The organism is Pseudomonas sp. WSY_20, assembly GCF_043104335.1.
In the GTDB taxonomy this organism is placed as follows: Bacteria; Pseudomonadota; Gammaproteobacteria; order Pseudomonadales; family Pseudomonadaceae; genus Aquipseudomonas; species Aquipseudomonas parafulva_B.
In genome coordinates this window covers 1-57,671 of sequence record NZ_JBICKP010000008.1, presented here as the reverse complement: position 1 = coordinate 57,671, position 57,671 = coordinate 1, and the positions used below count along the sequence as shown (strand labels likewise).

Below are 57,671 nucleotides of genomic sequence, written 5' to 3'. Positions count from 1 at the left end.
CCGGTGGCGAAAAAGCACTGACCGCCTTGGCGTTGGTGTTTGCCATCTTCAAGTTGAACCCCGCACCGTTCTGCATGCTCGATGAAGTCGACGCACCGTTGGACGATGCCAACGTTGGGCGGTATGCCCGGCTGGTAAAGGAAATGAGTGAGAGCGTGCAGTTCATTTACATCACGCACAACAAGATCGCCATGGAAATGGCCGACCAGCTGATGGGGGTCACCATGCACGAGCCGGGCTGTTCGCGCCTGGTGGCCGTGGATGTGGAGGCGGCCATGGCGATGGTCGATGCGTGAAACCTGTGGTCGAACGGCACAATCTTCATTGAAATGCCCCTGTCATGTGAGACAGACGGTGTAAAGTTGTCTTTGGTCGTGCTAGCTTTATGTCACTCGTTTTCTGCGTGGGTAAAACGCCTGTCAGAACATAGGCTTGGCGCCACGTGTTAAAGGCCTTTGAAGCCTTTGTTTTCAGCATATTTATTAGAGGCACGGGATTACATGGAAATCGGTCTGCGCGAGTGGCTGATCCTTATCGGCATCATTGTCATTGCCGGCATTCTTTTCGATGGCTGGCGCCGTATGCGCGGCGGCAAGGGTAAGTTGAAATTCCGTCTGGACCGCAGTTATGCCAATGCGGCGGACGATGAAGGCGGTGGTGCCGAAGTGCTCGGCCCACCCCGCGTGCTCGACACCCACAGGGAGCCTGAGCTGGACGAAAGTGATCTTCCGTCGCTCAGTGCCTCGGACCGGGACCGTGAGCGCGAACCCAAACCTACCAAGGTCAGCAAGTGGCCAAAACGCCCGGCGGCTGCAGAAGCGCCGCGCGTTGACGCAGGCTTCAGCGCGCCCTCCCGTGAAGCGGATATTGTGATCGACGACGAGGACGACTTCGCGGCGGACAAAGGGCGTAGCCCATCCCCTGCAGCGGCCAACAACAGCGTCAAGGAGCTGCCGCCGGCCGAGGAAGTGCTGGTGATCAGCGTTATTTCCCGTGACGAGGGTGGGTTCAAGGGCCCGGCGTTGCTGCAGAACATTCTGGAAAGTGGCCTGCGGTTCGGCGAGATGGACATCTTCCACCGTCACGAGAGCATGGCCGGTCACGGCGAAGTGCTGTTCTCCATGGCCAATGCCGTCAAGCCTGGCATCTTCGACCTGGATGACATCGACCATTTCAGCACGCGTGCGGTGAGCTTCTTCCTCGGCCTGCCCGGCCCGCGCCATCCGAAGCAGGCCTTCGACGTCATGGTGGCGGCAGCGCGCAAGCTGGCCCATGAGCTCAACGGTGAACTCAAGGATGACCAGCGCAGCGTTTTAACGGCGCAGACCATCGAACACTACCGCCAGCGCATCGTGGAATTCGAGCGCCGTGCCCTGACCCAGAAGCGCTGATAAATCCAGACGAAGAGCAGCCTCGGGGCGTGCTGGTCGGTTCAGGCCTCTTGCTCATCGACTCGGCTTTCGGCAAGCGAGCCCGCTTCACGGTTTCACCGCAGCCTTTGAAGGCTGTGGCGAACCTGTGGAGCGGGCTCGCTGCCTAAGGCACAAGGCGATGACGAGACCTGGCTCTCCAGAGGCTGCCAGGCTGCTCTTTCGTTTTGCAAGAGAAGCTCAAAATGACCGCTGAAACCCGCATTCACGAACTGCGTGCCGAACTCGACCAGCACAACTACCGCTACTATGTGCTGGACGAACCCAGCGTGCCCGACGCCGAGTACGACCGGCTGTTCAACGAACTCAAGGCGCTGGAGGCCGAGCATCCCCACCTGGTCACGCCCGACTCGCCCACCCAGCGGGTAGGTGGGGCGGCCCTTGCCGCATTCAGCCAGGTTCGTCATGAGATTCCCATGCTCAGCCTGGGTAATGCCTTCGAAGAGGCTGACCTGCGTGAGTTCGGTCGCCGTGTGACGGAAGGGCTGGACCAGCCAGGCGCGGTGGATTTCAGCTGCGAGCCCAAGCTCGATGGCCTGGCGGTCAGCCTGCTCTACCGTGACGGTCACCTGGTGCAGGGTGCCACGCGAGGCGACGGCACCACGGGTGAAGACATCAGCGCCAACGTGCGTACCGTGCGCAACATTCCCTTGAAGCTGCACGGGCAAGGCTGGCCTGCGGTGCTGGAAGTGCGCGGCGAGGTGTTCATGAGCAAGGCCGGCTTCGACCGGCTCAATGCGTCCCAGGCCGACCTCGGCGGCAAGACCTTCGCCAACCCGCGCAATGCCGCGGCAGGCAGCCTGCGTCAGCTGGACTCCAAGATCACTGCCAGTCGCCCGCTGGAATTCTGCTGCTACGGTGTCGGCCAGGTGTCCGCACCTGTGGCCGACAGCCATATCGCCACGCTGGAGCAGCTCAAGACATGGGGGTTGCCGATCAGTCGCGAGCTCAAGCACGCGGCCGGCATCGAGCAATGTCTGGACTATTACCGCGACATCGGCGAGCGGCGTAACAGCCTGCCTTACGAGATCGATGGCGTGGTGTTCAAGGTCAACAGCCTGGCCGCACAGCGGGAGCTGGGTTTCCGTGCCCGGGAGCCGCGCTGGGCCATCGCCCATAAATTCCCGGCGATGGAGGAGCTCACCGAGGTGCTGGACGTGGAGTTCCAGGTGGGGCGTACGGGCGCGGTCACCCCAGTCGCCCGCCTGAAGCCGGTCAAGGTCGCCGGTGTGACGGTGTCCAATGCCACCTTGCACAACATGGACGAGATCGCCCGCCTGGGCTTGCGCATTGGCGATACGGTCATCATCCGCCGCGCAGGCGACGTGATCCCGCAGGTGATGCAGGTGGTGCTGGAGCGTCGGCCGGAAGGGGCGCGTGAAGTGCGGGTGCCCAGCCAGTGCCCGGTGTGCGGCTCGCATGTGGAGCGCACCCAGCTGGTCAAGCGCAGCAAGGGCAGGGAAGTGACCAGCGAGGGGGCCGTGTACCGCTGTGTCGGTCGCCTGGCCTGTGGGGCGCAGCTCAAGCAGGCGATCATCCACTACGTGTCGCGCCGGGCCATGGACATCGACGGGCTGGGTGAGAAAAGCGTGGAGCAGTTGGTGGACGAGGGCCTGATTGCCTCACCCGCCGACCTTTACACGCTCACGTTTGACCAAATCGTCGGCCTCGAAGGTTTTGCCGAAGTGTCCAGCCGCAAGCTGCTCGATGCCATCGCCGCCAGCAAGCAGCCGACCCTTGCCCGCTTCATCTATGCCCTGGGCATTCCCGATGTCGGTGAAGAAACCGCCAAGGTGCTGGCCCGCTCACTGGGCAGCCTGTCGCGCGTGCAACAGGCATTGCCGCAGGTGCTCACTTATCTGCCGGACATTGGCCTGGAAGTGGCCCATGAGATCCACAACTTCTTTGAAGACGAACACAACCAGAAGGTCATCCGCCAGCTGCTGGACAGCGGCATGCAGTTGCAGGACGAAGGCGAACTGGCCGCGGAGTTCGCCGCCAGTACCACCCTGGCTGACATGCTCGCCAAGCTCGACATCCCCTCGGTAGGGCCTACCGGCGCGCAAAAGCTGGTGGCGCGCCTGGACGGCCTGGACAAGATCATCGCCGCCGACGGCATTGACCTGCGCCAGGCGCTCAATACGCGCCAGGCAGAGGCTGTACGCGCGTTCTTCAGGGATGAAGCCAACCAGCGTCTTGCCCATGCCATCGAGGCGCAGCTGCTGGCCTTCGGCATGCACTGGCGCAGCGAGAAGAAGGTGGCCGAGGGGCTGCCTCTGGCGGGCCAAACATGGGTGCTGACCGGCTCCCTGGAACGCATGAGCCGCGACATCGCCAAGGAAAAGCTCGAAGGCCTGGGGGCGAAAGTGGCGGGGTCCGTTTCTGGCAAGACCCACTGCGTGGTGGCAGGGCCGGGTGCCGGGTCGAAGCTGGCCAAGGCCAGCGAGCTGGGCGTGAAGGTGCTCGATGAAGAGGCGTTCGTGGCGTTTCTTGCCCAGCAGGGCATCGAGGTCTGATAACCCTGGAGCCGTGTTGGCCCGGTGCGTGATTGTCGGCACTTGGCCATCTTGGCGTGCGGGGGTGGCTGGCGAGGTGTTTGACCGCGTGGCGCGCGCTAGCCAGACAAGTCATTGAGAAATGATGACTTTTTCTGCTGCAGAGGTTGTATCTGGGCTCAGGACCGGTACAATGGCGCCACTCGCTGTTCAGCGAGACATGTAGTGGTGGCCCTGTCGGTCCTCCCGCATTGATTACCCGTTAACCTGGTCAGGCCCGGAAGGGAGCAGCCATAGCGGGAACATCGAGTGCCGGGGTGTGGCTGGCGGGGCCGCCTCCATTTCAGGCCTTGAATTCTAAAAGGCCAAGCGCTTGGTCACTCAGACTGCACACGAAAATCTGTCGGCCTTTGCCACAATGCGCCAAGGCGTTTCGGTTTTTGTTGTAAGCGCAGCCCGGTCACGCCCCTGAGGCAATTGGCTATGGCGCTGCGCACACTACCGCGTTTCTACCCGGCCTTCACAGAGCGGCTCGATACTTTCATGCGTGCTGACCTCGCTGAGGCCACTGCCATCAACCGACGAAATCTCGGGCAAGCCAGATGATCGTCGGCAGGGCACTCAGCCGCGTGGCGCAAGCCTTTGCTCATGGCCTGCAACGTCTTGATCCGGCTGTCGAGCTCATCGGCCTTCGCCAGCAGCTGCGCCCGGTCGACCTTCATGTCCACCAGCAGGGTGCTGATTTCGTCCAGCGAAAAACCGGCGGACTGGCCCAGCGCTATCAATGCGAGCCTTTGCGCCACGTCAGCCGAAAACTGCCGGCGTTGGCCGGGCTCGCCACGCGCCGTGAGCAGTCCCTTCTTCTGGTAATAACGCAGCGTCGAAGACGGCACGCCCGTGCGTCTCGCCACATCTGCAATGTCCATGTACAAGCCCTTGACTTGAAGTTGACTTCAACTTGCATGCTGACCGGCGTATCCGACAACGTCAAATCAGAGGGAGCGTCATGGTCATCAGCGAACAGTGGATTGCAGCAATAGGCATCGGCGTCGGGGCCACACTGGTCATGGACGGCTGGTCGGCGGTCTCCCGGCGCCTGGGCGTTAGCACGCTCGATTACGCCTTGGTGGGTCGCTGGGCGGGGCATGCACTGCGAGGGCGCTGGCGCCACCAGGCAATCCGTCAGGCCCCGCCCATCAAGCATGAGCGGATCTTGGGCTGGACGCTGCACTACGTCATTGGCGTGGCGTTCGCGATGCTGCTGGTCATCACGGCGGGCACTCCCTGGCTGAGCGCCCCGACCCTGTGGCCGGCATTGGCTGTGGGCGCAGGTACGGTACTGGCGCCGCTGTGCCTGATGCAGCCTGCCATGGGCATGGGTTTTTTTGCTTCACGCACGCCCAGCCCCTGGCGCGCGCGGTTCAAGAGCCTGGTGAACCACCTGGTATTCGGTATCGGGATGTACGTGACGGCCTTGGCGCTGTAGGTGTCAGGTGCCCGTCCCGGCGGGTTGGGGCTCTTCGGTGCTGCCGTAGCGTTGCAGCAAGCGCTCCATCTCCCCGCTCTGCTTGAGGTGCACCAATGCGCGCAGAAGCGCTTGGGCGGGGATGTCAGGGTCGTTGCGTACCAGGCAGCCCAGGTCCTGTTCGTCCAGCACCGCCAGTGGCTGCAGTTGCGCATGGCGCTGGTGATTGAACCACCGCAGTGACAGTTGGTTGCTGACGGCATACCGATACCGTCCCGCTTGCAGCTTCTGCAGGGCCAACTCCTGGCTGCGGCTATCCTCCCGGTAAAGGCGGTGTGCCGCCAGCAGGGGTTCAAGCGTGGTGTAGGTGTAGCCCAGGACGGTGCCGATGGGCTGGGGTGACAACCGTTGCGGCGAAATCGGGCCGCCTTCGCCTATGCGGCCTACCAGCACATCGCGCTGGTGAATCAGCGGCACGCTCCAGATGAAGTCCTTCGGCCGCGCCATCAGCCACTGATCGCTGACATAGCAACGTACATCGATATCACCCTGGTTCATCGCCTCCTCGAGGCGCATTCGAGCCATTACATGATATTCGGCGCGTACACCGGCTTGCTCGGCGGCCGCCTGCATCACATCGAACAACAGGCCCTCGACCGGCTGGCCGTTCTCGATGCGAATCAGCGGCATGCTCCAGCTCTCGGCCACCGAAAAACGCAGTACCGGCTGTTCAGCCAGGCTGTGAGCCGACCAGAAAAGAAGCAAAGTCAGCAGGGTCCGCACCGCAGGTCCTCCATGATCCGCTGTCCATCGTCGCGCCCGGCCAGTCAGGCAGTGCAATTTTGCCCCCGCTCCGCTAGCATTAGCGCTCTTCCGCTCGATCAGGCTACGATGGTTTTTCGATGAGTTATCAGGTTCTTGCACGTAAATGGCGTCCGCGCTCGTTTCGCGAAATGGTCGGCCAGGCCCATGTGCTCAAGGCCTTGATCAACGCGCTGGACAACCAGCGCCTGCACCATGCCTACCTGTTCACCGGCACGCGCGGCGTAGGCAAGACTACCATCGCGCGCATCATCGCCAAATGCCTGAACTGCGAAACCGGTATCACCTCCACGCCCTGCGGTACCTGCTCGGTCTGCCGGGAAATCGATGAAGGGCGTTTCGTCGACCTGATCGAGATCGACGCCGCCAGCCGTACCAAGGTCGAGGATACCCGCGAGCTGCTGGACAATGTCCAGTACGCGCCGAGCCGTGGTCGCTTCAAGGTCTACCTGATCGACGAAGTGCACATGCTCTCGACCCATTCGTTCAACGCGTTGCTCAAGACGCTGGAAGAACCACCGCCCTACGTCAAGTTCATCCTCGCCACCACCGACCCGCAGAAACTGCCGGCTACCATTCTTTCGCGCTGCCTTCAGTTCTCCTTGAAGAACATGAGCCCGGAGCGTGTGGTCGAGCACCTGAGCCACGTGCTCGAGGCCGAGAACGTGCCGTTCGAAGCCGATGCGCTGTGGTTGCTCGGCCGTGCGGCCGACGGCTCGATGCGCGATGCCATGAGCCTGACCGACCAGGCCATTGCCTTCGGTGAAGGCAAGGTGCTGGCTGCCGATGTGCGCGCCATGCTCGGCAGCCTGGACCACGGCCAGGTGTACGGGGTGCTGCAGGCATTGCTCGAAGGGGATGCACGCGCACTGCTCGAAGCCGTGCGCAACCTGGCCGAGCAGGGCCCGGACTGGGCCGGGGTGCTGGCCGAAATGCTCAACGTGCTGCACCGCGTGGCCATCGCCCAGGCCTTGCCCGAGGCGGTGGACAACGGCCAGGGTGACCGGGAGCGCGTGCTGGCCCTGGCTGCTGCCTTGCCGGCCGAAGACGTACAGTTCTATTACCAGATGGGCCTGATAGGGCGGCGTGACCTGCCCTTGGCGCCCGACCCGCGTGGTGGCTTCGAAATGGTACTGCTGCGCATGCTGGCGTTCCGCCCGGCCGATGCGGACGGGGCCCCGAGGCCGGTGCTAAAGCCAGTGGGGATCAGCCAGGCCACAGCTGATTCCGTCGAGCCGGTGGCGCCCCCGGCAGCGGTTGCCCAACCGGTAAGCGAACCGGTTGCGTCGGCGCCGTCAGCGCCCGTGATCGAGGTGCCTGCACCAGCAACGGCCGACCATGAACCCGAAGCTGAGCGTGACCGCGAACTCGAGGCGGAAATCTCCGCCATCTCGGTGCCTGAGCCCATTGCGCCGGTTGTCGATCTGCCATGGGAAGAGCCTACCGCACCGGCCGTGCCGGAGCCCCAGCCGGCCCCAGCACCCGTTGCTGCAAAACCTGCGCCTGCCCAACAGGCGCCAGCCCACGATGACGTACCCCCGTTCGATCCAGGTGCGTACGCGTCGGTGGGCATGGACCGCGACGATGAGCCGCCGCTCGACGAAGACTACTATGCTGGCGAAAGCGATCCGGTGGGCTTCAGCTACCTCGATGAGCTGGCCGAGCACGTCCAGGAACAACCCCAGGCCGCCGCCGAGCCGCTGCCCGCTGCCAAGCCGGCGACCGGGCTAGCCTTGCAGTGGCTGGAATTGTTCCCGCAGTTGCCTGTCTCTGGTATGACAGGCAACATCGCGGCCAACTGCACGTTGATCGCCGCCGACGGTGATGACTGGCTCCTGCACCTGGACCCGGGGCAAGGCGCGTTGTTCAACGCCACCCAGCAAAGGCGCCTGAACGAGGCGCTCAACCAGCACCTGGGGCGTACGTTGAACCTGCGCATCGAGCTGATTCGGCCCGAACAGGAAACGCCAGCCCAGGCCGCGGCCCGCAAGCGCCTTGAACGCCAGCATGAAGCCGAGGCGTCAATCGAGCACGACCCGCTGATCCAGCAGATGATCAAGCTGTTTGGCGCCAAGGTGCGGCACGATACTATTGAGCCTGTAGAGGCCCTGGCCAGTCAGGGCCAGTAACGGATAACCATGCGGCCAGCCTAGTGCCAGGCCGCATCACATGACCCAATCGAGGTATTCCCCATGATGAAAGGTGGCATGGCCGGCCTGATGAAGCAGGCCCAGCAGATGCAGGAAAAGATGCAGAAAATGCAGGAAGAGCTGGCCAACGCAGAAGTCACCGGCCAGTCCGGCGGTGGTCTGGTCAGCGTGGTGATGACCGGCCGCCACGACGTCAAGCGCGTGAGCATCGACCAGAGCCTGATGTCGACCGAAGAAGACGACAAGGAAGTGCTTGAAGACCTGATCGCTGCAGCCCTGAACGATGCCGTGCGCAAGATCGAACAGAGCAGCCAGGAAAAGATGGGCGGCATGACCGCTGGCATGCAACTGCCGCCAGGCTTCAAGATGCCGTTCTGAGCATTTGCGTGCCGACGAACCGTCGCTGGTAACAGCGGCGGTTTTTTTATGGCCGCCGTGCCGATTTGACGCCACTCCCCATGGTGGGTATAAACCGCCTCTTAATGACTTGTCAGGCGTTTCCCATGAGCTTCAGTCCTCTCATCCGCCAGCTGATCGACGGCTTGCGCATTCTGCCCGGCGTTGGCCAGAAAACGGCACAGCGCATGGCCCTGCAATTGCTGGAGCGTGACCGCAGCGGGGGGCTGCGGCTCGCCCAGGCGCTGACCCAGGCCATGGAAGGGGTAGGACATTGCCGTCAATGCCGCACCCTGACCGAACAGGACCTCTGCCCCCAGTGTGCCGACCCACGGCGTGACGACACGCAACTGTGCGTGGTCGAAGGCCCGACGGATGTCTATGCCGTCGAGCAGGCTGGCTATCGCGGGCGTTATTTCGTGCTCAAGGGGCATCTGTCGCCGCTCGACGGACTGGGCCCGGAGGCGATCGGCATTCCCCAGTTGATGGCGCGCATCCAGGAGCAGGGCACCTTCACCGAAGTCATTCTTGCCACCAACCCCACGGTGGAAGGTGAAGCCACGGCGCACTACATTGCCCAGTTGCTGGCTGAAAAGGGTCTGGTCGCCTCGCGTATCGCCCATGGCGTGCCCTTGGGCGGCGAGCTGGAGCTGGTGGACGGCGGCACGCTGGCCCATGCCTTTGCAGGGCGTCGTCCTATTTCGCTCTGAGGCAGCGATCGGGTTCGACTGGCAGTGCCGTGACATAGGGGTTCCAGCGGCGAAGTTGATCCTGAACCCCATCGCCGCCCATCCGTCCCCCCTCAGCGCTCGCTGAGGGAAAACTCGGTCAGGCAGAAGGTCGGTACGCCCGCCGCCTGCAAGCGGCGCGAGCCGTCCAGTTCGGGGAGGTCGATGATGGCTGCCGCCTCGAACACCTGCGCACCCGTACGGCGCACCAGGTTGGCGGCGGCCAGGAGCGTACCGCCGGTGGCGATCAGGTCGTCGAAGATCAGTACCGAGTCGCCCTCGCACAGGCTGTCGGCGTGCACTTCCAGGAAGGCTTCGCCGTACTCGGTCTGGTACCCCTCGCTGAGCACGTCAGCGGGCAACTTGCCTTGCTTGCGGAACAGGATCAGGGGTTTGTTCAGCTGGTGGGCGATGATCGAACCGATCAGAAAACCACGCGCGTCCATGGCGCCGATGTGGCTGAACTCGGCCTCGACATAGCGCTCGATGAACTGATCGGCTACATAGCGCAGCCCGCGCGGCGACTGGAACAGTGGGGTGATGTCGCGGAAGATCACGCCCGGCTTGGGGAAGTCCACTACCGGACGGATCAGGGCTTTGAGGTCGAAGGCGTCGCTGTGCATTGTTGCAGGTATCCTGGGAAAACGAATGGCCCAGTATACCTGCTAATGCAGCCCTCAGGCCTCCATTGCCCCACCGGCCAGCGCGCAAAGCTGGATCGGGTCGAGGATATGCACTTCCTTGCCTTCGGCGCGCAGCAGGCCATTGTGCTGGAAGCGGGTGAACACGCGCGACACGGTTTCCACCGCCAGACCCAGGTAGTTGCCCATCTCGTTGCGCGACATGCTCAGGCGGAACTGGTTGGCCGAATAACCACGGGCGCGAAAGCGCGCCGACAGGTTGACCAGGAACGTCGCGATGCGCTCATCGGCGGTCTTCTTCGACAGCAGCAGCATCATCTGCTGATCGTCGCGAATTTCGCGGCTCATAACGCGCATCAGCTGGCGACGCAGCTGCGGCAACTGCACCGACAGCTCATCCAGGCGCTCGAACGGAATCTCGCAAACGGATGTGGTTTCCTGGGCCTGGGCCGACACCGGGTACGCCTCGGTGTCCATGCCGGACAGGCCCACCAGCTCGCTGGGCAGGTGGAAACCGGTGATCTGCTCTTCACCGCTGTCGCTCAGGCTGAACGTTTTCAGGGCGCCGGAGCGTACGGCATAGACCGAGCCAAAATTATCCCCCTGGCGGAACAGGAACTCGCCTTTCTTGAGAGGGCGACCTCGCTTGACGATTTCGTCCAGTGCGTCCATGTCTTCCAGGTTGAGTGAAAGGGGCAGGCACAGGGGGGCCAGGCTGCAATCCTTGCAATGGGCCTGGCTGTGTGGGCGCAGTTTGACTGGCTCGGACATTTGACTCGATCCTTGTGGGAAAGCACACATAAGTCGTAAGGGTAACCCACGACATAGGGTGTAGGCCAGTGGCCGCGACCAGCAGGATGACCTGTCAGACCCGCCAGCGCATTGCCCGATCGCCTGTGTGCCAAGAGCCACATGGCCGGAGCGTGGTGAGTGCGGCCAAATGTCTCGCTCAGATCACACGGGAGAACCGTTGGCGATTGTGCATGGCCAGGTAGGCATCGAAGACCATGCACACCGCGCGGGCCAGCAGTCGCCCAGCCGGCAGGATCCGAATGCCCTTGTCGTCCAGGCGAATCAGGCCGTCGCGCTGCAAGGTCAGAAGCTCCGGCCACAGGTCGTTGAAATAGCCACGAAAATCGACGGCGAATGCTTGTTCGATCGGCTCGAAGTCCAGCTCGAAGTGGCAGATCAGCTGCTGGATGACCGCCCGGCGCAGGCGGTCGTCGGGGGTGCACAGCAGGCCACGCTGGGTGGCGAGCTGGGCGTTGGACAGGCTGTCCTGGTAGGTGGCCAGGTCGCTGCTGTTCTGGCAGTACAAATCGCCGATCTGGCTGATCGCCGACACGCCCAGGCCGATCAGGTCGCAGTGCCCATGGGTGGTGTAGCCCTGGAAGTTACGCTGGAGCGTGCCTTCCTCCTGGGCGACGGCCAGTTCGTCATCGGGCAGGGCGAAGTGGTCCATGCCGATGTAGCGGTAGCCGGCAGCGGTCAGTTGCTCGATGGTGGCGTGCAGCATGTCCAGCTTGGCCGCTGCACTGGGCAGCTCCCCGGCTTCGATGCGCCGTTGCGGCATGAACCGTTCAGGCAGGTGGGCGTAGTTGAAGACCGACAGGCGATCGGGCTGCAGGCGGATCACTTCCTCAACGGTGCGGGCGAACCCTTCGGGCGTCTGGCGCGGCAGTCCGTAGATCAGGTCCAGGTTCACCGAGCGGAACTGCAGGGTGCGAGCCGCCTCGATCAAGGTCCGCGTCTGCTCCAGGCTCTGCAGGCGGTTGACGGCGCGTTGCACGGCCGGGTCCAGGTCCTGCACGCCGAGGCTGACGCGATTGAAGCCCAGCTCACGCAGCAGGCCCATGGTCGACCAGTCCGCCTCGCGCGGGTCGATTTCGATGCCATAGTCGCCGGAATCGTCATCGAGCAGGCTGAAGTGCTGGCGCAGCGTGGCCATCAGTTGACGCAGCTCTACGTGGCTCAGGAAGGTTGGGGTGCCGCCGCCAAAGTGCAGCTGCTCCACACGTTGCCTGCTGTCCATGTGGCAAGCCACCAGCTGGATTTCCTGTTCCAGGCGTTGCAGGTAGGGGGCAGCGCGTGCCCGGTCCTTGGTGATGACCTTGTTGCATGCGCAGTAGTAGCAGATGTTGGCGCAGAACGGCACATGCACGTACAGCGACAACGGGCGCACGGCCCGCCGGCTTTCGCGCAGGGCGTGCAGCAGGTCGAACGAGCCCACTTCGCTGTGCAGTTGCACGGCGGTTGGGTAGGAGGTGTAGCGTGGGCCGGCCAGATCGTAGCGGCGGATCAGGTCGGTGTCCCAACGTAGGTCGTCGAGCATGAGGGCGGTCCCCGGAAAGAGCAGCAATGTTCCGGAGTCTAGGGATGTCTGTAGGAATCTGTGTTGATTTGTATCAAGCGCTAAACGGCCTGAGGGCGCTGCGTCTAGCTCAGGCGATGCGCGGTCGTCACGGCTGGTTAGTGGCCATAAGCCATGTGCTGCGCCACCTGGCGCTTCAGTGGCCCATCAGCCAGTATTGATGAGGCCCGGGCAGTGTCCACAGGCCGAATAGCACCACGAGCATGCCACCGGCCACCCGCACGCTGCGTCGTCTCAACACCCTGTTTACCCGCCCGGCCGCCAACCCTGTGACCAGCAGCACGGGCCAGGTCCCCAGCCCGAATGCCGCCATCAGGGCTGCGCTGTGCAAGGCGTTCCCCTGGCTCGCAGCCCACAACAAGGTGCTGTACACCAACCCGCACGGCAGCCACCCCCAAAAGGCACCCAGCAGCAATGCACGAGGCAGGCTAGAAACCGGAAGCAGGCGCGACGCCACCGGCTGGATGTGCCGCCACAGCCCGCGACCCATGGCCTCGATGCGGGTCAGTCCGCTCCACCAACCGGCCAGGTACAGGCCCATGGCGATCAGCAGCAAGGCGGCCATGGTGCGCAAAACCAGCACTGCAGGGCTGTTGGCCACCGCCCAGCCCGCCACACCGAGCATCAGGCCCGCGACGGTATAGCTGAGCACACGCCCGACGTTGTAAGCCACCAGCAGCCGCAGGCGACGGCCGCGCTGGGCTGGGGGAATGGCCAGGGTCAGGGCGCCCATCAGGCCGCCGCACATGCCCAGGCAGTGACCCCCTCCGAGCAGGCCGAGAACCAGCGCCGAGCCCAGCAAGGGCAGCAGGTCAGCCACGCGTCGGGGGCTCGGGATGGGAATCAGGCGTTTGGTCGGGCGTGACGGCGGCCTGGTGACGGGGATCCTGATCGTCGAAGAGGATGCTGTGAGCGGGGCTTTCGAGGTCGTCGTACTGACCGCTGTCCACCGCCCAGAAGAAGATGTAGACGGCCACGCCGACCAGCAGCAGCGCTGCGGGGATCATCACATAGAGGGCGGGCATGGCAGGTTCCTCGCAGGGGTAGGTGCTGACGCGGCCAGGGCAGGCGCAGCAGCAGGCATACGGGTCAGGCGTAGGGCATTGAGCACCACCACCAGTGAACTGACCGACATGCCGACCGCTGCCCACACCGGGGTGATCCAGCCAAGGGCCGCGAACGGCAGCATGAGGCCATTGTACAGGCTGGCCCACAGCAGGTTCTCGATGATGATGCGCCGAGTGCGCCGCGCCAGCGAGACCGTCTGCACCAGCGCCTGGAGCCGGTTGGAAAGCAGCACCGCGTCGGCGCAGGTCTTGGCCAGGTCAGTGGCACTGCCCATGGCGATGCTGATGTCTGCCGCTGCCAGCACCGGCACGTCATTGACCCCGTCCCCCAGCATCAGCACCTTGTGCCCGGCCTGTTGCAGGGCCTTGAGCCGCGCCAGTTTGTCATCGGGCCTGAGGCCGCCAGCGGCCTCGTCGATGCCCAGTTGCGCGGCCACCTCGCCGACCATCGGCGAGCTGTCTCCGGACAACAGCACCGTACGCCAGCCAAAGGCCTTGCAGGCGGCGAGCAGGGCAGGGGCGTCTTCGCGCAGGCGATCGTCCAGCCCGAACCAGGCCAGCGGGCCGCGGCGGTCGCCCAGCAGCAGCCACTGCCCCCGTGGCTCGGGTATCGCCGGCGGCGGTGTGCCGCTCAAAGCGCAGACGAAGCTCGCCTGGCCTATGCGCAGGCGTTGGCCTTCAACCTCGCCCTCAAGGCCCAGACCGGGCACGGCCAGCACAGCATCGGCCGGCGTGGCCACTTGGCCGAAGGCCCGTGCGATGGGATGCTCGGAGCGGTGTTCCAGGGCTGCGGCCCAGGCCAGGCAGGTGTCGGCCGTCGCACGGCCCAGCGGCCTGATGCTGCGCAAGGTCAGGCGCCCCTCGGTCAACGTGCCAGTCTTGTCGAAAATCACCGTGTCGATCTGGTTCAGGCCCTCCAGCACATGACCGCGTGTGACCAGCAGGCCCAGCTTGTGCAACGTGCCTGTCGCCGCCGTCAGCGCGGTCGGGGTGGCCAGCGACAGCGCGCAGGGGCAGGTCGCGACCAGCATGGCCAGCACGATCCAGAACGCCCGCTGCGGCTCCACTTGCCACCACCACACGCCAATCGCGACGGCCGCCAGCAGTGAACACAACAGGAACACCTGGGAGGCGCGGTCGGCGATCTGGGCCAGGCGCGGCTTTTCGGTCTGGGCGCGTTCCAGCAAGCGCACGATGGCGGACAACCGCGAATCCTGGCCCAGGGCTTGCACCTGCACATGCAGGGCACTTTCCACGTTCAGCGTGCCACCTGTGACCTGATCACCCACCTGGCGAGGTTGAGGCAGGTATTCGCCGGTCAGCAGCGATTCATCGACACTCGAGCGCCCTTGCACGATGCGCCCGTCAGCCGGGATCACCGACCCTGGCAACACCTGCACGCTGTCCCCGCAGCGCAGTTCACTGAGCAGGATGCGCTCGCTGCGGCCCTGGGCGTCGACACGCAGGCAGGATGCCGGCAACAGGTTGACCAGCTGCGCCGTCGCGGCGGCCGTGCGTTCGCGGGCGCGCCGTTCCAGGTAGCGTCCGGTCAGGAGAAACAGGGCGAACATGCCGACCGTGTCGAAATACAGCTCGCCGCTGCCGGTCACCGCTGTCCAGATCCCGGCACCGAACGCCAGGGCAATGGCCAGCGAGACGGACAGGTCCATGGTCAGGTGGCGGGTGCGCAGATCACGCGCCGCGCCCTTGAAAAAGGGCGCGCAGCTGTAGAAAACGATGGGAATGGTGAGGAACAAGGCCACCCAGCGCAGGATGGTGTGCAGCTCGGCGGACAGGTCCATGTTGAATTCCGGCCACGTGGCCATGGTTGCCATCATCGCCTGGAACCACAGCAACCCGGCCACCCCCAGCCTGCGCAACGCGCTGCGGTTTTCCCGGCTCAATTGCTCGGCCGCCTGGTCCGGCTGATAGGGGTGGGCGGCGTAGCCAATCCGGCGCAGCGCCGCCAGCACCTGCGACAGCGGCAATTGCCGATCGTCCCAGCTCAGCAGCAGCCGATGATTGGACAGGTTCAGGCGCGCTTCGGCCACCCCCGGCAGGTTGCGCAGGTGCTTGTCGATCAGCCAGCCGCAGGCCGCGCAACTGACGCCTTCGACCAACAGCGTGGCTTCGGCCAGCTCGCCCTCGTGCCGTACGAATCGCTGCTGCACATCGCTGCGGTCGTATAGCGCCAACTCGTCTTGCAACTGCCGAGGCAGGGCTTGCGGGTTGGCGCTGTTGTCGCTGCGGTGCTGGTAGTAGTGCTCAAGGCCCCCCGCCACGATCGACTCGGCCACCGCCTGGCAGCCGGGGCAGCAGAAGGCCCGGGGCTGCCCGAGAACCACGGCGGTGAACGCGCGACCGGCGGGGACGGGCAGAGCGCAGTGGTAGCAGGGGCTGGGTTGGGTCATCGCATCATTGCCTTGCACAGGTCGACCGCGAGCACGATCACAGGTGTTGAGCGCCTTGCAGCGCCTCGTCACCCAGCTCTAGGGTCACGCCATGCTCAACCTTCTCTTCTTCGAACAGGCGCCACACCTGATCGCCTTCGCTGCCCAGCAGCTCGACGAAGCGGCGGCCATCGACCTTGTCTTCCAGCTGGCCGACATAGCGCCCCTGTTCGACACGGCTGAGCAGCACCCGGCGGTCCATGGCCGGTTGGGTGGGGGAGATGAGGTTCAGCTCAAGCTTCTGCGGGTCGCTGCTGCCGGTCAGGCGCACGTCTACTTCACCGGTCAGGTCGTCCAGGTGAACGCTGGCCTTGAGCGCCAGTTGCTGGGCCAGCAGCTCCCTGTCCAGGGAGCGGTTGATGCCCTTGCCGGCCTCGTAGTAGTTGTCGTTCACCAGGTTGTCCGGGTTGCGCACGGCGATGCTGACCATGGTCAGGCTCAGGCACACCGAGGTGGTCAGGATGCCGATGATGATCCAGGGCCAGAGGTGCTTGTACCAGGGGCTGGCGGCGGTGGCAGGCATGGTGTTCATCCTTCTTAGCGAATCTGCGGGCCGATGAAACGGCTCTTGGCTTCAACCTGGGCGTCGCTGTCATCGGCGCTCTTGAGGATGAAGGTGATTTCGTTGGTGGTCGAGGGCAGTTTTTCCGGGGCCACCGACAGTTGCACGGGCAGGCTGACGATGTCGCCAGCGGCCACGCGGATTTCCCGTAAGCCATCAAGCATCAAGTCGGGCAGGCCGGTGGCATCGAGCACGTAGACGTGGTCGCGCTGGTCCTTGTTCATGACCTTGAGGCTATACACGTTTTCGATGCGCCCCTGCGCATTCTCCCGGTACAGGACGCGGTCCTTGCTCACGTCCAGGCCTACCAGCGAACGGGTGGCAAAGGCGCTGGCCAGGGCGATGATCATGACCAGCAGCACCACGGCATAGCCGATCAGGCGAGGGCGCAGCAGGTGGGTCTTCTGTCCGGACAGGTTGTGCTCGGTGGTATAGCTGATCAGCCCTTTGGGGTAGTGCATCTTGTCCATGATGCTGTCGCAGGCGTCGATGCACGCGGCGCAGCCGATGCACTCGATCTGCAGGCCATCGCGGATGTCGATGCCCGTGGGGCATACCTGCACGCACAGGGTGCAGTCGACGCAATCGCCCAGGCCCTTAGCCTTGTAGTCCACGTCTTTTTTGCGCGGCCCGCGGGTCTCGCCACGGCGCGGGTCGTAGGACACGATCAGCGTGTCCTTGTCGAACATCACGCTCTGGAAGCGCGCGTAGGGGCACATGTACACGCACACCTGCTCACGCAGCCAGCCGGCGTTGCCATAGGTGGCCAGGGTGAAGAAACCGACCCAGAAGTAAGCCCAGCCGTCTGCCTGGCCCGTGAAGAACTCGACCACCAGTTCGCGGATGGGGGCGAAATAGCCGACGAAGGTCATGCCGGTGACGAAGCCGATCAGCAGCCACAGGCTGTGCTTGGCGAACTTGCGGGCGAACTTGTTGGCGCTCATGGGCGCTTTGTCCAGCTTCATTCGCTGGTTGCGATCACCTTCGGTGACCTTCTCGCACCACATGTAGATCCACGTCCACACGCTCTGCGGGCAGGTATAGCCGCACCAGACCCGGCCTGCGAACACGGTGATGAAGAACAGGCCGAAGGCCGCCACGATCAGAATGCCCGACAGCAGGATGAAGTCCTGGGGCCAGATGGTTGCGCCGAAAATGTAGAATTTGCGTTCCGGCAGGTTCCACCACACCGCCTGATGCCCGCCCCAGTTCAGCCAGACGGTACCGAAGTACAGCAAGAACAAGACCGCACCACCCACCATGCGCAGGCGTCTGAACAGGCCGGTGAAGGCACGGGTGTAGATTTTTTCGCGCGAGGCGTAGAGGTCAACGGAATCCTTTCCTGTGCTGGCAGGCGGGGTTACATCATGTACCGGAATATGCTTGCTCATCATCATGTCCCACGGCAGTGGAGAAATGCCGCGGCCAGTGCATGCCGGCCGCAGTCTCGCGCAATCTGCTAGGCCCTGTGTGAAAAGCCTTGATACTCGGTGATGCTGCGTTGAAAACAGCCTCGGAATGCTCATTTACAACCCGTAAACTCCGCTTCCTCGGCTGTTTTCGCCTTGCCTGACCTTCGTCTCAAGACTCTTCACACAGAGCCTAGCGCTGCGCGGCCATGATACGCCCCTGGCAGACGTTCAGACCGAGGTGCGACCTTTGGCCGCATTGGGTTGATCTTGTGAAACGTGATATGGGAAGTGTCAATTGATCCAGGTCAGGCGGTGACGCATTTGTTGCCCACCTGTTGAACAATCCGGTTGCGCAGAGGGTCAGCGCAACCGGGTCACGAACCCGGTTGCTGAGTTCACGCCTCGCCTGGCTGCCAGCTGCCCATCCAAAATCCCCTCACTCGCTTTTATCGCCTGCCTCTGGCGTGTGCGACAGGCTGTACACGTAAGCGGCCAGCAGATGCACCCGGTCGTTGCCCTGCAACTGCGCCTGCGCCGGCATCTGCCCCTGGCGGCCGTAGCGGATGGTCTGCTGCAACTGGGCAAAGCTCGACCCGTAGATGAACGCCTGCGGGTGCGTCAGGTTCGGTGCGCCCATGGCTGGGGTGCCCTTGCCTTCCGGCCCGTGGCAGGCCACGCAGCTGCTGGCGAAGATCGCCTTGCCCTTGGCTGGGTCGGCATTGATGCCCTCCGGCAGGCGGCGACCGTCCATGTTGGTGAGCACGAAGGCGGCCACATCGGCCACGCCCTGTTCGCCCAGCACCTCGGCCCACGCCGGCATGACCCCGTGGCGCCCGTTCATGATCGAGGCCTTGATGGTTTCCGGCTCGCCGCCCCAGCGCCAGTCATTGTCGGTCAGATTGGGAAAACCATAGGCACCCTTGGCATCGGAGCCGTGGCAGACCGAGCAGTTGGAGGCGAACAGGCGACCGCCCATCTTCAGGGCCTGCGGGTCCTTGGCCACCTCTTCGATGGGCATGGCTGCGAACTTGGCGAAGATCGGCCCGAACCGGGCGTCGGCCTTGGCCATTTCCTTCTCCCATTCGTGCACACCGCTCCAGCCGGCCTGACCGTCCGAGAACTCGGCCTGCTTGTCGTTATCCAGGTACGCATAGCCGGGCAGGATGCCTTTCCAGTTGCCCAGGCCCGGGTACAAGGCCAGGTAGCCCAGGGCGAAGAAGAGAGTGCCGACGAACAGCCAGAACCACCACTTGGGCAGCGGGTTGTCGTACTCCTCGATGCCGTCGAACGCATGGCCTACGGTCTCGCTGGTGGTTTCCTCGCGCTGGCCCTTGCGGGTGGACAGCAGCAGCCAGGTCAGGGCGAAGATGGTGCCCAGGGTCAGAACGGTGACGTACACACTCCAGAACGTTGTCATGGTTTCTTGCTCCTGGATGCCTTTTCTTGTGCGTGCTCGACGTGTTGGCGGGCCTGGGGGTCATCGGCAAAGGGGAGTTGGGTCGCTTCGTCGAAATCTTTCTTGCGTCTCGGGCTGAACACCCACAGGGCCAGGCCGATGAAGGCCACCAGCACTACCACGGTGCCCAGGCCGCGAATCATTCCAATATCCATCGCCGTCACCGTTTGCTCTTGATGAGGGTGCCAAGGCCTTGCAGGTACGCCACCAGGGCGTCCATTTCGGTCTTGCCCTTGACCGCATCCCGGGCGCCGGCGATGTCGGCATCGGTGTAGGGCACCCCGAGCGTGCGCAGCACCTGGAGCTTGCGCGCCGTGTCCTTGCCATCGAGGGTGTTTTCCACCAGCCACGGGTAGGCCGGCATCTTCGACTCCGGCACCACGTTGCGCGGGTTGTACAGGTGGGCGCGGTGCCAGTCATCGGAGTAGCGCCCACCGACCCGGGCCAAGTCCGGGCCGGTGCGCTTCGAGCCCCACAGGAACGGGTGGTCCCAGACGCTTTCGCCGGCGACCGAGTAATGGCCGTAGCGCTCGGTTTCTGCCCGGAACGGGCGGATCATCTGTGAATGACAACCCACGCACCCTTCGCGGATGTAGATGTCCCGGCCTTCGAGCTCCAGTGCGGTGCGCGGCTTCATGCCTTCGACCGGCTGGTTGGTCACGTCCTGGAAGAACAAGGGGACGATCTGGGTGAGCCCGCCAATGCTGACGGCGATCACCATGAAGAAGGCCAGCAGGCCGATGTTCTTCTCTACGGCTTCGTGCTTCATCAGTGCGCTCCCACGACAGCGATCTTGGCGGCTTCTTCAGCCTGAATCGGGTTGGCCGCGCGCACGGTGCGCCACACGTTGTAGGCCATCAGCAGCATGCCGCTGGCGAAGAACGCGCCGCCCAGCGCGCGAACGATGTAGCCCGGATGGCTGGCCTGCAGGGCTTCGACGAACGAGTAGGTGAGGGTGCCGTCGTCGTTGATGGCGCGCCACATCAGCCCCTGGGTAATGCCATTGACCCACATCGAGGCGATGTACAACACGGTGCCGATGGTCGCCAGCCAGAAGTGAGCATTGATCAGGCCGATGCTGTGCATCTGCTCACGCCCGTACAGGCGCGGGATCATGTGGTACACGGCGCCGATGGAGATCATCGCGACCCAGCCCAAGGCCCCGGCATGCACATGGCCGATGGTCCAGTCGGTGTAGTGCGACAGCGAGTTCACGGTCTTGATGGCCATCATCGGGCCTTCGAAGGTGGACATGCCGTAGAAGGCCAGTGACACCACCAGAAAGCGCAGGATCGGGTCGGTGCGCAGTTTGTGCCAGGCTCCGGAGAGGGTCATCATGCCGTTGATCATGCCGCCCCAGCTTGGGGCCAGCAGGATGATCGACATCACCATGCCCAGCGACTGCGCCCAGTCCGGCAGGGCGGTGTAGTGCAAGTGGTGCGGGCCTGCCCAGATGTACAGGGTGATCAGCGCCCAGAAATGCACGATGGACAGGCGGTACGAATAGATCGGCCGCTCGGCCTGCTTGGGTACGAAGTAGTACATCATGCCCAGAAAGCCCGTGGTCAGGAAGAAGCCGACGGCATTGTGGCCGTACCACCACTGGATCATGGCATCGGTCGCGCCCGAATAGGCCGAATACGACTTGAACAGGCTGACCGGCAACGAGATGTGGTTGACGATGTGCAGCATCGCGGTGACCACGATGAACGCCCCATAGAACCAGTTGCCGACATAGATGTGCTTGGTCTTGCGCTTGACGATGGTGCCGAAGAACACCGCGCCGTAGGCCACCCAGACAACGGTCAGCAGGATCGCCAGCGGCCATTCCAGTTCGGCGTATTCCTTGGTGGTGGTGTAGCCCATGGGCAGCGTGACCAAGGCCCCGGCGATCACGGCCTGCCAACCCCAGAAGGTGAAGGCCGCCAGGCGATCGGAGATCAGCCTGGCCTGGCAGGTGCGCTGCACCACGTAGTAGCTGGTGCCGAACAATGCACAACCGCCGAAGGCGAAGATCACCAGGTTGGTGTGCAGCGGGCGCAGGCGGCCGAAGCTGGTCCAGGGCAAGTCCAGGTTGAGCTGCGGCCACACGAGCTGCGAGGCGATGAAGACGCCCAGGCCCATGCCGATGATCCCCCACACCACCGTCATGATGGCGAACTGGCGGACGACCTTGTAGTTATAAGCAGTCGAACTGATTGCAGTGCTCATTCTAAGGTTCCACGGTTTTATGTTCTTGTTGGTCGAAATCGGCATCAGTATCGGAAACCCCCTGGGTTACCGCAACGCAACTTTGGTACGCCGACCCGTGTCCAGCCCTGTTCGACAATGGCACGCAGTGAACGGGGGATGCCATGGATTGTACACAAATAAATATTTGTAATGTGTACCGTTTCTCGGTTTTTTCTGATCGAACGGTCAGGCTTTTTTGGGCGCCCCCAAAGTTGGCGACAGGGCACCGGGAGGGCGTGTCTTGAGTGAAGTGGGGTGTCGCAAACCGGCTGAGGTGCTAGAGGCGCACAAATGAAAAGCGCCGCTAAAGCGGCGCTGTAGGGCGGGGCTGGAAGACGAAGAGCGCGTTACTTGACCGTTACGCCTTGGGCTGCATCGCCCTGCGAGAGGCTGTAGACGTAGGCCGCCAGCAGGTGCACCTTGTCATTGCCCTGGATCTCGGCTTGCGCAGGCATCTGGCCCTGGCGACCATAACGAATGGTCTGTTGCAGCTGGGCGAAGCTCGATCCATAGATGAAGGCCTGCGGGTGGGTCAGGTCCGGCGCACCCATGGCAGGGGTGCCCTTGCCCTCAGGTCCGTGGCAGGCCACGCAGTTGCTCGCGAACAGCTCCTTGCCCTTGACCGGGTCGGCCTTGACGCCTTCGGGAAGCTTGCGCCCATCGAGGTTGGTCAGCACGAACGCTGCCACATCCGATACGCCCTGTTCACCGATCACCTCGGCCCAGGCCGGCATCACGCCGTGACGGCCGTTCATGATCGACGCCTTGATCGTTTCAGGCTCACCGCCCCAGCGCCAGTCGTTGTCGGTCAGGTTGGGAAAGCCATAGGCGCCCTTGGCATCGGACCCGTGGCAAACCGAGCAGTTGGAGGCGAACAGGCGGCTGCCCATCTTCAATGCCTGCGGATCCTTGGCCACTTCTTCCACGGGCATGGCGGCGTACTTGGCGAAGATCGGGCCGAATTTGGCGTCAGCCTTGTCCATCTCCTTCTGCCATTCGTTGACACCGGTCCAGCCATCCTCGTAGCCCGGCAGGATGCCTTTCCAGTTGCCAAGGCCCGGATACAGCACAAGGTAGCCTGCGCTGAAGACCAGGGTGCCGACGAACAACCAGAACCACCACTTGGGCAGCGGATTGTCGTATTCCTCGATGCCATCGAAGCTGTGCCCCATGGTCTGGTCGGTCGTGCTGTTGCTCTGGCCCTTGCGGGTGCCGAGCAACAGCCAGGTCAGGCCGATCAGGCTGCCGATGGTCAGTACGCTGATGTAGGTACTCCAGAAGGCGGTCATTGTGCTTTGCTCCTCGCAGCTGCTCGGGTTTCAGGTGCCTGCTCGACAGAAGGCAGGCGGTCGTCGACGAAGGGCAGCAGGCGCGCTTCGGCGAAGTCCAGGTCGCGGCGCCGGTTGAATACCCACAGGCTCAAGCCGATGAAGGCGATCAACACCACCAGGGTGCCCAGGCCGCGGATCATGCCGATGTCCATTTCCATCGCATTCACCTCTTGTTCTTGATCGAGGTGCCCAGCACCTGCAGGTAGGCAACCAGAGCATCCATCTCGGTCTTGTTCTTGACCGCCTCGCGCGCGCCGGCAATGTCTTCGTCGGTGTAGGGCACGCCCAGGGTGCGCAGCACGCGCATCTTGGTGTCGGTGTGGCTGTTGTCGACCTGGTCGGCCACCAGCCACGGATACGATGGCATCTTCGACTCCGGTACCACGTTGCGCGGGTTGTACAGGTGCGCCCGGTGCCAGTCGTCCGAGTAGCGCCCGCCGACCCGCGCCAGGTCTGGCCCGGTGCGCTTGGAGCCCCACAGGAACGGGTGGTCCCACACGCTTTCACCGGCAACCGAATAATGACCGTAGCGCTCGGTCTCGGCGCGGAACGGGCGGATCATCTGCGAGTGGCAGCCCACGCAGCCTTCGCGAATGTAGATGTCACGGCCTTCGAGTTGCAGCGCGGTGTAGGGCTTCATGCCCTCGACCGGCGTATTGGCTACGTCCTGGAAGAACAATGGGACGATCTGGGTAAGGCCGCCGATGCTGACGGCGAAGACCATCAGCAAGGCCAGCAGGCCGACGTTTTTCTCGATGACTTCATGTTTCATCAGGCAGGTCTCCTCAAGCCAGCTGGGCGTTCGCAGGGACGGTATCCAGCGCTGGCGAACGCACCGTGCGCCAGGTGTTCCAGGCCATCAGGAACATGCCGCTGAGGAAGATCGCGCCACCGACGAAGCGCACGACGAAGCCTGGATGGCTGGCCACCAGGGTTTCGACGAACGAGTAGGTGAGCGTGCCGTCGCTGTTGACAGCGCGCCACATCAGGCCCTGGGCGATGCCGTTGACCCACATCGAAGCGATGTAGAGCACGGTGCCGATGGTGGCCAGCCAGAAGTGCGCGTTGATCAGCCCGATGCTGTACATGCGTTCTTTGCCGAAGACCTTGGGGATGGTGTGGTACAGGGCGCCGATGGAAATCATCGCTACCCAGCCCAGGGCGCCGGCATGCACGTGGCCGATGGTCCAGTCGGTATAGTGGGACAAGGCGTTGACAGTCTTGATGGCCATCATCGGGCCTTCGAAGGTGGACATGCCGTAGAAGGCCAGGGAGACCACCAGGAAGCGCAGAATGGGGTCGCTGCGCAGTTTGTGCCAGGCGCCGGACAGGGTCATCATGCCGTTGATCATGCCGCCCCAGCTTGGGGCCAGCAGCACCAGCGACATCACCATGCCCAGCGATTGAGCCCAATCAGGCAGGGCGGTGTAGTGCAGGTGGTGAGGGCCTGCCCAGATGTACAGGGTGATCAGCGCCCAGAAGTGCACGATCGACAGGCGATAGGAGTACACCGGGCGTTCGGCTTGTTTGGGCACGTAGTAGTACATCATGCCCAGGAAGCCTGCAGTCAGGAAGAAGCCCACGGCGTTGTGGCCGTACCACCACTGCACCATGGCATCGGTGGCCCCGGCGTAGACCGAGTAGGACTTGGTCAGGCTGACAGGCAGCTCCAGGTTGTTGACGATGTGCAGCATCGCCACGGTCAGGATGAAACCGCCGAAGAACCAGTTGCCCACATAGATGTGCTTGGTGTTGCGTTTCATCAGGGTGCCGAAGAACACCACGGCATACGCCACCCACACGATGGTGATCAGGATATCGATCGGCCATTCCAGTTCGGCGTATTCCTTGGAGCTGGTGTAACCCAGCGGCAGGCTGATGGCAGCCAGCAGAATCACCAGTTGCCAGCCCCAGAAGGTGAACGCGGCCAGGCGTGGCGCGAACAGGGTGGTCTGGCAGGTGCGTTGCACCGAATAATAGGAGGTGGCGAACAGCGCACAGCCGCCAAACGCGAAAATCACCGCATTGGTATGCAGTGGGCGCAGGCGGCCGAAGCTGGTCCAGGGGAGATCGAGGTTCAGGAAAGGCCAGGCAAGCTGGGCGGCGATGAAGACGCCGAGCCCCATCCCGACGATTCCCCACACCACCGTCATGATGGCGAATTGGCGGACCACCTTGTAGTTATAGGCGGTACTGCTGGTTGTGTTCATGTATGGGTTCCCATCCACGGTTATTGGCAGGCTATAGAGCGAGGCAAGCATGAGTAATGGGCAAAATGCCTGCATTGACGGGGATCAATGGGCCAAGGTCGGAAATGTCCCAGGCTTGCGCTGCACACCTGAACACGGGGTGTACGGTGAGCCGTATCGGACCTGCCTGATCCTGGCCCATGGCGCCGGAGCGCCGATGGACAGCGGGTTCATGGAGCAAATGGCGCAAAGGCTTGCAGCCCGTGGCGTAGCCGTGGTGCGCTTCGAGTTCCCGTACATGGCCCAGCGTCGGCAAGGCGGCAGTAAAAGACCACCCAATCCGCAGCCTGCCTTGCTGCAGTGCTGGCGTGAGGTGTATCAACAGGTGCGACCCTTGGTCGCGGGCAAGTTGGCGATCGGTGGCAAGTCGATGGGCGGGCGCATGGCCAGCCTGGTGGCCGACGAGCTGGGAGCCGATGCACTGGTGTGCTTGGGCTATCCGTTCTATGCAGCAGGCAAGCCGGAAAAGCCACGGGTCGAACACCTGGCAGGGTTGCAGACCCCGACCTTGGTCGTACAGGGTGAGCGTGATGCCTTGGGCAATCGGGAGGCGGTCGAGCGGTACACCTTGTCACCTGCGATCGAGGTGCAGTGGCTGGCGACGGGCGATCATGACCTAAAGCCCCTGAAGGCTTCCGGGTTCAGTCATGAACAGCACCTGCAGGCAGCGGCCGACAAGGTGGCGCGCTTTCTGAATGGGCAATGACGATGCGCGGTGAGCGGGCCCGCGTTCATCAAGGGTGGCGGCCGAGTAAAGGTACTCGGCCTGCGGCAGGCTTAGTCGCGGTACTCGCAGAGGTAGGCCGTTTCGACCTTGACTTGCAGCTGGAACTTACTGTCGGCCGGCACGTTGAACTGGGTACCAGCAGCGAAGGTTTCCCAGGCGTCGCTGCCTGGCAGCTTCACGATCAGCGCGCCCGAGACCACGTGCATGATTTCACGCTTGGCCGTGCCGAACTCGTATTCACCAGGGGCCATCACACCGACGGTGGCCGGGCCTTCTTCGCCAGTGAAAGCGATCGACTTGACGGTGCCGTTGAAGTACTCGTTGACCTTGAACATGGGCGACTCCAGTAACAGAAGAGGGCAAAAAGGCTGGCCAGTATGCCCAAGGCCACTGGCGCCGTCATCCGCTTTGAAAGGCGCCGCCCGTCAACCGTTAGGCAGGCTCAACGGCAGCAGGCGCGCAGTGTTGCGCGCGTCTTCCAAGGCCCGGTGCTGCTGGCCGCAAAAGTGCATGCCGGCCATGTGCAGGGCACTGTTGAGCCCGGTGGGACGCTGCAGGTGACGGGCCTTGGCAAAACGCTGCTTGAGGTTGATGTGCGGCAGAGCCCGCAGCGCGCTGTCCAGGCCATGTTGCCGCCATTCCTGGAGCAATTGCACACGGTCGTAGTCGCCCCAGCTCACCCAGGCCTGCAACTGCGCATGATGGTGCGCCAGCCACCGTTCGAAACTGGGCCACACCTCGGTAAAAGGGGCGGCCGAGTCCACGTTCGCCTGGCTGATGTGGGTCAGCTCGCGGCAGAACGGCGTCAGCTGAGGCCGCCTGCGTGGCCGCACGAAACGCTGAAAATGGTCGACCTCGCGGCCTTCGCCAGTCACCAGGCTCGCGCCGATTTCAATCACTTCCATGTCTGCGACCGGCCATCCGCCGTCGTCTGTCGTCGCTTCCAGGTCGATCACCAACCAATGGCCCATGTCAGGCTCCCTTCCAAATCTTGCTTGAGCGTAGCCAAAGTCCTGCCACTCGACACCCCTGGCATTTTGCCGCCTGCTTTGGCATAAAGAGCGCGGCCCGGCGGTTGTGCCGGGTCCGGAAAGCGCCTAGCGTAAGCGGATTCCGTTCTTGCATGTGATGAGTGTTCGTTTTGACCCTAGCGCCCGGCCTCAAGGTCCTGTCCGCACTGTTTATTTCTGCCGCCTGCTGGCTGGCGCCGTCGGCACGGGCCGTGGAGCGGGTGGAGGTCAGGGTTGGGGCTGCTCATTTTCCGCCGTACACCGTGCGTCCCGAGCAAGGTGCGGGCACTGGCCTGCTGGCGCAGTTGATCGACGCGCTGAACCTGTCGCAACCCCGTTATCGCTTTGTGCTGGTGCCCACCTCGGTGCAACGACGCTTTGGCGACCTGCTGCAAGGCCGCACCGACATGGCGGTGTTCGAGAACCCGCAATGGGGTTGGGCGCAGGTGCCGCACGAGGCGGTGGACATGGGCCTTGAAGATGCCGAAGTGTTCGTGGGGCGTACCAGCAGCCTGGCCGACCCGCACTATGTGGATGACCTGCAGGGCAAGCGCCTGGCCATGTTCAACGGCTACCACTATGCCTTTGCAGGGTTCAATCCCGACCCCAGCTACCTGCGCAAAGCCTTCAACGCTACCTTGACCTACTCCCACGACAGCAACCTGCTGATGGTGCAGGCCGGTCGCGCCGACATCGCGCTGGTGACGCGCTCGTACCTCACCGACTTTCTGGCCCGTAACCCCTCCAGTCAGGGCCGGCTGGCGGCATCGGGGCGTATCGATCAGGTCTACCACCACTATGCCGTGCTGCGTGCAGGTGGGCCGTTGTCAGCCACTGCTTTCACCGGGTTGCTGCAGGCGCTGCGCGAGAAGGGCGAGCTGGCGCGCATTTTCGAACCCTATGGCATCACGGTCACTGCCGGGCGCCCGTAGCCCCGTCAACGGCAGCGGCTAAATCCGGGGGAGCTGGCATCGTCTTGCAGAGTGAGCCTTCCTTTCACGTCACCGAGTATCGCCCATGCCCTCAGATGCCGCCTTGCAGACAACCCACACGCCACGCTGGCGCAGCCTGAGCGCCGAGCAGCGCGACGGTTTGCTGTGCCTGTCGCTCGAAGCTCGACCCTTGATCACCTTGCGTGTGCACACCCACGGCACTCCAGTGGTGCAGGTGGAATACGTCTGCTCGCAGCGGCCCTACCAGGCGCTGTGGGCGGCGTGCTACTGGCTGTTGTCCCAGGACGCCACCTGCCAGACGTTGACCTGGCAGCTGCATGAAGTGCCCGCCCAGGCGTTGGCTTCTGGCTTGTTGGTGAGCAGCGAGCAACCGGGGCAGTACTTGTGCGAGCGGGCTTTATTCTGGCAGTTGCCTCAGCCGTGGCTGGGTGATGTGCAGGCCGCGGTGTACCCGCAACAGATGCGCATCACCGCTGGTAAACGACACCCGCTGCGAGCACCCAAGCCACGAGGCGAAGTGTACCGGCGCTTCGATACGCGGCTGGGCAGCTGGGTATCGCTGCGCACCCTGGACATCGAGCACGACCTTGAGCGCTTCAACCGCTGGCAGAACGAGCCGCGGGTAGAGGCGTTCTGGCAGGAAGGGGGTAGCCTGGCGCAGCACCGCGAGTACCTGGCCAAGCTCGAAGCGGACCCCCATACCCTCACGCTGATCGGCTGCTTCGATGATCAGCCGTTTGCCTACTTCGAGGCCTATTGGGCCAAGGAAGACCGCATCGCCCCGTTCTACCAGGCCGACGATTATGACCGTGGCATCCACATGCTGGTGGGCGAACAGCAGCACCGCGGCCCGCATAAGGTCGCCAGTTGGCTCTGCGCGCTGGTGCACTACCTGTTCCTGGACGACCCGCGCACCCAGCGCGTTGTCGCCGAGCCGCGTGCCGACAATGCGCGGATGATCGGCTACATGCAGGACCAGTGCTTTCACTGTGACAAGGAATTCGACTTCCCGCACAAGCGGGCTGCGCTGATGATTCTGGGGCGGGAGCGGTTTTTTGATCGTTGTGCTTTGATTTGAGTATGGTACTGAAGGCGGTCAAACGACTACCTGGTCTCGCACTTGAAACCAGTGATTTTGCGGATGCGCCCCGGCAAGGCCGCTCCCTGGCATTTAGCTATAATGCTCACATCTCTGGGGCTGCTGCGCAGCCCATCGCGGCACTAGGCCGCTCCTGTGATCGTGGTATGGCCGAAGTAGCGCGATTGCGGGAGCAACTGCCTTTGACCGCATCTGAGGGGCGCAGCTCACCCCCGTGTGGGAGCGGCCTAGCCGGAGCGAGTCATCCAATCACCTTCCCGCCGTTCCTACCGCGTCATCTTCCTGCAATGCACCATCGCATCGCGAATCATGAAGTTGACCAGGGTAGGGGAGACGCCCAGCTCCTTGGCGATGTCTTTCTGCGGTACCCCATGTAGGCGGTACATTTCGAACGCATAACGCGTGCGTGGCGGCAGCTCGTTCAGCGCGCGGGCGATGTCGTCCAGGGCCGCAAGGTTGATGTGGGTGGCTTCGGGCGAGGCGTTCTGCAGGACGACGTTCAGCCCTTCTTCCTCGCTGCCGGCGTATTTCAACTCCATCGCCTGCTTGCGGTAATGGTCGATGGCCAGATTGCGCACGATCTGGAACAGATAGCTCAGCTGCGCCTTGAACGAAGAGGTGATCTGCGGAGCGCTGCCGAGCCTGAAGAAGGCATCCTGCACCACATCTTCGGCCCGCGAGCGGCAGCCGGTGATGCGAGCGGCAATCTTGAGCAAGATGCTGCGGTTTTCTACGAAAGCTTGGAGCAGTGGTGAATCGCACTTACTTGTGGACAGTTGTTCCGCCATGGAAATCACCTGGATGCAAAGGGTAAAGAGCGCGTTGGGGTGTAGGACGCGTCCTAGGACGAGCGACAAGCTATTCAGAATGATAATGATTGTCAAATACGAAACTAAATTAGTATCTGTATCTTTCAGTTCTAAGTCTCGCCTCGACCCGCTTGCGTACCCGCAGGATGGCGCCACGGCTGTAGGTGCGCCTGGCTAACTCGCCATGGCCGGCTTTTTCCACCTGACCCGCGCTTCGTTAATTTCTGCTCCCCGCCATCCGTTCCCCTCTGTACATCCCCGGCCGCTGATGCTGTCCGCCCCTGCAGGTGGCCACACCGGCCCGCCCAACCCGACACCGGCAGGAACACCCATGACGCATGCCTTCGAACTCCCGACTTCGCTGGTCCAGGCCCTGATGCAACGCGCCGTACAGAGCCCGGACAAGATCGCCTTGCGCTTTCTGGCCGATGCGCCCGGCGAACAGGCCGTGCTCACCTACCAGGCGCTTGACCAGCGCGCCCGCGCCATCGCCGCCGCGCTGCAGGCGCGGGCTACATTCGGGGACCGTGCCGTGCTGTTGTTTCCCAGCGGCCCGGACTACGTGGCGGCGTTCTTCGGCTGCCTGTATGCCGGCGTCATCGCGGTGCCGGCCTACCCTCCGGAGTCCGCGCGTCAGCACCATCAGGAGCGCCTGCTTTCGATCATCGACGACGCCGAGCCGCGCCTGCTGCTGACCATCGCGCGATTGCAAGAAAGCCTTCAGGGCCTGGAGGCGCTGCAAGCCGCGCAGGCCCCGGAGCTGCTGGCCGTTGACCGGCTCGATCCCGCACGGGCGGCGGATTGGCGCGAGCCTGCATTGCAACCCCATGACATCGCGTTCCTGCAGTACACGTCCGGCTCCACGGCCCTGCCAAAAGGAGTGCAGGTCAGCCACGGCAACCTGGTGGCGAACGAACAGCTGATCCGCCACGGCTTCGGTATCGACCTGAACCCTGACGACGTGATCGTCAGCTGGCTCCCGCTCTACCACGACATGGGCCTGATCGGCGGCCTGCTGCAGCCGATCTTCAGCGGCGTGCCCTGCGTGCTGATGTCGCCGGGTTATTTCCTGGCGCGGCCGCTGCGTTGGTTGCAGGCCATCAGTGAGTACGGCGGCACCATCAGCGGCGGCCCTGACTTTGCGTACCGCCTGTGCAGCGAGCGGATCAGCAAGGCTTCACTGGCCGGGCTCGACCTGAGCCGCTGGCGGGTGGCGTACTCGGGCTCCGAGCCGATTCGCCAGGACAGCCTGGCCACTTTCGCCGACACCTTCCAGGCCTGCGGCTTCAAGCCACACAGCTTCTTCGCCAGCTACGGGCTGGCTGAGGCGACGCTGTTCGTCAGCGGCAGCCGCCGCGGTGAGGGCATCGGCGCCTTGGCGCTCGATGCCCAGGCTTTTGCCGAAAACCGCGCCGAGCCGGGCGAGGGCAGCGTGGTGATGAGCTGCGGCTGGCTACAGCCAGGCCATGCGGTACGCATCGTCGAACCCGGGCAGTGCCAGGTGCTGGCGGACAACCAGGTGGGGGAAATCTGGGCCGCCGGGCCAAGCATCGCCCACGGGTACTGGCGCAACGCCCAGGCCAGCGCCCAGACGTTCGTCGAGGCGGATGGCCAGCGCTGGCTGCGCACAGGCGACCTGGGTTTCATGCGCGGCGGCGAGGTGTTCGTCACCGGTCGCCTGAAAGACATGCTCATCGTGCGCGGGCAGAACCTCTACCCGCAGGACCTGGAAAAGACCCTTGAGCGTGAGGTGCCTGCGCTGCGCAAGGGCAGGGTGGCCGTATTCGCCGTCGAGCACGAGGGTGAGCAAGCCATTGGCGTGGCGGTGGAGATCAGCCGCAACGTGCAGAAGACGACAGCCCCCGAGGCTCTGATCAAAACGCTTCGTCACGTCGTCGCCGATGCCTGCCGCCAGGCCCCGGCCGTGGTCCTGTTGCTCAACCCGGGTGCCTTGCCCAAGACCTCCAGCGGCAAACTCCAGCGCTCGGCCTGCCGCCTGCGCATGGACGATGGCACCCTCGATTGCTACGCGCGCTTTCCCCAACCCGCTTTGCCGGCCACCCAGGCCGTGACCGGCGACGGGTTGCAGGCGCAAATCGCCCGTCTTTGGTGCGACATTCTCAAGGTCGAGGCGGTGGCGGCGGACGACCATTTCATGCTGTTGGGCGGCAACTCCATTGCTGCCACCCAGGTCACGGCAGCGCTGGCCGACGCCTTGGGCATCGAGCTGAGCCTGCGCACCCTTTTCGAGGCCCCGGTGCTGGCCGACTATACCCAGGCGGTTGTCACAAGCCTTGCCCAAGGCAAGCAAACAGAGGCCATCGCGCTGTTGTCCCGCGACAGGCCACTGCCCCAGTCGCTGGCGCAGAACCGCCTGTGGCTGCTCTGGCAGCTGCAGCCGCAGTCGGCTGCCTACAACATCCCTGCTGGCCTGCAACTGCGCGGGGCCCTGGATGAACCTGCTCTGGAAGCCGCCCTGCAGGCGCTGGTGGCCCGCCACGAAGCCTTGCGCACGGTGTTCAGCGAAGTCGACGGCCAGGCAGTGCAACGCATCCTGGCTCACCTGCCGGTGAACCTTCAGCGGCTCGACCTGCAGGGGCAAGCGCCTGAGCAGGTCGACAGCCAGCGAGAGGCCGAGGCGTGCCTGCCATTCGATCTGCAGGAGGGTCCGCTGCTGCGCCTGACGCTGGTCCATCTGGACGAGGAGCATCACCAGCTTTGGGTCACCCTGCACCACATTGCCGCCGACGGCTGGTCGCTCACCCTGCTCATGGACGAGCTGGCGCGCCTCTATGCGGCGTATTGCCAGGGTCTTGAACCCAAGCTGGCTCCGCTCGGGCTGGGTTACGCCGACTACGGCAACTGGCAGCGCACGTGGTTGGCAGAGGGTGCAGCCCAGCGTCAGCTTGCCTACTGGCGCGATCAGCTGGGCGATGCAGCGCCGGTCCTGGACCTGTGCACCGACCATCCCCGCGCCAGCGACCGTGGCAACCACGCCGCACGCCTGAACGTGAAGGTGCCCGCGCACCTGTCCCAGGCCCTCAAGGCCCTGGCACATCAACACCACTGCAGCCTGTTCATGGTGCTGCTGGCGGGCTGGCAGGCGCTGCTGCACCGCTATACCGGCCAGGCCGACATCCGCGTCGGTGTGCCCAATGCCAACCGCTCGCGTCTGCAAAGCCAAGGGCTGGTCGGTTTCTTCATCAATACCCAGGTGCTGCGCGCTCAGGTCCATGGCCGGCTGCCGTTCGCCGAATTGCTCGGCCAGGTGCGCCAAGCCACCCTGGAGGCACAGGCCAACCAGGACCTGCCGTTCGAGCAGTTGGTCGAGGCGTTGCCCCAGGCCCGGGAGCAAGGCCTGTTCCAGGTCATGTTCAACCACCAGCAGCGCGACCTGTCGGCGTTGCGGCGCCTGCCAGGCCTGCTGGCCGAAGAACTGCCCTGGCACAGCCGGGAAGCCAAATTCGACCTGCAACTGCACAGCGAAGAAGACCATCAGGGCCGTGTGCGCCTGGCATTCGACTACGCCAGCGCGCTGTTCGAGCAGGACACGGTGGCGCGGCTTGCCCAGCAGCTGTTGAGCCTGTTCGAGCACGTCTGCGAAACGCCGCAACTGCCCATCGGCGAGGTACCTTTGCTGGATGAGGCGAGCCGTGCACGGTTGCTGGGCTGGGGGCAAGCGCCGGCTGCACAGCCGCCACAGCTGCTGGTCGAACAGCTCAACGAGCAGGCTCGCCTGCACCCGCAGCGCACCGCACTGGTGTGGGAGGGCGGCAGCCTCGGCTACGCCGAACTGCATCAGCAGGCCAATCGCCTGGCCCATTACCTGCGCGACAAGGGCATTGGCCCCGATACCTGCGTGGCCATCGCCATCGAGCGCTCGCCCCAGCTGCTGGTAGGCCTGCTGGCCATCCTCAAGGCCGGCGGCGCCTATGTGCCCCTGGACGTGGAGTACCCGGCCGAGCGTCTGGCCTACATGCTGGCCGACTGCGACGCCGGCCTGCTGCTCACCCACAGCAGCCAATTGGCTACTTTGCCGCACGTGCAGGGTGTTGGCGTGATCGCGCTGGACCAACTGCACCTGGACAACTGGCCGAGCCAACCGCCCCGGCTGCACCTGGACGCCGACAACCTGGCCTACGTGATCTATACCTCTGGCTCTACCGGCCAGCCCAAGGGCGTGGGCAACACCCATGGGGCGCTCGCCGAGCGGCTGCAGTGGATGCAGGCGACCTACGCACTGGGCGCGGACGACGTGCTGATGCAGAAGGCACCGATCAGTTTCGATGTTTCGGTGTGGGAATGTTTCTGGCCGCTGATCATCGGCTGCAAGCTGCTGCTTGCCGGTGCCGGTGAGCACCGCGACCCGCAGCGCATCGCAGCGCTGGTGCAGGCCCATGGCGTGACGACCCTGCATTTCGTGCCGCCTTTGTTGCAGGTGTTCGTGCAGGAGCCCCTGGCCGCAGGCTGCAGCAGCCTGCGCCGCCTGTTCTCTGGCGGCGAGGCGTTGCCGGCCGCCCTGCGGGATCGGGTGTTGCAGGTGCTGCCACAGGTGCAGCTGCACAACCGTTACGGCCCGACCGAAACCGCCATCAACGTCACCCACTGGCATTGCACCGCCAGCGACGGTGGGCATTCGCCCATGGGGCGCCCCCTGAGCAATGTGCTGTGCCAGGTGCTGGACGATGAGCTGCACTTGAGCGTACCTGGCGTACCCGGCGAGCTGTACTTGGGTGGCACGGGCCTGGCCCGTGGCTACCTGGGCCGCCCTGGCCTGACGGCCGAGCGCTTCGTGCCCCAGCCCGACGGCAACGGCCAGCGCCTGTACCGAAGCGGCGACCGAGTGCGCTGGTTGGTGCAGTACCCGGCGCTCGAGTACCTGGGGCGCCTGGACCACCAGGTGAAAGTCCGCGGCTTCCGTGTGGAGCCCGAAGAAGTGCAGGCCTGCCTGCTGGCCCAGGCCGGCGTCGAGCAGGCGGTGGTGCAGGTTCGCCAGGACACCGTAGGTGCACAACTGGTGGGTTACTACAGTGGCACCGCCGAATCGAGCGCCCTGCTCGCGGCACTCGCCGGGCAGCTTCCGGCCTACATGGTGCCGGCACAGCTCATGTGGCTGGCGCAGATGCCGCTCGGCCCGAATGGCAAGGTCGATCGCAAGGCATTACCGGCGCCTGTGTGGCAGCAACGTGAACACATCGAGCCGCACAGCCCCTTGCAACGACAGGTCGCGGCCATCTGGTGCGAAGTGCTGGGCCTGCCCCAGGTCGGCTTGCAGGACGATTTCTTCGCCTTGGGCGGGCACTCCTTGTTGGCGACGCAAATCGTCTCGCGCACGCGCCAGGCCTGCGACGTCGAACTACCGTTGAAGGCCTTGTTCGACGCCAGCGAGCTGGGCGCTTTCTGTACCGAAGTTGCGCGCATCCAGGCAAGCGGTGAACGCAATGCGCAAGGTGACATCCCGCGCGTGGATCGCCGTCAGGCGGTGCCGCTTTCCTATTCGCAACAGCGCATGTGGTTCCTCTGGCAAATGGAGCCCAACAGCCCGGCCTACAACGTCGGTGGCATGGCGCGCCTGCGAGGCACCTTGCATGTGGATGCCTTCGAGCGGGCGTTGCACGCGCTAATCGTGCGTCACGAAACCCTGCGCACCACCTTCCCCAGCATCGAGGGCGTGCCTTACCAGTGCGTGACCGACGACAGCAACCTGCAGCTGGCTTGGCACGATTTCAGCGCACTGCCCGACGCTGCTCGCCAGCACAGCCTGCAACAGTTGGCCGACCAGCAGGCACACCAAGCCTTCGACCTGGAAAGTGGCCCCCTGCTGCGTGCCTGCCTGGCCAAGCTGCAAGAGCGCGAACACGTCTTCGTGCTCACCTTGCATCACATCGTCACCGAAGGCTGGGCCATGGACATTTTTGCCCGCGAACTGAGCGAGCTGTACGAAGCCTTCGTCGACGACCGTGAGTCGCCGCTGGCACCTTTGCCCGTCCAGTACCTGGACTACAGCGTATGGCAACGGCAATGGCTGGACAGCGGTGAGGGCGCTCGCCAGCTGGCCTACTGGAAACAGCGCCTCGGCCAGGAGCACCCGGTACTGGCGCTGCCCACCGACCGTCCTCGGCCTGCCGTGCAAAGCCATAAGGGCGAGCTCTACAGGTTCGAGCTTGACCCTGCGCTGGTTCAGCGCGTGCACGCCTTCAACAGCCAGCGTGGCCTGACCTTGTTCATGACCATGACCGCTACCCTGGCCGTGCTGCTGCATCGCTACAGCGGCCAGCGCGACCTGCGCATCGGCGCCCCGGTGGCCAACCGCATCCGCCCCGAGAGCGAAGGGCTGATCGGTGCTTTCCTCAATACCCAGGTGCTGCGCTGCGAGCTGGACGGCCAGATGACCGGTGCCCAGGTGCTCGAGCAGGTGCGCCAGGCAGCCATCGAGGGGCAGTCCCACCAAGACCTGCCGTTCGAACAACTGGTCGAAGCCTTGCACCCACCGCGCAGCAGCGCCTACAACCCGCTGTTCCAGGTGATGTGCAACGTGCAGCGCTGGGCCTTCCAGCAAAGCCGTACGCTGGCCGGCATGCAGGTGGACTACCTGGTCAACGACGCAGCCGCCACCAAGTTCGACCTCTACCTGGAGGTCACGGACCTCGATGGCCGCCTGGGCTGCTGCCTGACCTACAGCCAGGACCTGTTCGACGCACCACGCATCGCGCGCATGGCCGCGCACTGGCAGCAGTTACTGGTCGGTCTGCTGGATCAGCCCCAGCAACGCCTGTGCGAGCTGCCGATGCTCAGCAGTGCCGAACAGCAGGGGCTGGTTGCGCAGCTGCGTGGTGAGCCGAGCAGTGCGGCGCGGCATACGCTGCATGGGCTGTTCGCGGCCCAGGCGACCCAAGACCCACACGCACGGGCCCTGACGTTCGCCGGCCAGCACCTGAGCTACGCCGAGCTCGATCAGCAGGCCAACCGCCTGGCCCGTGCCTTGCGCGAGCGCGGTGTCGGCCCGCAGGTGCGGGTGGGCGTGGCGCTCGAACGTTCGCTGGACATGGTCGTCGGCCTGCTGGCTGTACTCAAGGCCGGCGGCGCCTACGTGCCGCTCGACCCGGAGTACCCGCTGGACCGCTTGCGCTACATGATCGAGGACAGCCAGGTCGGCGTGCTACTCAGTCAACGCCGCTTGCTGCAGGACCTCGGGCCGCTGCCGGAGCACCTGGCCTGCTGGAGCCTTGAAGACGATCAGCCGACGCTGGGTGCCTACAGCAAGGCGCCGCTGGACAATGTGAGCCTGGCGCAGCACCCGGCTTATCTGATCTACACCTCCGGCTCCACCGGCAAACCCAAGGGTGTGGTGGTCAGCCATGGCGAGTTCGCCATGCACTGCCAGGCGGTGATCGAGGCGTTCGGCATGCGCAGCGACGATTGCGAGCTGCATTTCTATTCCATCAATTTCGACGCGGCCAGCGAACGGCTATGGGTGCCGCTGCTGTGTGGCGCACGCGTGGTCATCCGTGCCCAAGGGCAATGGGGCGCCGACGAGATCTGCCAGCTGGTGCGAGAGCAGCACGTCAGCGTGCTGGGCTTCACGCCCAGCTACGGCAGTCAGTTGGCCCAGCATCTGGCCCTACAGGGCGAGTGCCTGCCGGTGCGCCTGGTGATCACCGGGGGCGAGGCATTGACCGGCGAGCACCTGCAGCGTATCCGCCAGGCTTTCATCCCTGATCAGCTGTTCAACGCCTATGGCCCCACCGAAACCGTGGTCATGCCGCTGGCCGCCCTGGCCCCGCAAACGCTGGCGGCCGACCTGGGCAGCGTGCCCATCGGGCGGGTGATCGGTCAACGCACGGCCTACATCCTCGATGACGACCTGGCCCTGTTGCCCCAGGGTGGCATCGGTGAGCTGTATGTGGGCGGCGCTGGCCTGGCCCAGGGCTACCACGACCGCCCCGGCCTCACCGCCGAACGCTTCGTCGCCGACCCCTTCAGCCACACAGGCGGGCGCCTGTACCGCACAGGCGACCTGGTGCGCCTGGGCCAGGATGGCCTGGTGGAGTACATCGGGCGCGCCGACCAGCAGGTGAAGATCCGCGGCTTCCGTATCGAGCTGGGTGAGATAGAGAGCCGTTTGCAGGCCCATGCCGATGTGGATGAAGCGGTGGTCATCGCCGTGGACATGCAGGGCGTACGGCAACTGGTCGGCTACCTTGTAAGCCCGTACGCAGCTGCCGACACCCATGCCCAGCAACAGCTGCGCGAGGCCGTCAAGGCCCATGCCCATCAGCATCTGCCGGACTACATGGTGCCGGCGCACCTGGTGCTGCTCGAGTCTCTGCCACTGATGGGCAACGGTAAGCTGGACCGCCGCGCTTTGCCGCTGCCCGACCTCGACCAGGCTCGCCAGCAGTACCAGGCGCCGGCCAATGAGGTGCAAGCGCAATTGGCGCAGGTCTGGGGCGAGGTGCTCAACGTCGATCAGGTCGGCGTTCAGGACAATTTCTTCGAGCTGGGCGGTGACTCGATCCTGTCGATCCAGGTGGTCAGCCGCGCGCGCCAGGCCGGCCTGCAATTTACCCCGCGCGACCTGTTCCAGCACCAGACCATCCAGGCCCTGGCGGCCATCGTGCAGCCGGTGCAGGCCACCGACAGCATCGAGCAAGGCCTGCGCCAAGGCATCGCCCAGCTGACCCCGATCCAGCACTGGTTCTTCGACAGCGCCTTGGCGCAGCCGCAGCACTGGAACCAGGCCGTGCTGTTGCAATGCCGCACGCCGCTGGACGAGACCCGGCTGCAAACCGCGCTGGCCGCCCTGGTCGAGCACCACGACAGCTTGCGCCTGCGTTTCAGCGATGCGGCTGGCCGTTGGCAGGGCGAGTACGCCCAGCCTGATGATCAACAGCTGCTGTGGTCGGCCACGGTCGCCGACCTGGACGATTGCCAGGCGCTGTACACCGACCTGCAACGCAGCCTCGACCTGCAGCGCGGTCCTTTGCTCCGTGGCTTGCTGGTGAGGGACGGGGAGGGTGAGCAACGCCTGGCATTGGCCATCCATCACCTGGCGGTCGACGGCGTTTCCTGGCGCATCCTGCTCGAAGACCTGCAGGCGCTGTACCGAGGCCAGGCCCTGCCGGCCAAGACCCATGCCCCAGGTGATTGGGCGGCGCGGCTGGCCGCCTATGCCAGCAGCGATTCGCTGCGTGATGAGCTGGGCAGGTGGCAGGCGCAAGTGGGCGAGGTACGCCATGAGCTGCCCTGCGATCATCCACAAGGCGGCAACTTGCAGCGTCATGCCCGTACCGTGACCATCAGCCTGGATGCGCAGCAGACCCGCCAGTTGCTGCAGCAGGCGCCTGCGGCCTACCACACCCAGGTCAATGACCTGCTACTGACGGCACTTGCCCGCACCCTGTGCCAGTGGACGGGTCAGCCACAGGCGCTGGTGCAGTTGGAAGGCCATGGCCGCGACGGGTTGTTCGAGGACATGGACCTGACCCGCAGCGTCGGCTGGTTCACCAATGCCTACCCGTTGAGCCTGTCGCCCCTGGCAGGGGATGATGACCAAGCTCTGGCGGCGTCCATCAAGCACATCAAGGAGCAGTTGCGCCAAGTGCCGCATAAGGGCCTTGGTTACGGTGTGCTGCGCTACCTGGCGGACCCGGCAACGCGCGAGCACATGGCGGCCCTGGCGCAAGCGCGCATCACCTTCAACTACCTTGGGCAGTTCGACCAGCAGTTCGACGACGGCGCGCTGTTCACGCCGGTGGACGCGCCGGTGGGCCTGGCCCATGACCCGGATGCGCCGCTGCCCAACTGGCTGAGTGTCGATGGCCAGGTCTACGGCGGTGCGTTGCAACTGCGCTGGACATTCAGCAGTGAACGCTATGAACCGCACACCATCGCCACACTGGCAAACGCCTATCGCCAAGAACTGATAACGCTGATCGACCATTGCCTGGCAGACGGGCAGGGCAGCTACACCCCCTCGGACTTCCCCCTGGCGCACCTTACCCAGGCGCAGATCGACGCGCTGCCCGTGCCAGCCAACCTGATCGAGGACGTCTACCCGCTGACCCCCATGCAGGAAGGCATGCTGCTGCACACCCTGCTCGAACCCGGCACCGGCCTGTACTACATGCAGGATCGCTACCGCATCAACAGCGCACTCGACCCCCAGCGCTTCGCCCAGGCCTGGCAACAGGTGGTGGCGCGGCACGAAGCCTTGCGCGCCTCGTTCAGCTGGAACAGCGGCGAGGCCATGCTGCAGATCATCCACAAGCCTGGGCAACTGGCCATGGATTACCAGGACTGGCGCGATCTGGACGCCGCCGACCAGGAGGCTCGCTTGCAAGCCCTGCACAAGCAGGAGCGCGAAGCCGGCTTCGACGTGTTGCATACGCCGCCGTTCCACCTGCGCCTGGTGCGTGTGGCCGATGCGCGCTACTGGTTCATGATGAGCAACCACCACATCCTCATCGATGCCTGGTGCCGCTCGCTGCTGATGAACGACTTCTTCGAAATCTACCAGGCGCTGGGCGAGGGCCGGCAGGCGCAACTACCGGTGCCGCCGCGCTACCGCGACTACATCGGCTGGCTGCAGCGCCAGGGGCTGGACGACGCGCGCGCCTGGTGGCAAGCCAACCTGGCCGGCTTCGAGCGCGCCACGGCACTGCCAAGCGACCGCCCGCTGCGCCATGAGCATGCGGGCAGCGGCATGATCGTCGGCGATTGCTACACACGCCTGGCGGTCAGTGAGGGCGCTCGCCTGCGCGAGCTGGCCCAGGCCCACCAGTTGACCGTCAACACCTTCGCCCAGGCAGCCTGGGCCCTGGTGCTGGCGCGCTACAGCGGCGAGCGCGACGTGGCCTTCGGCGTGACCGTGGCGGGTCGGCCGGTGAGCATGCCGCAGATGCAGCGCACCGTCGGCCTGTTCATCAACAGCGTGGTGCTGCGCGTACAGCTGCCAGCGGCCGGCCAGGGGTGCAGTGTGCGCCAGTGGTTGCAGGGGTTGCTGGAGCGCAACATGGAACTGCGCGAGTACGAATACCTGCCACTGGTGGACATTCAGGCATGCAGCGAACTGCCCAAGGGCCAGCCCTTGTTCGACAGCCTGTTCGTGTTCGAGAACGCCCCGGTGGAAACCGCCGTGCTCGACCACGCCCAGCACCTGGATGCCACCTCCGACTCAGGCCGCACCCACACCAATTTCCCGCTCACCGCGGTCTGTTACCCAAGTGATGACCTGGGTCTGCACCTCTCGTTCGACCAGCGCTACTTCGACTACCCAACGGTCGAGCGCTTGCTGGCCGAATTCAAACGCCTGCTCCTGGCGCTGGTCCAGGGCTTCGACGGACAAGTGCAAGCGTTGCCGCTGGTGGGCGCCGAGGAACAGCGTTTCTTGCTCCAGACATGCAACAACACCCAGCGGGCCTACCCCCTGGAGCACAGCTATGTCGCGCAGTTCGAGGCGCGCGTGGCCGCCCATCCCCAGCGTACCGTGGCCCGGTGCCTGGACGCCGAGTACGACTATGCCGGCCTGAACCTGGCGGCCAACCGCCTGGGCCATGCGCTGATCGAGGCGGGTGTCCGGGTGGATCAACCGGTGGCCCTGCTGGCCGATCGTGGTTTGCCACTGCTGGGCATGATCGTGGGCAGCTTCAAGGCCGGTGCCGGTTACCTGCCGCTGGACCCAGGCCTGCCTACTGCGCGCCTGCAAAGCATTCTTGAGCTCAGCCGCGCGCCAGTGCTGGTGTGCAGCGCGGCCTGCGCCGAGCAGGGGCAGGCCTTGCTACAAGCCATGGACCCTGCCGTACGGCCCCAGTTGCTGGTGTGGGAAACCGTCCAGACCTGCACCACGGCCAGCCACAACCCTGAGGTCTACAGCGGCCCGGACAACCTCGCCTACGTGATCTACACCTCAGGCTCCACCGGCTTGCCCAAGGGCGTGATGGTGGAACAGCGCGGCATGCTCAACAACCAACTGAGCAAGGTGCCCTACCTGGCGCTGACCGAACACGATGTCATCGCGCAGACGGCATCGCAGAGCTTCGACATTTCGGTATGGCAGTTCCTGGCCGCGCCGCTGTTCGGCGCCCGGGTCGAAATCGTGCCCAACGTCATTGCCCACGATCCCCAGGGCCTGCTCACCCATGTTCAGGCCACCGGCATCACCGTTCTTGAGAGCGTGCCATCGCTGATTCAGGGCATGCTTGCCAACGAACACCAGGCGCTGGACGGCCTGCACTGGATGCTGCCAACCGGCGAAGCCATGCCACCGGAGTTGGCGGCGCAGTGGTTGCAGCGTTACCCACGGATCGGCCTGGTCAACGCCTACGGGCCAGCGGAATGCTCGGATGACGTGGCGTTCTTCCGTGTCGATGCCGCCTCCACCCAGGGCAGCTACTTGCCCATCGGCACCCCGACCGACAATAACCGGCTGTACCTGCTGGGCGATGAACAGCAACTGGTGCCGCTGGGCGCCGTGGGTGAGTTGTGCGTGGCGGGTACGGGCGTGGGGCGAGGCTACGTGGGCGACCCGGCACGCACGGCATTGGCGTTCATTCCCCACCCTTACGGTGCACCCGGCGAGCGTGTGTACCGCACCGGCGACCTGGCCCGCCAGCGACCTGACGGGGTGTTCGAGTACGTGGGCCGTGTCGATCACCAGGTGAAGATTCGCGGTTACCGTATCGAACTGGGTGAAATCGAAGCCCGGCTGCACGAGCAGCCGCAGGTCCGCGATGCAGCGGTGGCCGTGCAGGATGGTGTCAACGGCAAGCATCTGGTGGGTTATCTGGTGCCGCACCACGGGCTAAAGGGCGACGACACCGTGCTCGCTCAGCTCAAGGCAAGCCTGCGCGCCGAGCTGCCCGAGTACATGGTGCCCCTGCATTGGGCCTGGCTCGAAGCCTTGCCTCACAACGCCAACGGCAAGCTCGACCGCAAGGCCCTGCCTGCCGTCGACATCGGCAACCAGCACAGCCAGGCCTATCAGGCACCGCGCAGCGAGCTCGAAGGCCTGCTGGCCGGTATCTGGGCCGAGGTGCTCAAGGCCGACCGGGTTGGCGTACACGACAACTTCTTCGAATTGGGCGGGCACTCGCTACTGGCCACCCAGATCGCCTCGCGGGTGCAGAAGCAACTTCGGCTGAACGTGCCATTGCGGGCGATGTTCGAGTGCAGCACGGTGGCGGAATTGGCCGTGTACGTGGAGGGACTGCAGGGCAGCGCCCTGGATGAAGACAAGGTGGACCGGTTGAGTGACTTGATGGCGGAGTTGGAAGGGTTGTGAGGGGCGGCGGGCGATGGGTAATCGCCCGTTCGTTCAAGGGCTGACGACGCCGGATAATTGGCGGGGCTGAAATCCTTGGGGCTGCTGCGCAGCCCTAAGGACATGAGCTGGCTCGCTCGGGTCGCGGCTCAAGGGGGCCTCGCAAGCTGCCGTCTTCACCTTTCTCAAGCGTGTTCACTGCGCCGGTCCATGAACCCCACCTGCCCGCAAGGTGAGGTTTCAGTAGATCGTGGCATTACGGGCTCACAGTTCCACGGCAACAGCGATTCGTAGTCACCAACTGTCGACGCATGCGTTAGCTGTTCCAGTGCGTGGCGCAGCCAGGCCCCTGCCTGGCAGGCCACCCGTTTGTACCTACATCCAGTGTTGACTGCGTGGCTCACTGTCAGACTCTTCCGATACCTGAATACGGGTTTCGTCGCAGTCGATGACCTGGCTGGCCAGCAAACTGTCGCGCATCACGTTCAGCAGCGGCTGGAAGTGTTCCTGCACTGGATGACTCAACGCGCCAACGTGTGCCTTGGAATATCGATGCCCTGGCGGCCCAGTACCTTGTGGTCACAATGAAGGGGTAGACCATCGATGTACTTTAGTGGTCAGCAGCATGGCCAGTACGCTGAAGCTGGCCAAGCTCTTCTGGATCAATTGAGCTGGCTTATCGACTGTCACTGGTGCGGCTTCGAAGTCACGGCAACCGTAAATCTTACGGATGTGCTTGATCACACAGATCTGCATCGGAACGATTTCGAGCTGTTCCCTGAACTCATCACGGATGGCATGCTTGCGGCACCCAAATCTGTTGCGGTTAGTACGGTTGGCAGCTCTCATGCAGTGGGTGTGTAGTTAATTAGATCGCACAGATGACAAGTGGCTCTCAAGATAAAATGTTTTCCACCGCCGAAATTTCAAGGCAATCGAAGCTTGGACTAAATTTTGGTAAAGGGAATCTTGTGCGAACACTGTGTCTGTGTCGCGGCCGGGAAGGGGCAGGCCATGTGTGTCGATGCCGGCTGCAAACGAGGCCGCGGCCAGCGATTCCAATTGAGCTTCATATTCGATGTGACTAAGCGGTGATGTCGTATCTATGTGTCTCAAGGTCAGGTCCAAAGTCCTCTGATCCCCGTAAGGTCTGGGCGTATACTGAGGAGGCCGCGAACCGTTAATAGGGTGATCTGTAGGAATAGCTTTGCTTCTCTCTCTAGCGTCTTTTACTAATGAATTAAAGTGGTTAGTTATAGCGGTTGCTTCCTGCATAATTTTGGCTTGATCATAAGTTGGTGGTGAGCTGAAGTTAGGAGACACTAGGGCCCTTGAAATTGATTGATGGGTTTTCGCCGCATCGACAAGAGCGCGAATAATAATCCCGTTAGATTTATTTGTTCTCGCAAACCAAAACTTTATATGTCCGGAGCTGTCTGTGTGATTGACCGGATCGCCTGCGCAATACATATAGACATTAATTCCGCTTGCCCCAAAAGGACTCCAGCTATCAGGTGATATGAATCGCATTAGAGAGGGGCTGAAAGCGCGGTATCCATTACCCAGTAAGTAACATTGCGTATGTAGTTCTAAGTTTTCGCCGTTGAAGTTTGTCAGTGTTCGTGATGGTGGTGATGTGTGTCCGTAGGGGGAATGTGCATGAGATTCTGATTGTTGACTGCTCTTTGTTGTAAGTGCTGAACCCTTCCCATCCGTGAATAGCAGGAGTGGATGGCACTGAATGTCAGTGCTTGTCTCTGCCAAAGGTTGATGACCCGCACGGAAGGCGGTGCGTGTGCTTCGGTCTCCTCGCACTGTCATTAGCTTACCGTTCTGGTAAAACATCAACTTAGTGTCAGTACTTAGTATCATTTTAGAAACCCTGTGTGGGCAGATAGATAGGTCACCAGTTTCTCAACACGACTGCCGCACGACAACTGACATAAATACTAGGTGAAGCTGCAATCGGCCCAGCTTGCGCAGCGCTTAATGGCCTCGATAATCGGGCGGGTACAAATCTTCAAGTACCCAATCCAATTTCTCGTTTCTAGGCTCTGTACGAAGTTCTTAGAAACCCGGTCATTGCGCTGCCGTCGAAAGGGTTTTTTTTAGATTCCTCAGCCCTCAACGGAAAGTAATCCTATGATAGCGAAGCGGTGCAAAATCTCGAACGAGGCTTGGGCTCTGGTCTGTGCCGATGAGGGATCGACTACCGCGCCAAGCCGATCCCGCGCTCATGCCCCGTTACCGCTTACCCAAAATCGTCCCTAGCATTTCCGGCCGTGGCGCCCCTTGCTGGCTATGCACCTTGCCTTCCCTGTCCTGATAGAAGATCGCAGGTGTGGCCTGCAGCCCCATCTCCTGCATCAGGGCCATGTTGGCGGCGAGCTTCTGCTGCACGTCGTCTGGCACTTTGTCCAAAGCCTTGAGGGTGCTCGCCCGGCCGGCTTTCTCGTGCTGCTGCAGGGCCTTGGCGGGGTCCTTCGCGGCCAGCAGTGCTGCCGACTTACCTGGGCTGTCCTCACGGATGATACCGACCATGATGTGGCGCAGCTGCACCTTACCCGATTCCACCCATGGCCGGGCCTGCTCCCAGAACATGTTGCAATACGGGCAGTTGGGGTCGCTGAACAGGTAGACCTTGCGCGGTGCATCAGCCTTGCCGTCGGCGATCCAGGCAGACTTTTCCATCTTTTGCCAGAACGCCTGGGTCATGGGGCCGTACACCAGCTTCTCCAATGGAGCGGCGCTCAGGTCCTGGCCCTGTTCGTCGAACAGGCTGCCCACCAGCACGTGCTTGCCGTCAGGAGTGAGGTACAAGGCCAGGGGGTTGTTCTGATACTCGGCGGCATAGCCGCGCAGGCCGTTGGGCGCATCGAAGCTGCCCTTGATCACGGCGCCCTTGCTTTGCAATTGCTGGACCGCCTTGGGCAGGTCTTCGGCATACAGGGCAGGGCTGGCAAGCAAGCAAACGGTGAGCGGGAGGAGTGCAGGCAGTCGCATGGTCAATGTCCTTGTGCGGCAGGTTCGGGCGTGGTGGCCCGTTCGTAGGATTCCAGGGCGTGACGCAGGCTGGCGCGCGACAGCTCGCCCAAGTGGCTGCCGAGCAGGCGGCCGCCCTCGTCGTAGAACAGGGTGGTAGGCAGGGCCATGGAGCCGACGCGCTGGGCCAGCAGGCCAGTGCCGTCGAACAGCACGTGGGTCAGGCTCAAGCCGGTGGTGGCCAGGAACGTGCTGACGTTTTCAGGTGTCTCGCCCTGGTTGACGAACAGGAACGTCACATGGGGATACTCGCCTTGCGCCTGTTGCAGCACAGGCATTTCCCGACGGCAGGGCGGGCACCAGGTTGCCCAGATATTGATCACCAGCGGCTTGCCCCGATAGCTTTGCAACGCCACCGACTCGCCTGCAGCGTCGCGTAGGGTGATCGCAGGCAGTTCGGTCCCCTTGCTGTACAGATGGCTACCAAAGCTGGCCAACCCCCAGAACAAGGCGCCGCTGAACAGCGCCCAGCCCAATGGCCTGCGCAGGCCAGGGCGCCGCCAGCCTTGCCACACAGCGGCCAGGCTGATGCCCACAAGCCCAGGCCAGAGCAGAAAACCGCCGTCGCGGATATCGATGACCTGGAGCAGATCGCCTCGGTACATCGACCAGTACGCCACGACAAAACCGATCCGCGCGCACAACAGGCCGATCAGAAACAGATTGAACAGCGCGGACTCGGGGCTCTCGCCGCCACGCCTTGCCACCCACCAGCCAACCACGCTGGCGATGCCCAGGGCACACAGCAGCACCAGATGGTTCAGGGCCATGGTCAGTGGTCCCAGGGTCACGGTCAGCATCAGCCCTGGCTCCGGGTAAGGGTCCACTGTTGCACGAAGGCGGCGGCATCCACTTCTCCGGTGATGCGCCTTGCCCGCCGCTCCTGGCCTTCTGGCCCAAGCCAGATCAGGGTAGGCGGACCAGGCACCTGGTAACGCTGCAACAGCGCCTTGCTGGCCGGCGTATCGGTGGTCACGTCCAGGCGCAGCAGGTGCACGCCGGCCAGTTCGGCCTGGACGTCGCTGCGGCTGAACACCTGCTTTTCCATGACCTTGCACGCCACACACCAGTCGGCGTAGTAATCGAGCAGTACCCACTGGTTACGGCTTTTGGCCGCGTCCAGTTCCCGTTGCAACGCCTCGGGCGTGCTCACGGTGACGAAGGCATCGTGGGCAGGCGAGGCGGTGGCGACTGCCGTCCCACCCGCAAAGGGGCGCAGCGGTTGCCACAGGTCACTGCCGCCGGCAGCGGCCCCGATCAACAGCAGGCCGCCCCACAAGGTCGCCAGCAACGGCGCAATGCGCAGCGCCGGAAGGCGCTGCAACGCAGGCCAGGCGGTCCAGCCCAGTGCGATCAGCCAGGCCCCGCTCAGGGCCAACAGCAAGCTGGCTGGCAGCAGGCTGCGCACCGTGTACAGCGCCATGGCCAGGAACACGAAGCCGAAGATGCCTTTGACCAGGTTCATCCAGGCGCCAGGGCGTGGCAGAAAGCGATTGCCCAGGGTCACGATCAGCAGCAGCGGTACCCCCATGCCCAGCCCCAGGCTGAACAGCACCAGCGCCCCCTGGAGCACGTCGCCGCTCTGGGCGATATACAACAAAGCCCCGGCCAGCGGCGCGGTCATGCAGGGGCCCAGCAGCAGCCCGGACAACACGCCCAGCAACGCGGCGCCATACAGATTGCCACCGCGCGTGCCCTGACCGGCGCGGTCCAGCCGGTCGCGCAGGGCGGCGGGCAATTGCAGTTCGAAGGCGCCGAACATGGGCAGGGCCAACAACACGAACAACGCGGCCAGGCTGCCCAGCAACCAGGGCTGTTGCAACCAGGCCTGCAAGCTGGCGCCCAGTAGCGCGGCCACCACACCCAAGGCGGCATACACCAGGGCCATGCTCAGCACGTAAGTGCCAGCCAGCAGCCAGCCGCGCCGTGCACTGGCACCATTGCCCAGCACCAGCCCGGCGAGAATTGGCAGCATCGGCAACGAACAGGGCGTAAAGGCCAGCAGCAGGCCCAGGCCGAAAAAGGCCAGCAGGCCCCAGGCCAGGTTGCCGTGCTGCAGGCCGCTGGCCAACGCCTGATCGCTGGCCTGTTCAGCTTCCAGGGCGGCGACCGAGGCTTCGCCGCCCAGGTCGATCAGCGTCGTCTGCGGGGGGTAGCACAGGCCCGCATCGGCGCAGCCTTGCCAGCCAAGACGCAACTGCCCCTGCGCGCCGGGCGGCACTGTCAGCTCAAGCTGTTCGCGGTAGACGGTACTGTCGCCGAAAAATTCGTCGTGGTGATTGATGCCCGCAGGCAGGGGTGGATGCTGGGCCTTGGGCAGCCCGTCGAACTTCAGGCGTTTCTGGTACAGGTAGTAGCCCGGCTGAATCAGGAAATACAGGCGGGTAGAGCCGTCGGCCTGACGGTCATGGGTCAGCACGAAAGCCTGTTCGACGGGCAGAAAGTCAGGCTTGGTGGCGAATGGGTTGGCCTGCGCTGGGCCAGCCAGCAGCACCATCAGTAACAGCAAAAGAACGCGCATGAGTTTGCCTTGGCAGATCGTGGAATGGGGCCATGCTGGCGAGGAGCGATTAACACACTGTTAACGCGGGATTAGGTTCACGCAAGACCGCTGACATCAGGGTTCGAAGAAATACCGCGACACAATGTCAGCTTGACTTTGCTTGTGGTGGTGTCAATGCGGTAAAGTTGACAATCAAGTCAGTTTTTCCTGACCTGCACGACAGGGTTTCGACCCCCTCGACCCCTGCACAAGAATTAAGAACACATGGGCAGCACCCCCTGCTGCCCAGAGGATCAAGCATGTCCAACCGTGATATTTCCCGGCGCGCCTTCCTGCAAGGCGGCCTGATCGCTGGCGTCGGCGTGACGATGGCGCCGCTTGGCAGCCAGGCGTTCGCCGCGCTGATGGAGGACCGGGTTACCGCCTCGCCGCTCAAATGGATGAACCATGATGGCAAGGCGCGCTTTCGTAACGACGCGTTGTCGAAAGTCTGTGGCAACAAGGTCTTCGCCCGTGACATTCGTGCCAAGGACATGCCCGGCTGGCCTGCGCAGCAAGGCCATGCACTGTTGCTCAAGGCCACCAAGGCCGACCGCCTCTACGAAGGCCACGACCTCAGCGTGCTGGGTGCCGAGTTGCAGCCGGACCGCATCGTCACCGCTGCCGACCTGGAGCGCGACGGCATAGCCTGGCCCGAGGCGCATTCGCCAGACCCACTCTTGCCCCCTGGCAAGGTACCGATGTTCATCGGCCATCCGGTGGCGCTGCTGATCTGGCACGACTTCGAGCGCTTCCGTCAGGCCAAGCGCCTGCTGCAATTCAACGACCAGGTGATTCGCTACGGTGCCCAGGCGCCGTTGTACCAGCGTGACCCCTACGGCAGTTTCCGCTTCGTGCGGGTAGGCGGTGCCACCCCGTTCGACGAGGACGAATTCTCCAGCCTGAAGGATTCGCCGCTGTTTCCCACCATCCTCAACCGCAAGCCGGTATGGTCCAAGTCGCCCAACCAACACGGCGACCTGACCCAGCAGGGCCTGTTCTACGCCAACCGCATGGCCGAACAGCTGGCCAACCCACCCGAGGACTGGCTGGTCTTCGACGAGCGCTTTAAGACCCCCTCCATCGAGCCGGCGGCCTTGGAGCCAGACAACGGCAACGGCTGGTTCGACGTGGCCAGCGGCACCCTGCATTTCGTCGTGGCGACCCAGTGCCCGTTCGAGGCCGCGCAGGAATGCGTGCACATGATCAAGCCGTCACGCTTTGGCCTCAAGCACTTGAACATGCACCCAGGCTACACCGTTGGCTACGGCTCCAAGGACAACAACATCTTCGTCTTCTACGCTGCCGTGGCGGCGCTGTACGGCGAGGGCGTGCCGGTGCGCCTGGCCAACGACCGCTACGAGCAATTCCAGAGCGGCATCAAGCGCCACGCCTTCGACATCCGCTACCAACTGGCGGTGGACAAGAAGGACAACAGCTTCAAGATCTTCCGTGCCGACATGAGCTGTGACGGCGGCGGTCGCATCAACTACAGCCCCTCCGTCGCCGCCGTGGGCGCGACCGCTGCCCAGTCGATCTACTACATGCCGCAGAACGATCTGGCAGTCACTGCCTATCATTCGCGGGCAGTGGAAGCCGGTTCCATGCGCGGTTACGGCACCCTGCAAAGCATGGCCGCCACCGAGATGATGGTCGACGAAGTGGCCGGCCGCCTGGGCGTCGATGCCATCGACCTGCGGCGCAACAATGCCCTGAAGTCGGGCATGAAGAACACCCAGGGTGCGGTGCCAGCCGGTGCATTGCGCCTGCACGAGATCCTCGACAAGGCGGCTCAGCACGAAGGCTGGCGTGAACGTGATGCCCGCAAGCAACGGCGCGAGGCCAGCGACCCGGATCACTGGTACGGCACCGGCTTTGCCATCTGCCAGAAAGACTTCGGCACCGGCGCCGAAGCGCCGATGGCCAGCATCGAGTTCAGCCGCGACGGGCGCATCAGCCTGCGCCACATCGGCACCGAGCTGGGCACCGGCATGTCCACCTCCCAGGCGCTGGTGGTCAGCGATTTCCTGGGCCGTTCGGCCGACGACGTGCTCACGGCCGTCACCGAGTGGCCCGAGCTGCAACTGTCCACCAGCGGCAACCCGTACCTGATCAGCCAGGCCGAACAGGATGCCGCCCTGCGTAACCCGCGCTGGGTTGGCAAACTGGCCTCACCCTCGTCGGCGACCAACTCGGCGTTCTACTTCAGCCATGCCACTCGCGAGGCAGCTCGCGCGTTGTTCAATCACGGCCTATGGCCTGCTGCCATGGCTATCTGGACCCAGGGCCCGCATGGCGGCCAGGCCAACCCGTTGGTGGTGCGTCGGGAAAACGCTGTGTGGGTCAACGGTGAGCTGACCGGCAACGGCCTGGCGCCTATTCCCTTTGCGCAGCTGGCCGAAAAGGCCCATGCCATGGGCCTGGTGACAGGCGTGAGCGTGCACGGCTTCAACCGCTGGAGCTGGGCTGAGTCCGACTTCGTCATCGACGGCGTGCGTGAACGTTTCCCGCTCGACGCGTTGGCCGTGAAGTACGGCGACGGCGCCGCTAATGCCAAGAAGGCGCAGATGACCAGCAGCGGCTACCACCTGCTCGACCGTCAGAACCCCGCCTACCCCGATACTCAGTTGAACAACGCCATGGTCACCTATTACAGCCCGGTCGCCACCCTGGTGGAGGTCAAGGTGAACAAGGGCACGCACCAGGTGCAGGTGCTCGATCACCACAGTTGGGTCGAATGCGGCCGCGTGTTGGTGCCTGAACTGGTCAAGGGCCAGCTCGAAGGCGGCATTGCCATGGGCATCGGCCATGCGCTGACCGAGGAAATGCCGTTGTACGAAGGCGGGCCGGGGGAGGGCGACTGGAACTTCAACCGCTACCGCCTGCCGCACGCGCGTGATGTGGCGGTATGGACGCAAAGCAGCGAGATCCTCCCGCCGCTTTCACCCACCGACCCGTCCAAAGGCATCGCCGAGGTGGTGATGATCCCGATCGTCGGTGCCATCGGCAATGCCGTGGCCCATGCCATCGGCAAGCGCGTACGCGATCTTCCCATTACCCCAGCCCGTATCCAGGAGGCCCTCAATGGCTAACCGTCCACTGCAACTGACCCTCAACGGTCAACCGGTCGGCCCGGTCCAGGTCCCTGACGACCTGGCAATGATCGACTACCTGCACGAGCACCAGAACCTCACCGGCTCGCGTCTGGGTTGCGGGCAGGGTATCTGCCACGCCTGCGTGGTGATCGTCGACAACCCCGACGGTACCAGCGAAGAAGTGCGCACCTGTATCACCGGCGCCCATTACTTCGAAGGCAAGAAGGTCCGTACCATCGAGGGCCACGCCCAGCAGGACGAGGCCGGCAACCTTACGTTGAACCCGATCCAGCAGAAGTTCGTCGACCTGTTCGCGTTCCAGTGCAGCTACTGCGCACCAGGCTTCGTCAACGCCGCCACGGTGCTGGTGGAAACCGCCCAGCGCCAACCGCTGAAAAAGAGCGAGGTGCAAGCACGTATCGAAGCCAGCCTTGGCCACCATATCTGCCGTTGCACCGGCTATGTGCGTTACTACCAGGCCACGCGCACGGTGCTCGATGACCTCGGCCTGGTGAAGGAGGGTTGAGCATGGGCTTTTTCCGTAGCGCCCTGGCGCTGGCGTTCGGCCTTGCCGCAACGTGCTCGGCGCTGGCCAGTGATGACGCCCAGCTCAAGCGCGGCCAGTACCTGGCCCGGGCTGCCGACTGCATGGCGTGCCACACGGCCGAGGGCGGGGCGCCGTTTGCCGGGGGCCTGCCGATTCATTCGCCGTTTGGCACCATCTACGGCACCAACATCACCCCCGACAAGCAGTACGGCATCGGCAACTACAGCGCCGAGGAGTTCTTCGCGGCCGTTACCCAAGGCAAGCGCAAGGACGGCGCCAACCTGTATCCGGCCATGCCCTATACCTCGTATCACCTGATGCGGCGTGAAGACTCCGATGCAATCTTCGCCTACCTCAAGACCATCGCCCCGGTCCATCGCCCGGCACCACAGACGGCCCTGCGCTTTCCGTTCAACGTGCGCCTGGGTCTGAGCGGCTGGAACATGCTGTACGGCAAGAGCGTGCAGGCCCAGCCTGTCGAAGGCAGCAGCCGCGCCTGGCAGCGTGGCCAGTACCTGGTCGAGGTCATGGGGCACTGCGGCGAGTGCCACACCCCGCGCAACGCGGTCGGCGCCTTGCAGCAGGACCTGCGCCTGAGTGGCGGTCTGCTCAACGGCTACCTCGCCCCAAGCCTGCTGGCCACCGACCTGGCCGAGCGCGGCTGGTCGCAACCGGACCTCACCACGTTCCTCAAGCACGGGATCAGCGCCCAGGGCAGCATGTTCAATGAGATGTTCCCGGTGGTGCACCTGAGCACTCAGCACCTGGAAGACGCCGACCTTGCCGCCATGGCCACTTACCTGCTGGGCGACAACCCCCCGGCGGCCAAGGTGATCGCGCCCGTGCCGCTGGCGCAGATGAGCGACAGTGCCCAGCGCGGCCGCCAGCAGTACCTGAACGTGTGCGCCGGTTGCCATGGCGTGGAAGGCCAGGGCAAGCCGCACATCGCCGTGGCGATGCAGGGCAATACGGTGCTGCGCCAGGCCGATTCGCGCAACCTGGTCAAGGTGATACTCGACGGGATCCGCGAACAGCAGTTCACCGGCTTCGAGCGCATGCAGCCGATGCCAGGGTTCGCTGATAAGCTCGATGAACGCCAGGTGACCGACATGGTCAACTACCTGCGTCAGGCATGGGGCGGGCTGCCCGGTGATCTCAGTGAACAACAGCTGGCCGAGCTGAAAGCGGAGTAAAGCGTGCAGCATCTCGATCTACAGGTGATTCGTCAGGCGTTGCAGTGGTCCAGCACAGGTCAGGCGGTGTGGTTGTGCACCGTGCTCGCCACTTACGGCTCGGCGCCCCGCGCGCCGGGCTCGTTGCTGGCAGTCAACGACCAGGGGCAGTGGCTGGGGTCGTTGTCCGGCGGCTGCGTTGAAGACGATTTTCTTGAACGCGTGGCCCTGGGCGAGTTCGTGCAACCGGCTGCCATCGTGCGCTACGGCGATGGCAGCGACCCGCGCTCGCGGGTCAGCTTGCCCTGTGGCGGCGTGCTGGACGTGCTGGTGGAAAGCCTGCCGTCCAGTTGCCAGGTGCAAGACCATCTGCGCCAGCTGGAAAGCGCGCTGCTGGGCCAGCGTCGGGTGCTGCGCCAGGTGAAGGTGCCCAGCGGCATCCAGGGGCTGGCGGACGCTGCCGGTCAAGGGCCGCGTGTGCACCGTGACGGCGACTGCGTGCACCTGCGCGTGGGTGCCGCCCAGCGGCTGCTGCTGGCGGGGTATTCCAGTGTTGCCCAGTACTGCGCCGAATTCGCCAAAGCCATGGGGTTTGAAGTGGTGCTGTGCGAGCCGCGTGAAGAGGTGCTCGACGGGGTGCAGATCGACGGTATCGAGATACGCCGCGAGCTGCCTTCGGAATTCATCTTCAATGGCGGTTGTCATGCCGACACCGCCGTGGTCGCGCTCACCCACGACCCCAAGATCGACGACCTGGCCATGCTCGAGGCCGTGCGCACCGCGGCGTTCTACATTGGCGTGATGGGTTCGCGTGCCACTTCCGATAAGCGCCGCGAGCGGCTGCAACGCATCGGCGGCCTGAATGCCGATGCGCTGGACCGTATCCATGCGCCCATTGGCCTCAACCTGGGCAGCAAGACACCGGCCGAGATCGCTTTGGCGGTGTTGGCAGATGTACTGCGGGTGCGCAACGGCCTCGACCGAGCCGCCTTGTGAAGGTGGCGGCGCTGGTGTTGGCCGCTGGGCGCAGCAGGCGCTTCGGTGCCGACAAGCGCCGGGCCTTGCTGCCCGACGGGCGCGGCCTGTTGGCCCAGTGTGTACAACGGGCCGAGGCAGTGTTCGAGGATGTGCGGGTCGTGGTGCGCGAGGACGAGGGCCGCGAGGACTTCGACCTGGGTACCGCCTGTGGTTGGGTGGTCAGTGCCCAGGCGGCTTCGGGCATGGGCCACAGCCTGGCGGCAGGCGTCGCCGCCCTGGCTGACAGCGATGCGCAGGCGGTGGCCATCCTGCTGGGGGACATGCCGTGGATTGAGGCCGCGACCCTCAGGCACTTGGCCGAGGCCGCCCAGGCTTCGACCATCGTGCTGGCGCGTCATGCAGGGCAGCAAGGTCACCCTGTGATCTTCGGGCGCGCGTTCTGGCCGGCGCTGTTAGGGCTGACCGGTGACGAAGGCGCCAGAGCAGTGGTGCATGCCAACCGCGCCAGTTGCACGGTGATCGAGGTGTCAGATGCCGGGGTGCTGATGGATGTGGATACGCCTCAGGCGCTGGGCTTTTCAGGGCGTTGAGCAGGGTGGGGCACGTTGTGCTGCGCTGTATCTGTAAGATAGCGATCTCTGTAAAAAGGGCCTGGCTGGATCGGTCATGGGGGGAGTGCGCTGTTTTAAGGTTTAAGCTTCGCAGCTTATAGTGCCGGGGCCGCCTTGCGGCCCATCGCGGCACAAGGGCCGCTCCCACACGGGAAGCCGCTAGGCTCCAGATGGGGTGCATGACAGTTGACCCCACAAAGTTAAGCACCGCATGGTCCGGCGCTCTTGCAAGACCGCTCGTTGACCGTCAGGCAATCTGCACGTATCCCCGCCCAATCCTTTTCCCCAAACCCTGTGCCTGCGTCCATAATTCCCCCTTAATCCATTCACGCTGCAATGTCGGTTACACCATTGCGGGAGCCCCATCCATGCACGTTCTGCTTTGCGAGGACGACGACCTCATCGCTGCCGGCATCTGTGCAGGCCTTGCCGTACAGGGCCTGACCGTCGACCGGGTGGGCAATGCCGCCGGCGCCCGAGCCATGCTTCAGGCCGCGCAGTTCGATGTGATGATCCTCGACCTTGGCCTGCCCGACGAGGACGGCCTGAAGCTGCTGCGCCGCCTGCGTCAGCAAGGCGAGACCTTGCCAGTGCTGGTGCTCACCGCCCGTGATGCGGTCACTGACCGGGTCGACGGCCTGCAAGCGGGGGCCGACGACTATCTGCTCAAGCCGTTCGACCTGCGCGAACTGGCCGCGCGCCTGCACACCCTGCTGCGCCGTGTCGCCGGCCGTGCGGTGAACGTGATCGAGCATGGCCCGCTGCGTTACGACCCCAGCAGCTGCGAGGCGACCCTGGCCGGCAAACCCGTGGACCTGTCCCGTCGTGAGCAAGCCTTGCTCCAGGCCCTGTTGCAGAACGCCGGGCGCGTGCTGTCCAGCGAGCAGTTGAAGGACTGCGTGTACGGTTTCAACGACGAAGTGGAAAGCAATGCGCTGAACGTGCATATCCATCACCTGCGCCGCAAGCTGGGCAACGGCATCGTCGAGACCGTGCGCGGGCTAGGCTATCGCCTGGGCCCTGCCAATGCGCCAACCGAGACGCCAACATGAGCCTACGTGTGCGTTTGAGCCTGATCCTGGGCAGCGCTTTCGTGATCATTTGGGCGCTGGCTGCCGCCTGGATGCTGCGCGACCTGCGCCAGCAGATGATGTTCTCCCTCGACCAGCGCCTGGTGGCATCTGCACGCATGGTGGCCGGCCTGATCGACCAACTGCCCCAGCCGCTCAGCGTCAAGGGCGAAGGTACCCACTACGCGGCCGACCAGTTGAGCGTACCGGACGGCATGGCCTGCCAGGTCAGCTCGCTGCGCGGGGAAATCCTGGCCAGCAACCACAAGCACGATGGCGTCATGGATGACGGGCGCAGTGGTTTTCGTGACCAGACCATCGACGATGCCTCATGGCGCACCTTTACTTACAACCATGGCGATGTGCGCATCACCACGGCCGACCGGCGCATGGAGCGCGAAGCCCTGAATCAGTCCATCCTGCTCGCTGCCTCGGCGCCGGTGCTGATGGCCTTGCTGGGCAGCCTGGGCTTGCTCTGGATCGGGCTGGGAAAGGGCCTTGAACCGCTCAATCGCATGCGCGATGCCCTGCGCCGCAGGCGCCCCGACAGTGTCGAGCCGTTGCAGGTGGCGGGCATGCCCAGTGAGCTCCAGCCGTTGCTGGAAACCCAGAACCAGCTGTTCGTGCGCATTGCCCAGACCATCGAGCGCGAGCGACGCCTGACCGACGATGCCGCCCATGAACTGCGCAGCCCGCTGACAGCCATCAAGACCCACCTGCAGGTCGCCCGCATGACCGAGGGCGCGGTGCGCGAACAAGCGCTCGAACATGCCGAACAGGGTGCCGATCGCATGCACCGGACCCTGGAGCAATTGCTCATGCTGGCACGGGTCGAGGGTAGCTTGTCGTTCGACGACGGTGTGCAGTGCAGTGCCGAGCAAGTCGCGCGTCAGGCGGTGCAGGACGCCGGGGGTGGTGACAACCGCAGGATCGTCCTGAACTTGCCGCCCGAGGCTGCCCTGGTCTACCTGAGCATGCCCGCACCGCTAGCGGTGGCGGCGCTGCGCAACCTGCTGGACAACGCCCTGCGCCATGGCGGTGACGAGGCGGTGGAGCTGGAGGTACAGGCAGCTGAAGGGCAGGTGGGCTTCATGGTGCGCGATCACGGGCCGGGCATCGCCGAGGCCGACCTCGGGCACCTGACCGAGCGCTTCTGGCGTCATGGTCAGAGCAGCGGCTGCGGGCTTGGCCTGGCCATTGTCCAGGCAATCGTGCAGCGCTGTGCAGGCAGCCTGAAGTTCGATAGCCGAAGTGATGGGTTGAGGGTGGTCTTACGGGTGCCGGCGCGGCCTGCGGGGTGATCCTGGGTTTTGTATGAAGTTCTGGGGCCTAGAAGCACACCGGGCAAACCTGGTTGAGTAAACTAGCACTTTTATAGTCGGTAAAGATGTCGGCTGCTAAATATTCCGGTAGACTTCTCGCTCTATAAGTATTGCAGTTGCAGTTGCAGTTGCAGTTGCAGTTGCAGTTGCAGTTGCAGTTGTAGTGCTCTTGCTCT

44 protein-coding genes, 1 other RNA gene and 1 pseudogene (1 of these 46 running past the window's edge) are annotated in these 57,671 nt (G+C 63.9%); 19 read left to right on the top strand and 27 right to left on the bottom strand.

The features are described from left to right. From smc to ffs, 4 genes are all read left to right on the top strand, one after another. A protein-coding gene (gene smc, locus ACF8E5_RS00775) for a chromosome segregation protein SMC (protein WP_392474760.1) crosses the window boundary here: on the top strand, positions 1–296 show its 3' portion. It extends 3,196 nt beyond the left edge of the window; 296 of the gene's 3,492 nt are visible here — the last part of the coding sequence; its start codon lies off the left edge, out of view; its stop codon occupies positions 294–296. A gap of 204 nt (positions 297–500) precedes the next feature. Beyond that, positions 501–1,391 (top strand): cell division protein ZipA, encoded by an 891-nt coding sequence (gene zipA / locus ACF8E5_RS00770; RefSeq protein WP_182140671.1) that lies wholly within the window; start codon positions 501–503, stop codon positions 1,389–1,391. 224 nt (positions 1,392–1,615) lie between these two features. Continuing rightward, positions 1,616–3,946, top strand: a complete 2,331-nt coding sequence (gene ligA / locus ACF8E5_RS00765; protein WP_197844530.1) for an NAD-dependent DNA ligase LigA — start codon at positions 1,616–1,618, stop codon at positions 3,944–3,946. A 214-nt stretch (positions 3,947–4,160) separates the two neighbouring features. Continuing rightward, positions 4,161–4,257, top strand: an RNA gene (ffs, locus tag ACF8E5_RS00760) — signal recognition particle sRNA small type. Positions 4,258–4,434: 177 nt separating this feature from the next. Here the strand turns inward: ffs and ACF8E5_RS00755 are convergent. After that, entirely contained in the window at positions 4,435–4,851 is a 417-nt protein-coding gene (locus ACF8E5_RS00755; RefSeq protein ID WP_058638560.1) for a helix-turn-helix domain-containing protein, read from the bottom strand. An 80-nt stretch (positions 4,852–4,931) separates the two neighbouring features. Between ACF8E5_RS00755 and ACF8E5_RS00750 the strand changes: the two genes are divergently transcribed. Then, positions 4,932–5,411, top strand: coding sequence for a DUF2938 domain-containing protein (locus ACF8E5_RS00750; RefSeq protein WP_392474759.1), 480 nt, complete (start codon positions 4,932–4,934; stop codon positions 5,409–5,411). Between the two features lie 3 nt (positions 5,412–5,414). Here the strand turns inward: ACF8E5_RS00750 and ACF8E5_RS00745 are convergent, their stop codons facing one another. Further along, positions 5,415–6,173 carry a substrate-binding periplasmic protein gene (locus ACF8E5_RS00745; RefSeq protein ID WP_392474758.1) on the bottom strand — a complete coding sequence of 253 codons (759 nt, stop codon included), beginning with the start codon at positions 6,171–6,173 and terminating at the stop codon, positions 5,415–5,417. Positions 6,174–6,292: 119 nt separating this feature from the next. On the opposite strand from ACF8E5_RS00745, the gene dnaX reads away from it, so the two are divergent. The 3 genes from dnaX to recR all read left to right on the top strand — a co-directional run bounded on the left by dnaX (position 6,293) and on the right by recR (position 9,468). Beyond that, complete coding sequence (gene dnaX, locus ACF8E5_RS00740) at positions 6,293–8,341, top strand: DNA polymerase III subunit gamma/tau (protein WP_392474757.1); 2,049 nt, start codon at positions 6,293–6,295, stop codon at positions 8,339–8,341. Positions 8,342–8,404: 63 nt separating this feature from the next. After that, complete coding sequence (locus tag ACF8E5_RS00735) at positions 8,405–8,740, top strand: YbaB/EbfC family nucleoid-associated protein (protein WP_023535908.1); 336 nt, start codon at positions 8,405–8,407, stop codon at positions 8,738–8,740. A gap of 125 nt (positions 8,741–8,865) precedes the next feature. Next, positions 8,866–9,468: a recombination mediator RecR gene (recR, locus tag ACF8E5_RS00730; RefSeq protein ID WP_023535938.1), complete on the top strand. Its 603-nt coding sequence runs from the start codon at positions 8,866–8,868 to the stop codon at positions 9,466–9,468. Between the two features lie 92 nt (positions 9,469–9,560). Here the strand turns inward: recR and ACF8E5_RS00725 are convergent, their stop codons facing one another. The 16 genes from ACF8E5_RS00725 to ccoN (ACF8E5_RS00650) form a co-directional block, all read right to left on the bottom strand. Further along, positions 9,561–10,109: an adenine phosphoribosyltransferase gene (locus ACF8E5_RS00725; protein ID WP_023535921.1), complete on the bottom strand. Its 549-nt coding sequence runs from the start codon at positions 10,107–10,109 to the stop codon at positions 9,561–9,563. A gap of 54 nt (positions 10,110–10,163) precedes the next feature. Next, the gene (gene fnrA / locus ACF8E5_RS00720; protein WP_058604807.1) at positions 10,164–10,898 is read right to left on the bottom strand and encodes a Crp/Fnr family transcriptional regulator FnrA; all 735 of its coding nucleotides are present in this window, start codon (positions 10,896–10,898) and stop codon (positions 10,164–10,166) included. 178 nt (positions 10,899–11,076) lie between these two features. Then, on the bottom strand, positions 11,077–12,459 hold the full coding sequence (gene hemN, locus ACF8E5_RS00715) for an oxygen-independent coproporphyrinogen III oxidase (RefSeq protein ID WP_058604808.1): 1,383 nt from the start codon (positions 12,457–12,459) through the stop codon (positions 11,077–11,079). A gap of 175 nt (positions 12,460–12,634) precedes the next feature. Continuing rightward, on the bottom strand, positions 12,635–13,318 hold the full coding sequence (locus ACF8E5_RS00710) for a sulfite exporter TauE/SafE family protein (RefSeq protein ID WP_392474755.1): 684 nt from the start codon (positions 13,316–13,318) through the stop codon (positions 12,635–12,637). Further along, the gene (gene ccoS / locus ACF8E5_RS00705; RefSeq protein ID WP_058604810.1) at positions 13,311–13,523 is read right to left on the bottom strand and encodes a cbb3-type cytochrome oxidase assembly protein CcoS; all 213 of its coding nucleotides are present in this window, start codon (positions 13,521–13,523) and stop codon (positions 13,311–13,313) included. The genes ACF8E5_RS00710 and ccoS overlap by 8 nt, the downstream gene beginning before the upstream one ends. Next, on the bottom strand, positions 13,505–15,976 hold the full coding sequence (locus tag ACF8E5_RS00700) for a heavy metal translocating P-type ATPase (RefSeq protein ID WP_196186265.1): 2,472 nt from the start codon (positions 15,974–15,976) through the stop codon (positions 13,505–13,507). The genes ccoS and ACF8E5_RS00700 overlap by 19 nt, the downstream gene beginning before the upstream one ends. 37 nt (positions 15,977–16,013) lie before the next feature. Continuing rightward, a complete protein-coding gene (locus ACF8E5_RS00695; protein ID WP_058604812.1) occupies positions 16,014–16,538 on the bottom strand; it encodes a FixH family protein in 525 nt (174 codons plus the stop codon). A gap of 14 nt (positions 16,539–16,552) precedes the next feature. After that, positions 16,553–17,968: a cytochrome c oxidase accessory protein CcoG gene (gene ccoG, locus ACF8E5_RS00690; RefSeq protein WP_058638576.1), complete on the bottom strand. Its 1,416-nt coding sequence runs from the start codon at positions 17,966–17,968 to the stop codon at positions 16,553–16,555. Between the two features lie 457 nt (positions 17,969–18,425). Further along, positions 18,426–19,406 (bottom strand): cytochrome-c oxidase, cbb3-type subunit III, encoded by a 981-nt coding sequence (gene ccoP, locus ACF8E5_RS00685; RefSeq protein ID WP_058638567.1) that lies wholly within the window; start codon positions 19,404–19,406, stop codon positions 18,426–18,428. Beyond that, positions 19,403–19,600, bottom strand: coding sequence for a CcoQ/FixQ family Cbb3-type cytochrome c oxidase assembly chaperone (locus tag ACF8E5_RS00680; protein WP_058604841.1), 198 nt, complete (start codon positions 19,598–19,600; stop codon positions 19,403–19,405). The genes ccoP (ACF8E5_RS00685) and ACF8E5_RS00680 overlap by 4 nt, the downstream gene beginning before the upstream one ends. A gap of 5 nt (positions 19,601–19,605) precedes the next feature. Beyond that, positions 19,606–20,214: a cytochrome-c oxidase, cbb3-type subunit II gene (gene ccoO / locus ACF8E5_RS00675; protein WP_023535925.1), complete on the bottom strand. Its 609-nt coding sequence runs from the start codon at positions 20,212–20,214 to the stop codon at positions 19,606–19,608. After that, the gene (gene ccoN, locus ACF8E5_RS00670; RefSeq protein WP_078478850.1) at positions 20,214–21,656 is read right to left on the bottom strand and encodes a cytochrome-c oxidase, cbb3-type subunit I; all 1,443 of its coding nucleotides are present in this window, start codon (positions 21,654–21,656) and stop codon (positions 20,214–20,216) included. Before ccoN (ACF8E5_RS00670) ends, ccoO (ACF8E5_RS00675) begins: the two co-directional genes overlap by 1 nt. Before the next feature lie 368 nt (positions 21,657–22,024). Beyond that, positions 22,025–22,966, bottom strand: coding sequence for a cytochrome-c oxidase, cbb3-type subunit III (gene ccoP, locus ACF8E5_RS00665; protein WP_058638570.1), 942 nt, complete (start codon positions 22,964–22,966; stop codon positions 22,025–22,027). Next, positions 22,963–23,166, bottom strand: coding sequence for a cbb3-type cytochrome oxidase subunit 3 (locus tag ACF8E5_RS00660; RefSeq protein ID WP_392474754.1), 204 nt, complete (start codon positions 23,164–23,166; stop codon positions 22,963–22,965). The genes ccoP (ACF8E5_RS00665) and ACF8E5_RS00660 overlap by 4 nt, the downstream gene beginning before the upstream one ends. Positions 23,167–23,171: 5 nt before the next feature. Beyond that, positions 23,172–23,780, bottom strand: a complete 609-nt coding sequence (gene ccoO, locus ACF8E5_RS00655; protein WP_058604818.1) for a cytochrome-c oxidase, cbb3-type subunit II — start codon at positions 23,778–23,780, stop codon at positions 23,172–23,174. A 13-nt stretch (positions 23,781–23,793) separates the two neighbouring features. Further along, positions 23,794–25,218, bottom strand: coding sequence for a cytochrome-c oxidase, cbb3-type subunit I (ccoN, locus tag ACF8E5_RS00650; RefSeq protein WP_058604819.1), 1,425 nt, complete (start codon positions 25,216–25,218; stop codon positions 23,794–23,796). A gap of 49 nt (positions 25,219–25,267) precedes the next feature. On the opposite strand from ccoN (ACF8E5_RS00650), the gene ACF8E5_RS00645 reads away from it, so the two are divergent. Beyond that, a complete protein-coding gene (locus ACF8E5_RS00645; RefSeq protein ID WP_392474753.1) occupies positions 25,268–25,963 on the top strand; it encodes an alpha/beta fold hydrolase in 696 nt (231 codons plus the stop codon). A 71-nt stretch (positions 25,964–26,034) separates the two neighbouring features. Here the strand turns inward: ACF8E5_RS00645 and ACF8E5_RS00640 are convergent, their stop codons facing one another. Both ACF8E5_RS00640 and ACF8E5_RS00635 read right to left on the bottom strand, forming a co-directional pair. Continuing rightward, entirely contained in the window at positions 26,035–26,319 is a 285-nt protein-coding gene (locus ACF8E5_RS00640) for a pyrimidine/purine nucleoside phosphorylase (protein WP_058604821.1), read from the bottom strand. A gap of 90 nt (positions 26,320–26,409) precedes the next feature. Continuing rightward, the gene (locus ACF8E5_RS00635; RefSeq protein WP_058638573.1) at positions 26,410–26,955 is read right to left on the bottom strand and encodes an exonuclease domain-containing protein; all 546 of its coding nucleotides are present in this window, start codon (positions 26,953–26,955) and stop codon (positions 26,410–26,412) included. 170 nt (positions 26,956–27,125) lie between these two features. Between ACF8E5_RS00635 and ACF8E5_RS00630 the strand changes: the two genes are divergently transcribed. Both ACF8E5_RS00630 and ACF8E5_RS00625 read left to right on the top strand, forming a co-directional pair. After that, positions 27,126–27,926: an ABC transporter substrate-binding protein gene (locus ACF8E5_RS00630; RefSeq protein ID WP_058638574.1), complete on the top strand. Its 801-nt coding sequence runs from the start codon at positions 27,126–27,128 to the stop codon at positions 27,924–27,926. An 85-nt stretch (positions 27,927–28,011) separates the two neighbouring features. Next, positions 28,012–29,025 (top strand): GNAT family N-acetyltransferase, encoded by a 1,014-nt coding sequence (locus tag ACF8E5_RS00625; RefSeq protein ID WP_196127136.1) that lies wholly within the window; start codon positions 28,012–28,014, stop codon positions 29,023–29,025. Positions 29,026–29,312: 287 nt separating this feature from the next. Here the strand turns inward: ACF8E5_RS00625 and ACF8E5_RS00620 are convergent, their stop codons facing one another. Next, complete coding sequence (locus ACF8E5_RS00620; RefSeq protein WP_145256702.1) at positions 29,313–29,834, bottom strand: RNA polymerase factor sigma-70; 522 nt, start codon at positions 29,832–29,834, stop codon at positions 29,313–29,315. A gap of 352 nt (positions 29,835–30,186) precedes the next feature. Here ACF8E5_RS00620 and ACF8E5_RS00615 point away from each other — a divergent pair, with 352 nt between their 5' ends. Then, positions 30,187–43,137 carry a non-ribosomal peptide synthetase gene (locus ACF8E5_RS00615; RefSeq protein WP_392474752.1) on the top strand — a complete coding sequence of 4,317 codons (12,951 nt, stop codon included), beginning with the start codon at positions 30,187–30,189 and terminating at the stop codon, positions 43,135–43,137. 354 nt (positions 43,138–43,491) lie between these two features. Here the strand turns inward: ACF8E5_RS00615 and ACF8E5_RS00610 are convergent. The 6 genes and pseudogenes from ACF8E5_RS00610 to dsbD all read right to left on the bottom strand — a co-directional run. Continuing rightward, positions 43,492–43,662: pseudogene (locus ACF8E5_RS00610) on the bottom strand (transposase); the annotation flags it as partial. A gap of 33 nt (positions 43,663–43,695) precedes the next feature. Beyond that, positions 43,696–43,965 (bottom strand): IS66 family transposase zinc-finger binding domain-containing protein, encoded by a 270-nt coding sequence (locus ACF8E5_RS00605; protein ID WP_256675192.1) that lies wholly within the window; start codon positions 43,963–43,965, stop codon positions 43,696–43,698. 15 nt (positions 43,966–43,980) lie between these two features. Then, positions 43,981–44,937 carry an RHS repeat-associated core domain-containing protein gene (locus tag ACF8E5_RS00600; protein WP_326384031.1) on the bottom strand — a complete coding sequence of 319 codons (957 nt, stop codon included), beginning with the start codon at positions 44,935–44,937 and terminating at the stop codon, positions 43,981–43,983. Between the two features lie 423 nt (positions 44,938–45,360). Beyond that, a complete protein-coding gene (gene dsbG, locus ACF8E5_RS00595; protein ID WP_058638437.1) occupies positions 45,361–46,119 on the bottom strand; it encodes a thiol:disulfide interchange protein DsbG in 759 nt (252 codons plus the stop codon). A 2-nt stretch (positions 46,120–46,121) separates the two neighbouring features. Beyond that, positions 46,122–46,958, bottom strand: coding sequence for a TlpA disulfide reductase family protein (locus tag ACF8E5_RS00590; protein ID WP_058638438.1), 837 nt, complete (start codon positions 46,956–46,958; stop codon positions 46,122–46,124). After that, a complete protein-coding gene (gene dsbD, locus ACF8E5_RS00585; protein ID WP_392474751.1) occupies positions 46,958–48,679 on the bottom strand; it encodes a protein-disulfide reductase DsbD in 1,722 nt (573 codons plus the stop codon). The genes ACF8E5_RS00590 and dsbD overlap by 1 nt, the downstream gene beginning before the upstream one ends. Before the next feature lie 281 nt (positions 48,680–48,960). On the opposite strand from dsbD, the gene ACF8E5_RS00580 reads away from it, so the two are divergent. The 7 genes from ACF8E5_RS00580 to ACF8E5_RS00550 all read left to right on the top strand — a co-directional run bounded on the left by ACF8E5_RS00580 (position 48,961) and on the right by ACF8E5_RS00550 (position 57,474). Further along, positions 48,961–51,792: a xanthine dehydrogenase family protein molybdopterin-binding subunit gene (locus tag ACF8E5_RS00580; protein WP_182140689.1), complete on the top strand. Its 2,832-nt coding sequence runs from the start codon at positions 48,961–48,963 to the stop codon at positions 51,790–51,792. Further along, the gene (locus ACF8E5_RS00575; RefSeq protein WP_023535868.1) at positions 51,785–52,321 is read left to right on the top strand and encodes a (2Fe-2S)-binding protein; all 537 of its coding nucleotides are present in this window, start codon (positions 51,785–51,787) and stop codon (positions 52,319–52,321) included. The genes ACF8E5_RS00580 and ACF8E5_RS00575 overlap by 8 nt, the downstream gene beginning before the upstream one ends. Before the next feature lie 2 nt (positions 52,322–52,323). Then, entirely contained in the window at positions 52,324–53,535 is a 1,212-nt protein-coding gene (locus tag ACF8E5_RS00570) for a cytochrome c (protein WP_078478839.1), read from the top strand. Between the two features lie 3 nt (positions 53,536–53,538). Continuing rightward, the gene (locus ACF8E5_RS00565; protein WP_145256674.1) at positions 53,539–54,510 is read left to right on the top strand and encodes an XdhC family protein; all 972 of its coding nucleotides are present in this window, start codon (positions 53,539–53,541) and stop codon (positions 54,508–54,510) included. Further along, a complete protein-coding gene (locus ACF8E5_RS00560; protein WP_058638444.1) occupies positions 54,507–55,082 on the top strand; it encodes an NTP transferase domain-containing protein in 576 nt (191 codons plus the stop codon). Before ACF8E5_RS00565 ends, ACF8E5_RS00560 begins: the two co-directional genes overlap by 4 nt. 389 nt (positions 55,083–55,471) lie before the next feature. Beyond that, positions 55,472–56,155: a response regulator gene (locus ACF8E5_RS00555; protein WP_392474750.1), complete on the top strand. Its 684-nt coding sequence runs from the start codon at positions 55,472–55,474 to the stop codon at positions 56,153–56,155. Further along, complete coding sequence (locus ACF8E5_RS00550) at positions 56,152–57,474, top strand: ATP-binding protein (protein WP_196186618.1); 1,323 nt, start codon at positions 56,152–56,154, stop codon at positions 57,472–57,474. Before ACF8E5_RS00555 ends, ACF8E5_RS00550 begins: the two co-directional genes overlap by 4 nt. The last annotated feature ends 197 nt before the right edge of the window (positions 57,475–57,671 follow it).

Bases quoted from the DNA above. Each gene is read 5' to 3' on its own strand.
- ACF8E5_RS00590 (WP_058638438.1), bottom strand. From the start codon at position 46,958: ATGCTGACCGTGACCCTGGGACCACTGACCATGGCCCTGAACCATCTG.
- dnaX (WP_392474757.1), top strand. From the start codon at position 6,293: ATGAGTTATCAGGTTCTTGCACGTAAATGGCGTCCGCGCTCGTTTCGC.
- ACF8E5_RS00570 (WP_078478839.1), top strand. From the start codon at position 52,324: ATGGGCTTTTTCCGTAGCGCCCTGGCGCTGGCGTTCGGCCTTGCCGCA.
- hemN (WP_058604808.1), bottom strand. From the start codon at position 12,459: ATGCTCGACGACCTACGTTGGGACACCGACCTGATCCGCCGCTACGAT.
- ccoN (WP_058604819.1), bottom strand. From the start codon at position 25,218: ATGAACACAACCAGCAGTACCGCCTATAACTACAAGGTGGTCCGCCAA.
- ccoN (WP_078478850.1), bottom strand. From the start codon at position 21,656: ATGAGCACTGCAATCAGTTCGACTGCTTATAACTACAAGGTCGTCCGC.
- ACF8E5_RS00550 (WP_196186618.1), top strand. From the start codon at position 56,152: ATGAGCCTACGTGTGCGTTTGAGCCTGATCCTGGGCAGCGCTTTCGTG.
- ccoO (WP_023535925.1), bottom strand. From the start codon at position 20,214: ATGAAGCACGAAGCCGTAGAGAAGAACATCGGCCTGCTGGCCTTCTTC.
- ccoP (WP_058638570.1), bottom strand. From the start codon at position 22,966: ATGACCGCCTTCTGGAGTACCTACATCAGCGTACTGACCATCGGCAGC.
- ACF8E5_RS00635 (WP_058638573.1), bottom strand. From the start codon at position 26,955: ATGGGCCATTGGTTGGTGATCGACCTGGAAGCGACGACAGACGACGGC.
- ACF8E5_RS00645 (WP_392474753.1), top strand. From the start codon at position 25,268: ATGAGTAATGGGCAAAATGCCTGCATTGACGGGGATCAATGGGCCAAG.
- dsbD (WP_392474751.1), bottom strand. From the start codon at position 48,679: ATGCGCGTTCTTTTGCTGTTACTGATGGTGCTGCTGGCTGGCCCAGCG.
- ACF8E5_RS00575 (WP_023535868.1), top strand. From the start codon at position 51,785: ATGGCTAACCGTCCACTGCAACTGACCCTCAACGGTCAACCGGTCGGC.
- ACF8E5_RS00625 (WP_196127136.1), top strand. From the start codon at position 28,012: ATGCCCTCAGATGCCGCCTTGCAGACAACCCACACGCCACGCTGGCGC.
- ccoG (WP_058638576.1), bottom strand. From the start codon at position 17,968: ATGAGCAAGCATATTCCGGTACATGATGTAACCCCGCCTGCCAGCACA.
- ACF8E5_RS00620 (WP_145256702.1), bottom strand. From the start codon at position 29,834: ATGGCGGAACAACTGTCCACAAGTAAGTGCGATTCACCACTGCTCCAA.
- ACF8E5_RS00605 (WP_256675192.1), bottom strand. From the start codon at position 43,965: ATGAGAGCTGCCAACCGTACTAACCGCAACAGATTTGGGTGCCGCAAG.
- ccoS (WP_058604810.1), bottom strand. From the start codon at position 13,523: ATGCCCGCCCTCTATGTGATGATCCCCGCAGCGCTGCTGCTGGTCGGC.
- ACF8E5_RS00755 (WP_058638560.1), bottom strand. From the start codon at position 4,851: ATGGACATTGCAGATGTGGCGAGACGCACGGGCGTGCCGTCTTCGACG.
- ACF8E5_RS00750 (WP_392474759.1), top strand. From the start codon at position 4,932: ATGGTCATCAGCGAACAGTGGATTGCAGCAATAGGCATCGGCGTCGGG.
- ACF8E5_RS00615 (WP_392474752.1), top strand. From the start codon at position 30,187: ATGACGCATGCCTTCGAACTCCCGACTTCGCTGGTCCAGGCCCTGATG.
- fnrA (WP_058604807.1), bottom strand. From the start codon at position 10,898: ATGTCCGAGCCAGTCAAACTGCGCCCACACAGCCAGGCCCATTGCAAG.
- ACF8E5_RS00725 (WP_023535921.1), bottom strand. From the start codon at position 10,109: ATGCACAGCGACGCCTTCGACCTCAAAGCCCTGATCCGTCCGGTAGTG.
- ACF8E5_RS00695 (WP_058604812.1), bottom strand. From the start codon at position 16,538: ATGCCTGCCACCGCCGCCAGCCCCTGGTACAAGCACCTCTGGCCCTGG.
- ligA (WP_197844530.1), top strand. From the start codon at position 1,616: ATGACCGCTGAAACCCGCATTCACGAACTGCGTGCCGAACTCGACCAG.
- zipA (WP_182140671.1), top strand. From the start codon at position 501: ATGGAAATCGGTCTGCGCGAGTGGCTGATCCTTATCGGCATCATTGTC.
- ACF8E5_RS00600 (WP_326384031.1), bottom strand. From the start codon at position 44,937: ATGACAGTGCGAGGAGACCGAAGCACACGCACCGCCTTCCGTGCGGGT.
- dsbG (WP_058638437.1), bottom strand. From the start codon at position 46,119: ATGCGACTGCCTGCACTCCTCCCGCTCACCGTTTGCTTGCTTGCCAGC.
- recR (WP_023535938.1), top strand. From the start codon at position 8,866: ATGAGCTTCAGTCCTCTCATCCGCCAGCTGATCGACGGCTTGCGCATT.
- ACF8E5_RS00700 (WP_196186265.1), bottom strand. From the start codon at position 15,976: ATGACCCAACCCAGCCCCTGCTACCACTGCGCTCTGCCCGTCCCCGCC.
- ccoO (WP_058604818.1), bottom strand. From the start codon at position 23,780: ATGAAACATGAAGTCATCGAGAAAAACGTCGGCCTGCTGGCCTTGCTG.
- ACF8E5_RS00680 (WP_058604841.1), bottom strand. From the start codon at position 19,600: ATGGATATTGGAATGATTCGCGGCCTGGGCACCGTGGTAGTGCTGGTG.
- ACF8E5_RS00555 (WP_392474750.1), top strand. From the start codon at position 55,472: ATGCACGTTCTGCTTTGCGAGGACGACGACCTCATCGCTGCCGGCATC.
- ACF8E5_RS00580 (WP_182140689.1), top strand. From the start codon at position 48,961: ATGTCCAACCGTGATATTTCCCGGCGCGCCTTCCTGCAAGGCGGCCTG.
- ACF8E5_RS00640 (WP_058604821.1), bottom strand. From the start codon at position 26,319: ATGTTCAAGGTCAACGAGTACTTCAACGGCACCGTCAAGTCGATCGCT.
- ACF8E5_RS00660 (WP_392474754.1), bottom strand. From the start codon at position 23,166: ATGGAAATGGACATCGGCATGATCCGCGGCCTGGGCACCCTGGTGGTG.
- ccoP (WP_058638567.1), bottom strand. From the start codon at position 19,406: ATGACAACGTTCTGGAGTGTGTACGTCACCGTTCTGACCCTGGGCACC.
- ACF8E5_RS00735 (WP_023535908.1), top strand. From the start codon at position 8,405: ATGATGAAAGGTGGCATGGCCGGCCTGATGAAGCAGGCCCAGCAGATG.